We start from the raw sequence: 55,884 nt of genomic DNA, 5'->3' as shown, positions 1-55,884 counted from the left end.
CCTCCGGGGGTGTCTCATTCCACGAGCAAGATCACCCAGAGGTTCTGTAGCTTCGTACGGAACCTTCCGTACGGACCCGACCGGGTCCGCTCACTGCTCCGCGAGGGCCCGCAGCCTGCTCAGGGCCCGGTGCTGGGCGACCCGGACAGCACCCGGCGACATGCCCAGCATCTGTCCGGTCTCCTCTGCGGTCAGTCCGACGGCGACCCGGAGAACGAGCAGCTCGCGCTGGTTGTCCGGGAGGTTGGCGAGGAGCTTCTTCGCCCAGGCCGCATCGCTGCTGAGCAGGGCGCGCTCCTCGGGCCCGAGCGAATCGTCCGGCCGCTCGGGCATCTCGTCGGACGGCACGGCCGTCGATCCCGGGTGCCGCATGGCGGCGCGCTGGAGATCGGCGACCTTGTGGCCCGCGATGGCGAACACGAAGGCTTCGAAGGGTCTGCCGGTGTCCTTGTAGCGCGGCAGCGCCATCAGCACCGCGACACAGACCTCCTGCGCCAGGTCCTCCACGAAGTGGCGTGCGTCACCGGGCAGCCGGTTCAGCCGCGACCTGCAGTAGCGCAGCGCGAGAGGATGGACATGGGCCAGCAGATCATGGGTGGCCTGCGCATCGCCCTCGACGGCACGGTGCACCAGGGCACCGATCCCCGTCGTCTCGTCGTCGCGCATCGGACCATGGTGCCCCGGAGCCGCGTCATCCGTGCCGCCGCGTCCGTAGTTGTGCACCGAAGCGTTATGAGCGGGTGCGCCGGAAGTCATGTCCTGCGCCCTCCCCTTCCGCTCGACCGAATCGTTCCCGAGGAACTCCACATCTCAAGGATGCGGCATCGGCCGGGAAGCGTCACATACCGTCGGCGCGACGGGCTCCGCGGTGGGAGCGGAACCCGTCCCGCGCACGTCGGTCACGTCGCCCCGTCCGCCGGAGCGCGGACGGGGAATCGATCGACTGCCGGCCACGGCCGGACCTCAGCGGACCAGGCCCCAGCGGAAGCCGAGCGCCACGGCGTGCGCCCGGTCCGAGGCGCCGAGCTTCTTGAACAGACGCCTGGCGTGCGTCTTCACCGTGTCCTCCGAGAGGAACAGCTCACGGCCGATCTCGGCGTTCGAACGGCCGTGGCTCATCCCTTCGAGCACCTGGATCTCACGCGCCGTGAGCGTCGGCGCCGCACCCATCTCGGCCGACCGCAGCCGGCGCGGAGCGAGCCGCCACGTCGGATCGGCCAGCGCCTGGGTGACGGTGGCGCGCAGCTCCGCACGGGAGGCGTCCTTGTGCAGATAGCCGCGGGCACCGGCGGCGACCGCGAGCGCGACACCGTCCAGGTCCTCGGCGACGGTCAGCATGATGATCCTGGCCCCGGGGTCGGCGGAGAGCAGCCGCCGGACCGTCTCCACACCTCCGAGACCGGGCATGCGTACGTCCATCAGAATCAGATCCGAACGATCGGCGCCCCAGCGGCGGAGGACTTCCTCGCCGTTGGCCGCCGTCGTCACCCGCTCGACGCCGGGCACGGTCGCGACCGCGCGACGGAGCGCTTCTCGGGCAAGCGGGGAGTCGTCGCAGACGAGGACGGATGTCATGACCGTCCTCCGCAGCTGATGCGCGTCACCTTGAGCCTCCAGGCTGTTACAAGTCGTCACCTGTGCGGTTGACACTCTCGGACACCTGCCCGATCGCTTTTTTCGTCAACCGCCTCCGCCCTCTCAACGATGGTCACTCGAAAGAGTTACGGGTCGGACAAGCGGGTTCGACACTCTACGTGAGGGGGCGCACACGGAGGAGAACGGCACGGATCATCCATCAGTCAACCGAATCTTCACATGAAGGTATGCCCCATTTAGCGGGTTTTCTTCCCTTTTGCTGGTGTCTGTGGATAGATTCGCAATCAGTCATATTTACATCTACTTACACCGTAGATGTACGGTCGTGGGCACGGTCGATGACGGATGACAACGACGTTTCCGACTCAGCATGGTTTCGAGGGGACAAGCAATGGCAGATTTCTCCCGCCTTCCCGGACCCAACGCCGATCTATGGGACTGGCAACTGCTGGCGGCCTGCCGCGGGGTCGACAGTTCGCTGTTCTTCCACCCGGAGGGTGAGCGCGGGGCGGCACGGAGCGCCCGCGAGAACTCGGCGAAAGAGGTCTGCATGCGATGCCCGGTGCGTGCCGAGTGCGCGGCACACGCCCTGGCGGTACGAGAGCCCTACGGGGTGTGGGGCGGACTGACCGAGGACGAGCGCGAGGAGCTCATGGGACGGGCCCGCAGCCGGCTGATCGCGGCGGCGGCACCCTCGGGCGTTCCCTCCCCGTCCGGGCACGGCTGACCCGCCGCACCCGTACCGCAAATACAGAAACGTTTCCGCGATTCACCCGGCCACGACGAGGGGCCGGGTCATCGGCAGGCCGCTCAGCGGGCGGCCGCCAGGGACAGCCGGTCCAAGGTGGCCGCCACCGCCGGAACCTGGGCCAGGTCGGGCAGGGTCAGCGCGACGATCTCCCGCTCGATGGCCGGTTCCACCGTCACGGTGCACGCCCCCTTGGGACGTACCGACTCGATCGCCAACTCCGGCAGCACGGCCACCCCGAGTCCGGCGCCGACCAGGCCGACCACCGCCGGGTAGTCGTCGGTGGCGAAGTCGATCCGGGGAGTGAAGCCCGACTCCTCGCAGACCTCCACGAGCTGGCGGCGGCAGCGCGGGCAACCCGCGATCCACGACTCCCCGGCCAGATCGGCGATGCCCACCGCGGCGGAACCCGACAGCCGGTGGCCCTCGGGAACCAGGCCGATCAGCCGGTCGGTGAGCAGCGGGCGTACGACCAGGTCGTCCCATTCGGTGCCGGAGGCGCCGTAGCGGAACGCCAGCGCGATGTCGCAGTCGCCCTCGCGCAGCATTTCGACCGAGCGCGGCGGTTCGGCCTCCACCAGCGAGACCCGGGTGCCGGGGTGGGCCTCGCGCAGTGCGGCGAGGGCGCCGGGGACCAGGGTGGAGCTGCCGCTGGGGAACGAGACGAGCCGGACCCGGCCGGCCCGCAGACCGGCGATGGCGGCGACCTCCTCCTCGGCGGCGGTGAGGCCGGCGAGGATGCCGGAGGCGTGCCGGACAAGAGCCTCGCCGGCCTGGGTGAGCCGCATCTCGCGTCCCGTACGGATCAGCAGCGTAGTGCCCGCGGATGCCTCCAGGGCCTTCATCTGCTGGCTGACCGCTGGCTGGGTGCAACCCAGTTCGCGAGCGGCGGCGGAGAACGAGCCGGTGGCGGCCACGGCGCGCAGGACACGGAGATGACGGGCTTCGATCACCTCTCAACCATAAGCGACTCTTGGGTCGGGTGTGAGTTATTGCAATGCATCTTTGAGGGTGGAATGGTTAGCGTCTCCGTATGACGTCCATCGAACCGGCAGAGCCGATGCGGCTGCTGACCGTGAATGTGGGACGGCCGAAGGCCGTCGACCACACCGACGCCCCCGCGGGCGTGACCGGCATCGACAAGCGGCCGGCCGACGGGCCCGTACGCGTCACCGACCCCGGGCCCAAGGGCACCGGCGGCAGTGGTCTGGCCGGGGACGCGGTGTGCGATCTGCGTCATCACGGCGGCTCCGACCAGGCGGTGTACGCCTTCGCCCGCGAGGAACTCGACGCGTGGGAACGGGAGCTCGGCCGCCCGCTGGCCAATGGTTCGTTCGGCGAGAACCTGACGACCCGCGGGCTGGACGTGAGCGGTGCGAGGATCGGCGAGCGCTGGCGCATCGGCCGCGATCTGGTGCTGGAGGTGACGTCGGGCCGGATTCCGTGCCGTACGTTCGCCGGTCATCTCGACGAACCGCGCTGGGTCAGGCGGTTCACGCAGGCGGCGGCTCCCGGCGCCTATCTGCGGGTGATCGAGCCGGGTGGGATCCGGGCCGGGGACCCGGTCGAGATCGTGCACCGCCCGGACCACGACGTCACCGTGCAGATGGAGTTCCTGGCCGCGACGACACGGCGGGACCTGCTGCCGGGGCTGCTCGCGGCGGGGGACGCGCTGCATCCCGAGGCGCTGCGTGCCGCTCTGGAGTACGTCGAGAAGTCGGCGGCGGACGGCTGATCGCGGCGTGCCTGACAGGCACTAACGTGCCGCGTATGACGACTGCACTGATTACGGGCGCGACCGCGGGGATCGGTGCCGCCTTCGCGCGGCGGCTCGCGGCCGATGGGCACAACCTGGTGCTGGTGGCACGTGACACCGAGCGGCTGCGCGAGCAGGCGACCGAGCTGCACGACCGGCACGGCATCGAGGCCGAGGTACTGAGGGCCGATCTGTCCGAGGACGAGGGGATCGCCGCGGTCGAGGACCGGTTGACGGACCGTCGGCATCCGGTCGATCTGCTGGTCAACAATGCCGGGTTCGGCAACAAGGGCCACTATCTGGACGTGCCCATGGCCGATGAGCTGAAGATGCTGAAGGTGCACTGCGAGGCGGTGCTGCGGCTGACCTCCGCGGCCGCGGCCGGGATGCGGGAGCGCGGCCGGGGCGGGGTGGTCAACGTGGCCTCGGTGGCGGCGTTCGTGCCGCGCGGGACGTACGGCGCGTCCAAGGCGTGGGTCGTGCAGTTCACCCAGGGCGCGGCGAAGGACCTGGCCGGTTCGGGGGTGCGGCTGATGGCGCTGTGCCCGGGGTTCGTACGGACGGAGTTCCACCAGCGGGCCGGGATGGGGACCGGCAACATTCCGGGCTGGATGTGGCTCGACGCGGACAAGCTGGTGGAGGCGGCCCTGGCGGACCTGGCACGGGGCAAGTCGGTCTCGGTCCCGGACCCGCGGTACAAGGCGTTGATGGGGCTCGTGAAGGTGACGCCGCGCGGCCTGCTCGGAGGGGTCACCTCCAAGACAGGCCGCAAGTACGGTCCTCAGTGAGCGGTCGGTTACCGCACCCCGCGGCCCGCGTAGGCGCCGATGTTGGGGGCGCCGGGCTTCAGTGCGTTGCCGAAGTAGTCCTTGCCGCCGTTGTTCTCGATGACGGCTCCGGCGGCGAGGGCGGGCGAACCCGCGCCGAGCCGGAAGTCGGCCCGGAGCTTCGGGTCGGCCGTGATGCCGCCGGGGTTCGGGCGGGTCATGTCGATGCCGTAGAAGGCGTTGTGGTCGAAGGAGAGCCCGGGGGTCGGGTTCTTGAAGGCGTAGCCGCCGGTGCCCTCGCTCACGAAGACGTTGTTGCGGATGGCCAGTTCGTGCTGGGTGGTGGCGGGGCTGCCGGCGTCGTCCTGGACGAGGTATCCGGGGATCTGCTCCTTGTTGTGGAAGGTGTTGTTGTAGATCTCGGTGCCGAGGATCGGGCCCCAGCAGTTCTGGATGAGGCGGGCACCGTCGTCGCGGCTGACGTTGTAGCGGGCGACCGTGCCGATGGTCTTGGCGCCGCTGTACGGGCAGATCAGCAGGAAGCCGCCCTTGTTGTCGTGGCTGTAGTTGTACTGGAAGACGGTGTTCTGGGAGGCGCCGTCGGCGTCGAAGGACATCCCGTCGTGGGTGTTGCCGCCGCCCGAGACCTCGTTGTACTCGACGGTCGTGTCGTCGGTGTTGAAGGTCCAGATGCCCGCGTTGGCGGAGGGCGAGCGGAGCTGGAAGCCGTCGACCCGGTTGTGGTCGACGCGGGCGCCGCTGGTGGTGTCGAGCTTCATGCCGTCGCCGGCCAGGGACTTGAGAGTGTTGTGGTGGATGCGGACTCCGGTGCTGGGCGTCCACTCCCCCGGGTACACGTTCGGGTCCTGCTGCTGACCGACCAGATCGCGCTTGGAGAAGGTCGACTTGAAGTAGATGCCCTCGCGGTCGACGTCCTCGATGCGGTTGTTCCCGATGTCCAGACCGTCGTACCAGCTGGCCTTCGCCTTGCCCTCGACGGCGATGTGGATCGCGCTGGAGCCGGAGACCGTCTTGTAGTCGCCGCCGCGCACATCGTGGATGTGGAGGCCGGAGATGTCGAAGCCGCGGGCGACGCCGTAGTCGGTGAGGCGGAGCCGGACGCCGTTGCGCTCGCTGCCGGGGTTGTCGGCGTTGGTGATCTCCAGCGCCTTGAGGTGCACGTACTGCGTGTTGGAGAGCAGGACGACATCGTGGGCACCCGCGCCGTCGAGCCTGGCGCGGGCCGGGCCGTTGCCGTAGTCGGCGATGGTGAACGGGGCGCGGGCGGAGCCGGTGCCCGTGGGGGCGAGGGTGCCGGTGCAGGTGGCGCCGCGCTTGAAGAGGAGCCGGTCACCGGGGCCGTAGGTGTGCGCGTTGGCCTCGGCGAGCGAGGTCCAGGGGTGCTGCTTGCTGCCGGAGGCGCCGGCCGGGTCCGCGGCGCAGTCGACGTGGAAGGTACGGCCGGTGGGTGCGGCTTGTGCGGCGGTCTGGCCCGCGACGGTCAGGCTGCCGGCGGCCGTCAGGGCCGCGAGCGCCGCAGCAGTGACGCGATGTCTCACAATTCCTCCGTACGAACGGTCAGGGTCGGGACGAACAGTCGGGGTGGGGGCGGGACGAGTCCGCATCGCCGGAATCCTGGACTTGGATTGATCGAACGTCAATGGATTGCGTTTGAATGATCGAAACTCCCATCGTTCGATCGCGTTGGTCTAGGGTCTTTTGTTTGGATCAGGCCCGCTCAGGGAGCGGAGCCCGGTGCGTGCGATCGCAAGGCGGAGGAGGGAGGCATGGCGGAGCCATGGCGACCGACGACAACGCGGCGAGCGTGCGCACCAGGCTCCGCGAGCCCGGCCTGGTCCGAACGAAAGACCCTAGGGTCGGACAACGGCCCCGGCACCTGGCCGGACCGGGGTCCGGGCCACACACTGCGAGGGGACTGCTGCCGTGCGCGAAAGTGCTGCTGAACGTCATGACCGCCTGCTCGGACTGGTACGGGAACGGGGTTCGGCCCGGGTCTCGGACCTGGCCTCGCAGCTCGGCGTCTCGCCCGTGACGGCCCGCCGTGACGTGGAGGAGCTGGCCGGCCGCGGCCTCCTGGACCGGGTGCACGGATCGGTGTCCTGGCCGCAGGACACCGCCCCGGGCACGGCCGCCGGACCCGGCTCCGCGGGCAGCGGCCTGGTCCTCGGCATGCTCGCGCCCTCGTCGACCTACTACTTCGCCGAGGTCATCCGCGGCGCCCACGAGGCCGCCGCCGGGGCCGGGGCCAGGCTCATCCTGCGGATCTCCGACTACCGGCCCCAGGAGGACCACGCCCGCACCGAGGGGCTGCTCTCCGCGGGCGCCGAAGGACTGCTGGTCGCGCCCGGCTGGCAGGACCCGGGCGACCCCGCCGCGTTCGGCGACTGGATCGCCTCGCTGCCCGTGCCGACCGTGCTGCTGGAGCGCAGGCCCACCGCGGGCTCCCCGTTGGACGGCCTGGACCGGGTCTGCTCGGACCATGCGCACGGCGTGCTGCTGGCGGTGCGCCACCTGGTGGATCTCGGGCACGGGGCGCCGCTGCTGATGGCCCGCGCGGACTCCCCGACCGCCGTCGCGGTGCGGTCCGGGTACGCGGAGGCCCTGGCCGTGCTCGGGCTGCGCGCACCGCAGGACGTGATCGATTCCGTACCGGCCGAACTCGCCCCGGACGCCTTCGAGCAGGCCGTGCGGGCGCTGCGCGAGGCGGTCCTCTCGGGGGTGGCGACGGCGGCACTGATCCACAACGACGTGGACGCGATCCAGGTGGTGCAGCGGCTGGCCGAACTGGGCGTGCGGGTGCCGGAGGACCTGGCCCTGATCGCCTACGACGACGAGGTGGCGGCGCTCGCCGACACACCGCTCACGGCGGTGGCACCGCCCAAGCGCGAGGTGGGCCGGCACGCGACGGAACTGCTGGTGGAGCGGCTGGGCCAGAGCGCGGGCGCACCCCGGCGCCATCTGACGCTGCTGCCGCAGCTGAGGGTCAGGGACTCGTGCGGGGCGCGCCTCCCCTGAGGGCTGTCCCGCAGGCCCGGGGGCAGATCCCGGAGCAGGCGTTCCCGCAGCCCCCGCGCCCGGTTCCGCAGCGTACGCCCAGCGCTTCCGTACGTAACTTATCTGATCTTTTTTCGATCAATCGATCTTTCGCTCTTGACTTCGGTCACAACTGGTCCAAGGATCACGGCCAACGCCAATGTCGCCGCCAGTTCAGGAGCCTCGCTGTGAGCCGCAGTCCGAGCAGAACGTCCCTCGCCGTAGTCGGCACCGCCACCGCCCTCGCCCTCCTCACGGCCTGTGGCGGCAGCGGCGACGATGCCTCCGCCGGAAGCGACGGCAAGCCCGTCAGCATCACCTTCTGGGGCTGGGCCAAGGGGTCCAAGGAGGTCGTTGACGCGTTCAACGCCTCGCACAAGAACATCAAGGTGGTGTACGAGGAGATCCCGTCCGGCAACGCGGGCGGATACGCCAAGATCTCCAACGCGGTGAAGGCGGGCAACGCCCCCGACCTGGTCTCCATCGAGTACCCGCAGCTTCCGGAGTACGTCAGTCAGGGCGCGCTCCAGGACATCGGCCAGTACTTCACCGACGACATCAAGAAGAAGCTGCTGCCGCAGGCGGTCGAGCTGACGACGCTCGGCGGCAAGAACTGGGCCGTTCCGTTCGACGCCTCGCCGCAGTCCTTCTACTACCGCAAGGACCTGTTCGAGAAGTACGGCGTCGAGGTCCCCAAGACCTGGGACGAGTTCCGCAAGGCCGCCGAGAAGATCAAGAAGGCCGACAAGAAGGCCCGGATCGGCACCTTCTTCCCCGATGACCCGACCACGTTCCAGGCGATGGCCTGGCAGGCCGGCGCCCAGTGGTACAAGCCCGAGGGCGACACCTGGAAGGTCAGCACCGCCGACGCGGCCACCAACAAGGTCGCCGACTACTGGCAGGGTCTGCTCGACGACGACCTGATCCGCGCCAACGCCTCGTTCAGCCCCGAGTGGACCAACTCCCTCAAGAACGGCGGCACCGTCGGCTACCTCGGCGCGGCCTGGGGCGCGGGTGTCCTCAAGGGCACGCTGCCCGAGCAGAGCGGCAAGTGGGCCGTCGCCCCGATGCCCAGCTGGGACGGCAAGCCGGCCAGCGGCATGCTCGGCGGCTCCACCTTCGCGGTGACCAGGACCAGCAAGAAGGCCGAGGCCGCGGTCGAGTTCGCCACCTGGATGTCGACCACCGAGGAAGGCATCAGGGCCCGCATCGAGTCCGGTACGTCGAGCGCCTTCCCGGCCGCGGCGGCACTGCGCCCGGTGGCCAAGAAGTCCTTCGACGCCGGCTTCTACGGCGGCGAGGACATCTACCAGGTGTTCGAGGGCGCCGCGACGTCGATCGGCCCGAACTGGAACTGGGGCCCGACGACCGGCACGACGAACACCACCATGAAGGACCAGTTCGGCAAGGTCGCGAGCGGTGGCACCACCATCAAGGACGCCGTGAAGGCCGGGCACGACGCCACGGTCACCGAGCTGAAGAAGCGCGGTCTGAAGGTCGAGGACGCAGGCTGATGAAGCGCGCCCGGACGACCAGAGCCGCCGCCATCCTGCTGGGGCCCTTCTTCGTACTGTTCACCGTGGCCATGGTGGTGCCGATCGGTTACGCGGTCTGGCTCAGCCTGTTCACCGAGAAGCAGTCCGGACTGGGCTTCGGCGGCACCGAGACCGTCTTCAGCGGACTCGACAACTACACGGCGGCCCTGGGCGACCGGGCGTTCCGCGAGGGCTTCGGCGTACTCCTCGGATACTGCCTGTTCTACATTCCGCTGCTGCTCATCGGGGCCCTCGCCCTCGCCCTGCTGCTGGACTCCACGCTGGCCCGCGCCCGCCGGTTCTTCCAGCTCGCGCTCTTCCTGCCGCACGCCGTGCCCGGCATCATCGCCGCGCTGATCTGGGTGTACCTCTACACCCCGCAGCTCAGCCCGGTGGTCAGCGCCATGGAGTCCGGCGGAATCGGCTTCGACTTCTTCTCCCCCGAGGGCGCCCTTCCCTCCATCGTCAACATCGCCCTGTGGGAGTGGCTCGGCTACAACATGGTGATCTTCTATGCCGCGTTGCAGGCCATCGACCGCTCCGTGCTCGAAGCGGCCACGGTCGACGGGGCCGGTGCCTGGCGCACCGCGCTCAGCATCAAGGTCCCGCTGATCCGCTCCTCCCTCGTGATGGTCGCGCTGTTCACGGTCATCGGTTCGCTCCAGCTGTTCACCGAGCCGCTGATCCTCAACAAGGGGACCGGCTCCGCCGTCTCCTCCACCTGGACGCCGAACATGTACGCGTACACCGCGGCCTTCGAGCGCAACGACTACGGTCTCGCCGCGGCCGCCTCCATCCTGCTGGCGCTCACGGCCGCGCTGCTGTCCTTCGTCGTCACCCGCTTCACCGGCCGGAAGGGCAAGAAAGCATGAACTCCCCCGCCTCCCGCGGCCGCTGGATGTCGAAGACCGCCGTCAACGGCTTCCTTCTGCTCGCCGTCGTCTACATGCTCTTCCCCCTAGTCTGGCTGGTCACCGCCGCCACGAAGGACACCGGCGGCCTGCTCGCGGGCAACGCGTTCTCCTTCGAGGGCTTCAACCTCGGTGAGAACCTGTCGAACCTGGCCTCCTACGGCGACGGCATCTACTTCCGCTGGTACCTCAACAGCCTCATGTACGCGGGCGGCGGGGCGATCGTCTGCTCGCTGATCTGCGTCGCCGCGGGATACGCCTTCGACAAGTACGAATTCCGGGGCAAGGAGAAGCTGTTCGGCCTCGTGCTGATGGGTGTGCTGGTGCCCACCACGGCGCTGGCCCTGCCGATGTATCTCCTGGCCTCCAAGACCGGCCTGGTCAACACCTACTGGTCCGTGCTGATCCCGGTGCTGGTCAACCCGTTCGGCGTGTATCTCGCCCGGGTGTTCAGCACCGGCTACATACCGAACGAGGCCCTGGAGGCCGCCCGTATCGACGGGGCCGGCGAGCTGCGCGTCTTCTGGTCCATCGGACTGCGCATGGTCATGCCGGGCTTCGTGACGGTCTTCCTCTTCCAGTTCACCGCGATCTGGAACAACTTCTTCCTCCCCCTCGTGATGCTCTCGGACCGCAAGCTCTTCCCGCTGAGCCTCGGGCTGTACTCCTGGAACACCAACACCCACGGCGAGCCGAGCTTCTATCCGCTCGTCGTCACCGGCTCCCTCCTCGCCGTCATCCCCCTGATCGTCGCCTTCGTCTCGCTGCAGCGGCACTGGAAGGCCGGACTGACCGCCGGCAGCGTCAAGTGACTCTCACCGCGAGCCCTGAGGAGTACGAGTTCCACCATGCCCCACACCACTGACAACCGGCCGACGGCCCTGCTCGCGATGGGGCCCGGCATCGCCGACCGCCTCCTCGCCGACCGCCACCGCACCCGGCTGGCCGCCCTCACCCGCACCGACCCGGACTTCGTCGCCCACGACCTGGCCGACCCGACGCCCGAGGTGGCCGCCGCGCTCGCCGAGGCCGAGGTGCTGTTCACCTGCTGGGGAGCGACGCCGCTCACCGCCGGGGTACTGGCGTCCGCGCCCCGGCTGCGGGCCGTCGTGCACGCCGCGGGTTCCGTGAAGCACCACATCACCGACGCCTGCTGGGAACGCGGCATCGCCGTCGCATCGGCAGCCGGCGCCAACGCCCTGCCGGTCGCCGAATTCACCCTCGCCACGATCCTGTTCGCCGGCAAGCGGGTCCTGCACACCGCGCACCGCTACCGCGATCTGCGCGCCGGCCACGACTGGCTCGCGGAGCTCGACGGGGCCGGCAACTACCGCCGTACGGTCGGCATCGTCGGCGCCTCCCGCATCGGCCGGCGCGTCATCGAGCTGCTGCGCCCCTTCGACCTGGACGTGCTGCTGTACGACCCGTACGTGGACGGCGCGGAGGCGGCGCGGCTCGGGGTACGGCTCACCTCGCTCGACGAGCTCTGCGCGAGCAGCTCCGTCGTCTCGGTGCACGCGCCCCAGCTCCCGGAGACGCACCATCTGATCGGTGCGGCGCAGCTGTCCGCCATGGCGACCGGGACGACGCTGATCAACACGGCGCGGGGCTCGCTGGTCGACGAGGAGGCACTGCTGCCCGAGCTGACGGCCGGCCGGCTGCAAGCGGTGCTGGATGTGACGGACCCCGAACTCCCGCCTGCGCACTCGCCGTTGTACACCCTGCCCAATGTGCTGCTCACCCCGCACGTGGCGGGTTCGCTGGGCGACGAGCTGCACCGGATGGCCGACCAGGCGCTGGACGAGATGGAGCGCTTCGCGGCCGGTCTGCCCTTCGCGGACCCCGTGCACTCCGGGAGTCTGAGCCACTCGGCCTGAAACGCCCGAAGGCCCCCTGTCCCACCGCCGAGCGGTGGGACAGGGGGCCTTCTTCGGCTGTGCGCCCTGAGCGGTCAGGCGTCAGTGCGAGTGACCGTGACCGCCGTGGGCGGCCTCGGCCTCTTCCTCGGCCGGCTTCTCGACGACCAGGGTCTCGGTCGTGAGCAGCAGCGACGCGATGGACGCGGCGTTCTCCAGCGCGGAGCGGGTGACCTTGACCGGGTCGATGACGCCGGCCTTCACCAGGTCGCCGTACTCGCCGGTCGCGGCGTTGAAGCCCTGGCCCTTGTCGAGCTCGGAGACCTTCGAGGTGATGACGTAGCCCTCGAGGCCGGCGTTCTCGGCGATCCAGCGCAGCGGCTCGACGGCGGCGCGGCGCACGACCGCGACACCGGTGGCCTCGTCGCCGGTCTTGCCGAGGTTGCCCTCCAGGACCTTGACGGCGTGGACCAGAGCGGAGCCACCACCGGAGACGATGCCCTCCTCGACCGCGGCGCGGGTCGCGGAGATGGCGTCCTCCAGACGGTGCTTCTTCTCCTTGAGCTCCACCTCGGTGGCGGCACCGACACGGATCACGCACACGCCGCCGGCCAGCTTCGCGAGGCGCTCCTGGAGCTTCTCGCGGTCCCAGTCGGAGTCCGTGGCGTCGATCTCGGCCTTGATCTGGTTGACCCGGCCCTTGACGTCGCCGGGCTCGCCGCCGCCGTCCACGATCGTCGTGTCGTCCTTGGAGACGGTGACGCGGCGGGCGGAGCCCAGCACGTCCAGACCGGCCTGGTCGAGCTTGAGGCCGACCTCTTCGGCGATGACGGTCGCACCGGTGAGGGTGGCGATGTCGCCGAGCATGGCCTTGCGGCGGTCACCGAAGCCCGGGGCCTTCACCGCGACGGCGTTGAAGGTGCCACGGATCTTGTTGACGACGAGGGTCGACAGCGCCTCGCCCTCGACGTCCTCGGCGATGATCAGCAGCGGCTTGGAGCCACCGGCCTGGATGACCTTCTCCAGCAGCGGGAGCAGCTCCTGGATCGAGCCGATCTTGCCCTGGTGGATCAGGATGTACGGGTCGTCGAGGACGGCCTCCATACGCTCCTGGTCGGTCACCATGTACGGGGACAGGTAGCCCTTGTCGAAGGCCATGCCCTCGGTGAAGTCGAGGTCCAGACCGAAGGTGTTGGACTCCTCGACGGTGATGACACCGTCCTTGCCGACCTTGTCCATCGCGTCCGCGATGAGCTCGCCGACCTGGCTGTCCTGCGCGGAGAGCGCGGCCACGGCGGCGATGTCGGACTTGTCGTCGATCGGTCGGGCGGTCGCGAGGAGCTCCTCGGACACGGCCTTGACCGCGGCGTCGATGCCCTTCTTCAGGGCGGCCGGGGAGGCACCGGCGGCGACGTTGCGCAGACCCTCGCGGACGAGCGCCTGGGCGAGCACGGTGGCGGTGGTCGTACCGTCACCCGCGACGTCGTTGGTCTTGGTCGCCACCTCCTTCACCAGCTGGGCACCGAGGTTCTCGTACGGGTCGTCGAGCTCGACCTCGCGCGCGATGGTGACACCGTCGTTGGTGATGGTGGGAGCGCCGAACTTCTTGTCGATGACGACGTTGCGGCCCTTGGGGCCGATCGTCACCTTGACCGTGTCGGCAAGCTTGTTGACGCCGCGCTCAAGGGCGCGACGGGCGTCCTCGTCGAACTTCAGGATCTTCGCCATGGGAGCTGAGCTTTCCTCTCGAACGAACTGCGCCCCCGACCACCCGGCTGGTTATTCGCGGGGGCCAGGGGCGCAGAACAGAAGCAAACGTGGGTGAATTACTTCTCGATGATCGCGAGCACGTCGCGAGCCGAGAGGACGAGGTACTCCTCGCCGTTGTACTTCACCTCGGTGCCGCCGTACTTGCTGTACAGCACGACGTCGCCGGTCTTGACGTCGAGCGGAAGGCGCTCGCCGTTCTCGAAGCGGCCCGGTCCCACGGCCAGGACGACGCCCTCCTGGGGCTTCTCCTTGGCGGTGTCCGGAATGACCAGGCCGGAGGCCGTGGTCTGCTCGGCGTCGAGCGGCTGGACCACAATACGGTCCTCGAGCGGCTTGATCGCAACCTTGGTGCTGGCGGTCGACACGATCCGGTCTCCCCCTTCGGAGATCTCACGGGGTAACAGTCTTGGGGTGGCGACCAGGTCGATCCGTCGTCGCGGGTGCCGGACCTGCCAGTCGCGCAGTACTGCTGGCACTCTCCAGTGGTGAGTGCCAGCACCGAGACTATGACCGGGATTAGCACTCGGTCAAGCGGAGTGCCAATTCGAGCAGTCGTGGCGTCGCCGCCGCGACGCCTGCGCGGCGCCGGACACGACGACCGGGGGGACGGTCCGGACAACAGTCCGGACAACATGGGGACAACGTCCGGACGGACCGGACCGTTCCGTACGACCGTGTGGACATGACCCGCCCCTCTCCGTACCCGCGGCCGGACCCGCGTTCCGGGCGGCGGCCGTACGAATCGCGCGCCGTGAACGGCTGCCTCGATGTGGTGCTCGGGCTGCTGCTCGTTCTCCTGGAGGGGCTGATCTGTGCGGTCGCCGCCATCCGACTGGCTTTTTCGCGAACGGACCTCGACGGCCCGGAGACGACGGGCCCGCCGCCGATGGACTGGACACCCGCCCTCGTCCTCGGCGGGATCGCCGCGGCGGCCGGCCTGTTCGCCGTCGTGCTGATCCGCGCGAACTGGCCCCGGGCGGGGGCGATCCGGCTGATGGCGGCGCTGCTGCTGTGCGTGGTGGCGGTGCTGGTCGGGCACGAGGACTACGGCCGCTCGCACCCGGCGCCCGCGCCCGCCCCCTTGTACGATCCCGGCCGCACCGGCCACCAGTGCCTCAGCGGCGGCGACAACCGCGAGTGCCTGGACTCCGGCGGCTGACGGCACGCGATCACGACCATCGACCCCGGCTCACCGTGATCACCGCGCGCCGTCGGGCCCGCCGCGGGCGTCCGCGGCGGGTGGTTCACCCGCTGCACGGCCTTGCGGCCCAGCCGTTCGATCGGGTCCACCGACTGTGCGCAGCCGGTGGTGGTGAGGAGCGCACCGGCTGCCAGCAGTCCGGCCAGCAGCCGGCGCGCCCTGCTCATACGTAGTCCTCCAGCCGGGCCACCGCGTAGCCCCGGTCCGTGACGGTCTTCATGACCGCCCGGACCAGGTCGGCCATGCTGCCGTCCCATTCCGCACGGCCGCGGAAGTGCGTGAGGATGATGTCGCCCGGGTGCAGGTCCTGGTCCTCCTCGCGCCACTCCATGTGGTCCGGGAACGCCTCGGCGTTCCAGAGGGGCACGGCCTTGATGCCGCAGGACTTCGCGATGCGGAGCGTGTCCCCGTTGTAGTTGCCGTACGGCGGGCGGAAGAGCCTGGGCCGCTTCCCGAACTGCTTCTCGATGATGTCCTGCTCGTCGCAGATCTCGCGCTTCTGCCCGGCGTGCGAGAGGCCCGGCAGATAGGGGTGGTTGAGCGTGTGGTTGTTGAGGGTGACGCCCAGCCGCTGCGCCTCGCCGAAGTACCCGTAGTTGTCGCTCACCTCGTAGTCGCTGAGGAACGCGCTGTACGGGATGTCCAGCTCGTCCATCATCTGCAACAGCTCGGGGTCCTTCTCGGAACCGTCGTCCATCGTCAGGAAGACGACGCGGTCCTTGGTCGGGACGGTGGTGAAGACCGGCGGCAGCGAGTCGTCGCCGCCCTTCACCTCGAAGCCCTCGCGGGTGGTGATGCGCGGCTTCACGGCGGGCGGCCGCGGTGCGATCAGCGGCGGCTTGTCCAGCCCCCACTTCTTGGCGAGCCTCGCCCGCACGGCCGGGCCGAGCTTCGCGTTCTCATGGGCATCGCCGGGTACGCGGGCCCGGCCGGCGCCCTGTCCGGAGCCGCCCGGGTGTCCGGCGGCGGGGTTCGTGCCCGCCTCCGGGCCCGGGTTCCCGGCGGCGGGCCGCTCCCGGTACTCGGCCTCGCCGCCCGCCTGCCCACCGGACCCGGAGGCGCAGCCGGAGCCGACCGCGGCGACCAGGAGCGCAGCCAGGACGGCACATGCGGGCCGGTGCCCGCCGGAGCCCCGCCTCCGTTCGGGACGAGGCATGCCCGATCCACTCCACTTCGTGGTCATTTTTTCCTTTTGCCGTACAAGCTGCATGGCGCCGCATCCTGCCAGCACGTGATCGGCCTCCCGGCCCGACACCTCCACCGGGCCCGCCGGTCTACCCGGCTGGCTCACAATGGGGCGGGTGAACGCTCTCGCCCCGAACGACCCGTCCGCCGCCGACGACCGGTCCGACGCCCCCGACCCGCTCGCCGCCTTCATCGCCCTGCGCACCCCCGAGGGCGCCGCGCTGCTGGACGAGCTGCGGTCGTACGACCCCGCCCAAGAACTCGCCACCGCCACCCGGCTGCGCCGCAGCCACCCGGCCGCCCTGGTGTCGGCGGCGCTGGGACAGGCGCGGCTGCGGCAGCGGGCGGTGGCGAAGTTCGGTGCCGAGGACGCGTACCGGATGTTCTTCACGCCGAACGGCGTCGAGCAGGCGACCCGTACCTCGGTGGCCACCCATCGCGCGCGGCGGTTCGCGGAGGCGGGCGGGGTGCGCGGCGTCGCCGACCTCTGCTGCGGGATCGGCGGCGACGCGATCGCGCTCGCACGGGCGGGCATCTCCGTGCTCGCCGTGGACCGCGACCCGCTGACCGCCGAGGTGGCCCGCGCCAACGCCGCCGCGCTGGGCCTGGACGGTCTGATCGAGGTGCGGTGCGCCGATGTCGCCGACATCGACACCTCGCCCTACGACGCGGTCTTCGTCGACCCGGCCCGGCGCGGCGGCAGGGGCAGGATCTTCGACCCCGAGGCGTACTCGCCGCCGCTCTCCTGGGCGACCGGCGCCGCGCTCGCGGCCCCCCGTGCCGCCCTGAAGATCGCTCCGGGCATCCCGCACGAGGCGATCCCGGCACAGGCGGAGGCCGAGTGGATCTCGGACGGCGGCGATGTGAAGGAGGCGGTGCTCTGGTTCGGCGAGGGCTTCGCGGCCGGTTCGTACCGCGCCACCGTGCTCCCGGACCGGGCCACCCTGTGGTCCGGGGCCCCGCTGCCCGCCCCGCCCGTCGGCCCGGTCGGCCGCTATCTGTACGAGCCGGACGGCGCCGTCATCCGCGCCCATCTGGTCGCCGACATCGTCGCGCGGTGCGAGGGCCGGCTGGTCGACGAGACCATCGCGTACATCACGAGCGACCGGCCGTACGAGTCCCCGTACACCTCCGGGTACGAGATCACCGACCAGCTGCCGTTCAACATGAAGAAGCTGAAGGCGCTGCTGCGGGAGCGGAAGGTGGGCGTCCTGACCGTCAAGAAGCGCGGTTCGGCGGTCGAACCGGAGGAGTTGCGCCGCCGGATGAAGCTCCAGGGGCCGAACTCCGCGACGGTCTTCCTGACCCGGGTGGCCGGAGCACCGACGATGCTGATCGGCCACCCGCTGACCGGCCCGGCCTGACCGGCCCGGCGGCCGTCAGGCGAGGTCGGTCAGATCGTCCGCGTACACCTGCGAGAGCGGCTGAGGGCCCACGTACTGCTGGCAGTTGCACTGCCCGGACTCGAAGCGGACCGGCTTCTTGGTCTCGTCCCAGGCCGTCGGCACCTCGATCCGCTCATGGCACTTGCCCTGCTTGTCGTGTTTGGCGAGATGGTGCGTGCAGCCGCAGACCGGCTCCGGCGGCCTGTTCGCCGCGTCGAGGGCCAGCCGCTCCCGCTTGGACGCCTCAAGCAGTTCCAGCTTGCGGTCGTGCCGATTGCGCAGCGCCGTACGGACGTTGTCGACGGCCCATCCGAAGCCGCCCGTCCAGAAGATGATGAGCACCCACCAGTACCACTCCATGTCGGCCTCCCCCTGTTCCCCCTGTGCGACTCACCGGTCCCGTCAGGATAGGTCCGCGGTCAGCGGTGGGCACCGCCCCCGACGGAGATCAGCGGCTCCGGAGCGGGCGCTCCGATCAGTACCCGCTGCACCCAGCGACGGTGGGCGAACGCCTTGACGACGCCGATCAGTCCGACGAGCCAGGCGACCAGCCCGAGCCCCATGAACAGGGCGACCAGGCTGAAGCTGTCCCTTTCCGCGGTGGCGGCCGCCGGGACGACGAAGCAGGTGACCAGCCCGACCGCGCACAGCACGAAGGACATCACCAGCCAGGCGGTGCCGGCGCCCGGCATCCGCAGCGCCGCGTCGCGTGCCGGATCGCGGTCCAACCCGCCCCAGGCGTCGAGCAGTCGGCGGATCCTGCGGTCGCGGCGCAGGCCGACGACGACGAGGACGACCGCCGGCACCATGCAGGCGACACCCATGGCGGCGATGATCACACCGATCCCGGCACTGATGACGTCGTACGACTCCTCGAAGGTCATGAGCGCGGTGCCCACCAGGAGCCAGCCGAACGCGCAGAGCGCGCCCCACAGCCACAGCACCGCCAGCCGCCCCGGTGCGACATGGGCCCTCACCAGTGCCCCGAGCACCGCGGCCCGGTCGGCGAGCATGGCCTCCCGGTCGGGCCAGGAACGTATTTCCACGGGCGGTGGTGGCGGTGGCAGTTGTGCTCGGCGAGGCATGGGCATGGGCATGGGCATGACCCTACCGACCGTGCGGGGCCGGTTCAGGCGTTGCGCAGTGCCTCGATGTCCAGCTTCCGCATGCCCAGCATCGCCTTCATGGCCCGCTCCGCCTTGGCCGGGTCCGGGTCGGACAGCGCCTCGTCGAAGCCGTGGGGCACGAGCTGCCAGGACAGGCCGTACTTGTCCTTGAGCCAGCCGCACTGCCCCCCTCGCCCTCGGCGGTGAACTCGGCCCACAGGGTGTCCAGCTCCTCCTGCGTGGCGCAGTCCACAGAGAGCGAGATCGCCTCGGTGAAGGGGAACTGCGGGCCGCCGTTGAGCGCGATGTACTCCTGGCCGGCCAGCCGGAACCGGACGGTCATGACCGATCCCGTCCCGCCCGGCGGCCGGAACTCATCGGCCGCCGCGGTCCGGATGCCCGGCGCGGTCCAGGAGCATCGCCCGTTCCCGTTCGTTGCGGGTCAGCCCGGCCGCCCGTACGAACTCCGCCCGCGCCTCGTCCGTACGCCCCGTCCTGGCCAGCAGGTCCCCGCGGACGCTGGGCAGCAGGTGGTAGTCCTTGAGCGCCGGGTCGTCCGCCAGCGCGTCGGCCAGGGCGAGGCCGGCTTCCGGGCCCCGCGCCATCGAGACCGCCACGGCCCGGTTCAGTTCGACGACCGGGGACGGCGTGATCACGGCGAGGCGGTCGTAGAGGGCGGAGATGGTGGTCCAGTCGGTGTCCTCGTACGTCACCGCCCGCGCGTGGCACGCGGCGATGGCGGCCTGCACGGTGTACGGGCCGAGCCCGGCGCCCTCCTCGGTCGCCGCCACGGCCCGCTCCAGGGCGGCGATTCCGCGCCGGATCAGCAGGCGGTCCCAGCGGGCCCGGTTCTGGTCGGCGAGCAGCACCGGCGCACCGTCCGGCCCGGTCCTGGCGGCGGTGCGCGAGGCCTGGAGCTCCAGCAGTGCGGCCAGTCCGTGGACCTCGGGCTCCTGCTCCATCAGGCCGGCGAGCACCCGGGCCAGCCGCAGCGCGTCCTCGCAGAGCGCCGGGCGCAGCCAGTCGTCGCCCGCGGTCGCCGCGTATCCCTCGTTGAAGATCAGGTAGATCACTTCGAGCACGGAACCGAGGCGGGCGGCGCGCTCCGGTCCGTCGGGCACCTCGAAGGGGATGCCCTCGCGGCCCAGGGTCCGTTTCGCCCGGACGATGCGCTGGGCGACGGTCGGTTCGGGAGCCAGGAACGCGCGGGCGATCTCGTCGGTGGTGAGGCCGCCGAGCAGCCGCAGGGTGAGGGCGATCCGGGCCCCGGTGGAGAGCACCGGATGGCAGGCGGTGAAGATCAGCCGGAGCAGATCGTCGTCGATGTCGTCCGCCTCGGCCGGCTCGGGCGGCGGCACGTCCTCCAGGGCCCGCCCCACCTCGGCCAGCTTGCGCGCGTACGTCTCCTTGCGGCGTACGAGATCGATCGCGCGGTGTCTGGCGGTGGCCATGAGCCAGGCGCCCGGCCGGTCCGGGACACCTGACTCCGGCCACTGTTCCAGTGCGGCCACCAGGGCGTCCTGCGCGAGTTCCTCGGCGATGCCCACGTCCCGCACGATGCGGGTGACACCCGCGATGATCCGCGCGGACTCGATCCTGAAGACCGCTTCGACCGCCGCTGTCGTACTTGCTGCCGTCACGGTCACTCATCACAGCAGCCGTGCCGGGTCGCGGCAAGCGGGGCCGGTCAGAGCCTGTCGGTCACCCGACAGGCTCTCAGGGACCCTGGGTGGCCTCGTCGATCTGGCGGACCTCGGAGGTCACGGTCCAGTTCTCCGGGTGGGACTGCAGGAACCGCCTGGTCCATTCCAGGGCCTCCTCCTTGTCCTTGACCTGGAGAATGGCGTAGCCGCCGACGACCTCCTTGGTCTCGGTGAAGGGCCCGTCGGTGTGGCTGAGCTTCCCGCCGGACCAGGTGACCCTGGTCCCCTGGGAGGTCGGGGTGAGCCCGGCCGTCTCCAGCATGACGCCGGCCTTGGTGATCTCCTCGAACAGGGCGCCCATGCGCTTCTCGAACTCGGGGTCCGGGGCGTCGAAGGGGTTCTGCTCGTCGATGCGGATCAGCGACATGAAGCGCGGCATGGTGACTCCTAGGTCTGATGGGCGGGGGCTTTCCCCGCCTCTCACCCCTGCGTCGAACGGGACCCGGCCGGATCGACAGTTCCCCGGAGATTCTTCTGAGAATTTTCCGGCCCGGCCACCGGAGCGGTCTCCGGGATGGTCTCCGGAGCCCCCGCCGCAGCCGTCCGCCCGCGTCCCGGGAGCAGCACCAGGGCCACCAGCGCCGCGACCGCGAGCAGCCCGGCGCAGACCCAGAACGCCGCCGAGTACCCGGCCGCCAGGTCGGCCGGACGACCCCCGTCACCGGTGACCCGGGCGGCGACGGTGACCAGGACGGCGAGCCCCAGCGAGCCGCCCACCTGACGGGCGCTGTTCAGCAGCCCGGAGGCCATGCCCGCCTCGTCGGGCGCCACATCGGTCGTGGCCGCCGTGCCGAGCGGTACGAAGCACATCCCGATGCCGATGCTGCAGACCAGGGACGGGCCGAGGATCGAGTGGAGGAAGCCGCCGTCGGCCCGCGCCGTCGCCGCGAATCCGGCCAGGCCGAGCGCGGCCAGGAAGCCGCCGAGTGCCAGCAGCCGTCCGGTGCCGAGCGACGCGACCGTACGGGTGGCGACGATCGAACCGGCGACGACGCCCGCCGAGAACGGCAGGAAGGCGATACCGGCGGCGGTCGGCCCGTAGTCGAGCACCTGCTGCATGTAGAGCGAGACGAAGTAGAACGCGGCGAACTGCCCGGAGCTCAGCAGCAGGCAGAAGAGATTCGCGGTCAGGACCGGCCGCCCCGTCAGCAGACCGGGACGGAGCAGCGGGGTGCGGGTCCGCAGCTCGACGACGACGAAGGCGATCAGCAGCAGTACGGCGGCGCCGAGCGTGCCCAGCGTCCGGGCCGACCCCCATGCGTCGGTCGATGTGCGTACGAGTCCGAGGACCAGCAGCGTCGTGCCCGCGGTGGCCAGCAGCGCTCCCGCCACGTCGAGCCGGGCACCGGTCCGGGCCGCGCCGCCCCGCAGTCCGCTGCGTACGGCCCCCACCAGCGCGAACCCCACGATCGGCACATTCACCAGCATGACCGCGCGCCAGCCCGCCGCATCGGTGAGCACCCCGCCCGCGAGCACGCCGACCGCGCCGCCCGCCGCACCCGCCATGCCCCACAGCCCCAGGGCGCGGGAACGAGCGGGCCCGGCCGGGAAGGCCAGGGCGATCAGGGCGAAGGCGACCGGTGCGAGCGCGGCGCCACCGATCCCCTGCACCGCCCGCGCGGCGATCAGCCCGCCGGGCGACCAGGCGAGCCCGCCGGCCAGGCTCGCCACGCCGAACAGCACCAGGCCCGCTGTCAGGATCAGACGGCTGCCGAGCAGATCGGCGAGCCGCCCGCCGAGCATCAGCAGCCCGCCGAAGGCCAGCGCGTAGGCGTTCACCACCCACAGCAGCCCCTGGGGCGTGAAGCCGAGATCACTGCGCATGTCCGGCAGTGCGACGTTCACCACCGACATGTCCAACGCCACCATGAACTGCACGGTGAGAGCCACCACCAGCAGCCAACGTGTGTGCCGTGACTGTTCGTCCACGACGTTCCCTTCCCTCGCGGTCATCCGGTCGAACCATTACTATACGCGTATAGAAATTAGTGGCGAGGGGGCCCGGGACGGAGCGGGAACAGCGGAACGGGGACAATGCCCGGGTGTCAGGGACAGAGAAGAAGCAGGTGCCGACGGAGAGACAGGTGCCGCCGGAGAAGCAGGCGCCCGCGAAGAAGCAGACACCTTCGAGGAAACAGGCACCGGCGAAACGATCCGTCGGGCGGCCGCGCCGGCTCGATCCGGACGCGATGGTCGCCACCGCGCGCCGCATCATCGAGGAAGAGGGCGTGGACGCCCTGAGCATGCGGCGGGTGGCGAAGGAGCTCGGCTCCACGCCGATGGCGCTCTACCACTACGTGCAGGACAAGGACGAGCTGCTGATGCTCACCCTGTCGGGCACCGCCGCCGCCTTCCCGCGCCCCGAGCTGCCCGAGGATCCGCACGAGCGGCTGCTCGCCGTGGCCGTGCACATGCACGACATCCTGGGCCGGCTCCCGTGGGTGCTGGACATCCTGGCGCTGGGCGAACTGACCGACCGGAACGCGCTCTGGATGGTCGAGGAGATCATCGACTCGGCGCTCGCCTGCGGCCTCTCCCCCGCCCAGGCGGTACGCGCGTACCGGACGATCTGGAGTTACGTCTACGGCGACCTGGTCTTCCGCCGGGCGGCCGAACGCCGCGCGCAGAACCCGCCGGGCAGGCGCTACTTCCCCGAGATGATGACCGAGGAGGACGCGGCGACGCTGCCCCGGCTCACCGCGATCAAGGACGAGTGGCGCGCGTACGCCGCCGACTACGAGGTGGCGGACGAACTCGACGCGATCATCCGGGGGCTGATCGACCGGGGAACCGCCGGCGGCTGAGGGACCGGCCGGGGAGCCCACCCCGGCCGAGGGCCGGTCAGCCGGCGGCGGGTCCGGCGTCCCCCAGGGACTCGAAGCGCCAGCGGTGCACCGGGCGGGTGATCAACTCGGCGTCGGGTTCGGGGAGTTCGGGCAGCTCGTCGCCGTACGCGCCCGCCCACCAGGTGATGACCAGGACCCGGTCCTGCGGGGCGCGCAGCAGCTCGCGGCGGAGCGGCTCACGGGCCAGCTCGGCCGAACGGGCCCGCGCCCACTCCAGGAGTTCGGCGCCCCGGCCGGCCACGGCACGGGCCTCCCACATGAGGGCTACGGTCATGAGTAGAGGTTGTCCTTGCTGATCTCGTGGACGTGGTCGTGATCGTGATCGTGCGCATGGGCGCCGGGCACATGGGGGTCGGTCACCGGCAGCGAGGAGTCCGCGGACAGCTCCAGGTCCGAGGCCGGCCGGCCCCGGGCGACCATCTCCGCGCCCAGCGCCGCGACCATCGCACCGTTGTCCGTGCACAGCCCGGGGCGCGGCACCCGCAGCCGGATGCCGGCCCGCTCGCACCGTTCCTCGGCCAGCGCCCGCAACCGCGAGTTGGCCGCGACACCGCCGCCGATCATCAGGTGGTCGACGCCCTCGTCCTTGCAGGCCCGGACGGCCTTGCGGGTGAGCACGTCCACCACGGCCTCCTGGAAGGACGCCGCCACGTCCCGTACCGGCACCTCCTCGCCCGCCGCGCGCTTGGCCTCGATCCAGCGGGCCACCGAGGTCTTCAGGCCGGAGAAGGAGAAGTCGTAGGCGGGGTCGCGCGAGCCGGTCAGACCGCGCGGGAACGCGATCGCCTTCGGGTCGCCCTCCTTCGCCAGCCGGTCGATGACCGGGCCGCCGGGGAAGCCGAGGTTCAGCACCCGGGCGATCTTGTCGAAGGCCTCGCCCGCCGCGTCGTCGATGGTCGCGCCCAGCGGCCGTACGTCATTGGTGATGTCCGGCGCGAGCAGCAGCGAGGAGTGCCCGCCGCTGACCAGCAGCGCCATCGTCGGCTCGGGCAGCGGGCCGTGCTCCAGCTGGTCCACGCAGATGTGCGAGGCGAGGTGGTTCACCCCGTAGAGCGGCTTGTTCAGCGCGTACGCGTACGCCTTCGCCGCCGAGACGCCGACGAGCAGCGCGCCCGCGAGCCCGGGGCCGGCGGTGACGGAGATGCCGTCGAGGTCGCGGGCGCTGATCCCGGCCTCCTTCAGGGCCCGCTCGATGGTGGGGACCATCGCCTCCAGATGCGCGCGGGAGGCGATCTCCGGGACGACGCCGCCGAAGCGGGCGTGCGTGTCGACGCTGGACGCGACGGCGTCGGCGAGCAGCGTCGTACCCCGGACGATGCCGACGCCGGTCTCGTCGCAGGAGGTCTCGATGCCGAGTACGAGCGGTTCGTCAGCCATCAGTCAGTCTCTGTTTCTTGTACGTGTTCTTGTACGTGGAGGCGCATGACGAGTGCGTCGATGTTGCCCGGCTGGTAGTAGCCGCGGCGGAAGCCGATCGGCTCGAAGCCGAAGCGTTCGTAGAGCTTCTGGGCCCGGGTGTTGTCGACGCGGACTTCGAGGAGCACCTCGGCGCACTCGAAGGCCGTGGCGTGCTTCAGCAAGTCGGTGAGGAGTTCGGAGCCGAGGCCGCCGCCCCAGTGGTCGCGGGTGACCCCGATCGTCTGCACGTCGGCGAGGTCACCGGCCGCGGCGAGGCCCGCGTAGCCGACGATCCGGCCGGTGACGGGGTCCTCGGCGACGGCATAGCGGCGGGTGGCCCGCGGGCCGCGGGAGTGCGCCAGCTCGGACCAGAACATGCCGGCCGACCAGGCGTCGTCCGGGAACAGCTCGCCTTCGAGCTCCAGCACCGGGTCGATGTCCCACCAGCGCATCTCGCGCAGAACGGCAGTCGTGGTCGTCACTTCGGAGTGACCACCTTGTAGTTCTTCGGCACCTGGGCGTCGGGCCTGCGGAGGTAGAGCGGCTGCGGCGGCAGCAGCTCCGCGCCCGCGGCGAGCCGCTCGGCGGCGAGGGCGGCCAGCGCTCCGGCGCTGACGTGCTCGGGCTCCCGGGCGTCCGGGAACGCCTCGGGGTAGAGCACCGCGCCCGCGCCGACGACGGGGAGTCCGGCGAGCTGTTCGGCGATGTCGGCGGGCCGGTCGACGGCGGGCTCGGTGACCCGGGTGCGCGGGTCGTCGTACCGCGCCCAGTAGACCTCCTTGCGGCGGGCGTCCGTCGCGACGGCGAACGGGCCCTCAAGACCGGCCCGGCCCGCGGCGTACGCGAGACCGTCCAGGGTGCACAGCCCGTGCACGGGTACGGAGAGGGCGGAGCCGAAGGTCGCGGCGGTGACCAGGCCGACCCGGAGCCCGGTGTACGGTCCGGGGCCGACGCCGACGACCACGTCCGTCACGGCGTCGAGTTTCACACCGGCCTCGGCGAGGACCCGGTCGACGGCGGGCAGCAGCAGCTCCCCGTGCCTTCGGGCGTCGACCTGTCCGGACTCGGCGACGACGGAGGTCCCGTCATGAAGGGCGACGGTGACGGCGGGGGTTGCGGTATCCACGGCGAGCAAGAGCACGCAAACAGCCTACGGCTCCGCCGACGGAGGCACGGCGCCCCGTACGGCGTCCCGGTGCGACCGGTCCCGGCTGCTACCGTCAGCGTGTACACGCGGGTACGACGTAAACGCTAAACGCTTGTACGACATACGGAAGCGAAAGGGGCGCGCACGGTGTCTAGGGGCAGCTCGGGAATCGTGGCCGGGCTCACTGCGGCGGCGCTCGTCGCGGTCGGCGTCCTGGCCTTCCAGGCATCGGCGAACGCCCCCGACAACCTCGCGGCCCCCAAACCGAAGGCTTCCGCCACCGCCACCGAGCACGCGAAGCCGAAGGAGAAGTCGCGCCCGGCCGCGCTCCCCGCGCACTCCGGCACCGGGAAGCGGGTCGTGTACTCCCTGGAGGACCGCCGTGTGTGGCTCGTCGACGCGGACGGGAAGGCGACCCGGACGTTCGAGGTCATGCCGAGCGCGCTGAATCCGCTCCCCGGCACCTATCAGGTGAACACCCCGCGCTCGGGAGCCCCCACCAAGGGCTCGGACGGCGTGATGATCGAGCACGTGGTGCGGTTCGCGATGGTGGACGACGTGGCCGTGGGCTTCAGCGCGGCGGTCGACGGCTCGATGGAGAGCCCGGACCCGACGCTGAAGGCGGGTGGCGTGCGGATGTCCCGGGCCGACGGGAACGCGATGTGGGACTTCGCGCTGGTGGGCACGAAGGTCGTCGTCCTCCCCTAGGGCGTGTTTCGCCCGGCCCGGCGTTTCAGCCCGCCCGGCGTTCGAGATCCGGCTCGGTACGGGGCGCGGGTGCGGCCGGAGCTCCGTCGTCGGTTCCGTCGTCCTCGTCCGCGGACGGCGGCGGGGTGGAGACCGCCGTGGCCGCGGCACAGGCCGCCAGCAGGTCCTTCATCGATGGCGGCGGCGGCACTTCACGTTCGGCGGACGTCGTCATGGATGCCTCCTGAGGCTCCGATGGAAGGCGTGGTTAGGCAGACCTAACCAGCTCTCGTCATCCATGTGACCACGCCCGCACCGCCCGGCGCAACAATTTGCCGACAGCCTGTCGGAATCCGGCCCCGCGCTCAGACCTCGCGCAGTCCCGCCCAGCGCGCGCCGATCCCGATCAGTGTCACCTCGCGCCGCTCGTCGTCCGTGTCGCCGACCGCGCGGTCGATCACCACCTGCAGCCGGTCGTCGGACAGCTCCTCGACCTTGCCGTCGCCCCACTCCACGACCACCACCGACTCCGGCAGCGACACGTCGAGGTCCAGGTCCTCCATCTCGTCGAGCCCGCCGCCCAGGCGGTACGCGTCGACGTGGACCAGGGCCGGACCGCCGGTCAGCGACGGGTGGACGCGGGCGATCACGAAGGTGGGGGACGTGACCGCGCCGCGCACGCCGAGGCCCTCGCCGAGACCCCGGGTCAGCGTCGTCTTCCCGGCGCCGAGCTCGCCGGTGAGCATCACGAGGTCGCCGGGCCGCAGGACCGCGGCGATCCGGCGGCCCAGCGCCTGCATCTGTTCGGGGGACCCGACGGCCAGGCTCACGGTGACGGCGCCCGGCGCGGCGCCCTCGGTGGCCTCAGTCGCCAGGCTGTTGTGCGGTGCTTCCATGTCCGCCAACGTTAGCCGTTGACGGCACGGCTCCGATGCGTACCAGCAGGTCCGCCAGCCGGTCCGTGACCGTCTCGGGGTGCTCCAGCATCACCAGATGGCCGGCGTCCGGGACGATGACCAGCTCCGCGTCCGGGAGCTGGTCCGCGATGGTCTCGCTGTGCGAGCTGGGCGTCACCAGGTCCTTGTCGCCCGCCAGGATCAGCACCGGGACGTCACGGAAGGCGGGCAGCGCGCCGCTCTTGTCGTGTTCGGTGAAGGCCGGATAGAACTCGGCGACCACATCGATCGGGGTGGACTCGATGAGCCGCTCGGCGAACCGCTCGACCGCCGGATCGACGTCCCGCGAACCGAACGAGTACCGCTTGATCAGCCCGGCGAAGAGATCGGCGGTCGCCCGGCGGCCCCGTTCCACCAGCTCCGCCTGGGAACCGAGCGCCCGGAGCACCCCGGGCAGCACCCGCCGCACCGCGTTCACGCCCGCGATCGGCAGCCCGAAATTGACCTCGCCGAGCTTCCCGCTCGATGTGCCGACGAAGGCGACGGCGGCGACCCGGTCCCGGATCAGCCGGGGGTACCCGTCGGCGAGCGCCATCATCGTCATGCCGCCCATCGAGTGCCCCACGAGCACCAGCCGCCCCTCGGGGGCAGCCGCTTCGATCACGGCCATCAGATCGCGGCCGAGCTGGTCGATGCCGACCGGGACGCCCTCTGCCTGGTCCCGGCCCCGCTCGGAACGGCCGTGGCTGCGCTGGTCCCAGTGGACGGTGCGGACCAGACCGCGCAGCGCCGCCCGCTGGAAGTGCCAGGAGTCCTGGCTGAGGCAGTAGCCGTGGCTGAAGACCACGGTGACGGGCGCGGGGTCCTTGCGGCCGAAGAGCCGGCGGCGGCGCGTGCCGGAGCCGGCGGCGTCGCCCCCGCTGCCCGCGGCGCCGCCCGTCCCGCCGTCCGGTTCGACCTCGTCGACCTCGTAGTACAGCTCGGTGCCGTCGTCGGCGGTGGCCCGGCCCGGCAGCCCGCGCAGCGAGCCGTACGGCCCGGTGGCGTCCAGGGCCAGCCTGGCCCTTCTGCGCATGCCCCGGCCGACCGTGAGCCGCTCGACCGCGACACCGGCGGCCGCGCCCGCCGCGATCACACCTATGGCGGCTCCCGCGATACCCGCCCGGCGCCAGCCGACCGCCGTAGCGGCCGTCGTCACCGCGTCCCCCGCGCTGATCTCGCTCACCGTGCCGCGCTCCTCGTCGGTCGTATCCGTCAGGTCAGGGCCGGTCTGTTCCGGTCGTGATCAGATCGTGCCTGGTCAGGGGCGCACGATGGGTCAGGACTCGGCCGGGGTCGCGTGCAGGTGCACGCGCGGTACGCGGGTGCCGATCCGGGTGACGATCTCGTACGCGATCGTGTCGGCGGCCTGCGCCCAGTCCTCGGCGCTCGGCTCGCCCCGGTCCCCCGGGCCGAAGAGCACCGCCTCGCTGCCCACCTCGATCTCGTCCCCGTCGAGATCGACGACGAACTGGTCCATGGCCACCCGGCCGGCGATCCGCCGGGTGACGCCGCCGACCAGGACGGGCGCCCGGCCGGAGGCGTGGCGCGGGATGCCGTCCGCGTAGCCGACCGGCACCAGGCCCAGGGTGGTCTCGGCGGAGGTCGTGTAGTGGTGGCCGTAGCTGATGCCGTGGCCGGCCGGCACCTGCTTGACCAGGGCGACCGACGCGATGAGCGTCATGACGGGGCGCAGCCCGAAGTCGGCCGGGGTGCCCAGCTCGGGGCTGGGCGAGATGCCGTACATCGCGATCCCGGTCCGTACGAGGTCGAAGTGCGCCTCGGGGATGGTCAGCGTCGCCGGGGAGTTGGCCATGTGGCGCACCTCGGGTTCGACGCCCTCCTTCTCGGCGTGCGCCACCATGTCCCGGAACACGGCCAGCTGGGCGGCGATGGAGGGGTGGCCGGGCTCGTCGGCGCAGGCGAAGTGGGACCACAGGCCGGTGATCCGGACGGTGCCCGCGTCCTCGGCGGCGCGGGCGGCGGCGACCAGCTCCGGCCAGTCGGCGGGCTGGCAGCCGTTGCGCCCGAGGCCGGTGTCGGCCTTGAGCTGGATCCGGGCCGGGACGCCCGCCTCCGTGGCCGCGGCGACGACCTCGCGCAGGGCCCACATCCCGCTCACCGACACGTCGATGTCGGCCTCGATCGCCTCGCGCCAGGGACCACCCGGGGTCCACAGCCAGCACATCACCCGGCCGCCGAGTCCGGCGGCCCGCAGGGCGAGCGCCTCCTGCGGCGTCGCGGTGCCCAGCCAGGTCGCCCCGGCCTCCAGCGCGGCGCGGGCGCAGGGCACCGCCCCGTGCCCGTACGCGTCGGATTTGACGACGGCCATGAGCTGCGCGCCGCCCGCCCGCGCGCGCAGCACCCGCACGTTGGCGCGCAGCGCGGCGAGGTCGATCTCGGCACGGGCTCTCAAGGACGCTGTCTCGTTCATCGCGCCCAGTCTCTCAGAGGCGTACGGCAGGGCCCTCGGGCGGCGGGTCGGAAGGGGCCCGCCGCAGCGGGCGTCCGCCCGCTGCCGGGTGCGCACCTCAGTGATGGCGCAGCTCGTGTTCCAGATGGTCGACGATGACCGGGACATGGCTGTGGGGCACGTCCTTGACCGCCGTGATCAGTGTCACCGGGCCGCCCTCCCGGACCAGTTCGACCAGTTCCCGGACGGCCGTCGTGTGGACGGGGTCGGCCAGTTCGGCGCGGTAGCGCTCGACGAACGCGTCGTAGCGGGTGGCGGTACGGTCCTCGTGGTACCAGTCGCGGAGCTCGTTCGACGGGGTGATGTCCTTGAGCCACTTGTCGATCGCGGCCTTCTCCTTGGACTCGCCACGCGGCCAGAGCCGGTCGACGAGGACGCGGGTGCCGTCACCGTCCTCCTTCGGCTCGTACACCCGGCGTACGCGTACCTCGCTGCTGCCCACGGTCGGCCCTCCTGTCCGCTGCGGTCGGCTCCTGCGTGCGCCCAGGATCGCTCAGGCCCGTACGTCCCGCCACGCCGCCGGGATCGCCTCCGCGACGTCCTGGGCGGCGACGGGCGAGCCGTCGGAGGCGTGGCGGGCGGCGAGTCCGTGCAGATGGGCCCCGGCCGACGCGGCGTCACGCGGGGCGAGGCCCGCGGCCAGCAGGGAGCCGGTCAGTCCGGAGAGGACGTCGCCGCTGCCGGCCGTGGCCAGCCAGGAGGTGCCGGTCGGATTGACCCGTACGGGAGTGTCCGGGTCGTCGGTGGCGACCAGGGTCGTCGACCCCTTGAGCAGGACCGTGGCGCGGTAGCGGGCGGCCAGCTCCCGTACGGCGGCGAGCCGCCCCGCCTCGACCTCCTCGCGCGGCACACCGAGCAGCGCGGCGGCCTCACCGGCGTGCGGGGTGAGCACGGTCGGCGCGGTGCGCGCGCGTACGGCACCGGCGTCCAGCAGCCGCAGCCCGTCCGCGTCCACCAGCACCGCGACGTCCGCCGCCAGCACGTCCCGGACCCCCTCGGCGGCCTCCGCGCCGTCACCGAGTCCGGGCCCGACGACCCAGGCCTGCACCCGCCCCGCCTTCGACGGCGGCCCCGCGTGGACCAGCGTCTCCGGATGACGGGCGATCACCGCGTCCGCGCCCGGACCGACGTACCGCACGGCCCCCGCGCCGCCCCGCAGCGCCCCGGAGACGGCCAGCACCGCCGCGCCCGGGTACCGCGCGGAACCGGCGACGATGCCGACGACCCCGCGCCGGTACTTGTCGCTCTCGGCGCCGGGGACGGGCAGCAGCGCGGCGACGTCCGCGTACTGGAGCGCCTCCAGGTCGGGTACGTCCGGCAGTTCGGGCCCGAGCCCGATGTCGACGAGGCGCAGCGCGCCGGCCCGTTCGGCGGCCGGGTCGACGAGCAGGCCCGGCTTGTACGTGCCGAAGGTGACGGTCGCGTCGGCGCGCACCGCCTCGCCGGGCACCTCGCCGGTGTCGGCCTCGACCCCGCTGGGCAGGTCGACGGCGACCAGGGGCGCGCCGGTCGCCGCGAAGGCCCGCACCAGCTCGGCGGCGCCCGGACGCAGCCCGCCCCGGCCGCCGATGCCGGTGATCCCGTCCACCACGAGATCGATGTGGCCGCCCCAGGCGTCCGCGCCCTCCGCGACCCGCCCGCCGGCCGCGATCAGGGCCGTGAGGCCGCCCTCGTGGGCGCGGTCCGGCGAGGTGAGTACGGCGCGCACGCCGGCGCCCCGGCGGGCGAGCCGGGCGCCCGCGTACAGCGCGTCGCCCCCGTTGTCGCCGCTGCCGACGAGGAGGACGACCCGGGCCCCGTACACCCGGCCGCGCCGCCGCAGCACATCGGCGCAGGCCGCCGCGAGTCCCGCGGCGGCGCGCTGCATCAGCGCGCCCTCGGGCAGCCGGGCCATCAGGGCCCGCTCGGCGGCCCGTACGGTCTGAACGCTGTAGGCGGTACGCATGTGCTCAACCCTCCGCGATCACCACGGCGGACGCCACCCCCGCGTCGTGGCTGAGCGACACGTGCCAGTGCCGTACGCCCAGCTCGGCGGCGCGGGCGGCGACGGTGCCGATCACCCGCAGCCGGGGCTGCCCGCTGTCCTCGACGTACACCTCGGCATCCGTCCAGAGCAGGCCGCTCGGCGCGCCGAGCGCCTTCGCGAGGGCCTCCTTCGCGGCGAACCGCGCGGCGAGCGAGGCGATACCGCGCCGCTCGCCACTGGGCAGCAGCAACTCGCTCTTCAGGAAGAGCCGGTCGGCCATCTGCGGCGTACGCTCCAGCGCCGCGTCGAACCGTTCGATCTCGGCCACATCGATCCCGACCCCGATGATCACGCGTGTTCCTTCACTGTTCGCTACTCCACGGTCACGGACTTCGCCAGATTGCGTGGCTGGTCCACATCGTTGCCGCGGGCCGTCGCCAGTTCGCAGGCGAATACCTGCAGCGGCACGGTCGACACCAGCGGCTGGAGCAGCGTAGGCGTAATGGGGATCCGGATCAGGTGGTCGGCGTACGGGACGACCGCCTCGTCACCCTCCTCGGCGATGACGATGGTGCGGGCACCGCGGGCCCTGATCTCCTGGATGTTCGACACGACCTTGTCGTGCAGCAACGACCGGCCGCGTGGCGACGGCACCACCACGACGACCGGGAGGCCGTCCTCGATGAGCGCGATCGGGCCGTGCTTGAGCTCACCGGCGGCGAAGCCCTCGGCGTGCATGTACGCGAGCTCCTTGAGCTTCAACGCGCCTTCCAGGGCCACGGGATAGCCGACATGGCGGCCCAGGAAGAGCACGGTGTCGTGACCGGCGAGGGAGCGGGCGAGTTCGCGTACCGGCTCCATGGTCTCCAGGACCCGTTCGACCGCGCCGGAGATCTCGGAGAGCTGGCGGATGACGGTGCGGATCTCGTCGCCCCACTTCGTCCCGCGGACCTGTCCGAGATACAGGGCGACGAGGTAGCAGGCGACCAGCTGGGTGAGGAAGGCCTTGGTGGAGGCGACGGCGACCTCGGGGCCGGCGTGCGTGTAGAGCACGGCGTCGGACTCCCGGGGGATGGTGGAGCCGTTCGTGTTGCAGATGGCGAGGACCTTCGCGCCCTGTTCGCGGGCGTGCCGCAGGGCCATCAGGGTGTCCATCGTCTCGCCGGACTGCGAGATCGCGACGACCAGGGTGCGGTGGTCGAGGATCGGGTCGCGGTAGCGGAACTCGCTGGCCAGCTCGGTCTCGCAGGGGATGCGGGTCCAGTGCTCGATGGCGTACTTGGCGATCATCCCGGAGTGGAAGGCGGTGCCGCAGGCCACGATGACGACCTTGTCGACCTCGCGCAGTTCGTACGGCGGGATGCGTACCTCGTCGAGGCGGAGCGAGCCCGAGCCGTCGATCCGTCCGAGGAGCGTGTCGGCGACGGCCCTGGGCTGTTCGGCGATCTCCTTGAGCATGAAGTAGTCGTGGCCGCCCTTCTCGGCGACGGAGACGTCCCAGTCCACGTGGTACTCGCGGACCTCGGCGGGCCGCCCGTCGAAGTCGGTGACGGTGACCCCCTCGCGGCGCAGCTCGACCACCTGGTCCTGCCCCAGCTCGATCGCGGAGCGGGTGTGCGCGATGAACGCGGCGACGTCGGAGGCCAGGAACGACTCGCCCTCCCCCACCCCCACCACGAGCGGCGAGTTGCGCCGGGCCCCGACCACCGTGCCGGGTGCGTCCGCGTGCACGGCGACGAGGGTGAAGGCGCCCTCCAGCCGGCGGCAGACCTGCCGCATCGCCTCCGCCGGGTCGGCGCAGGAGGAGAACGCCTCGGCGAGCAGATGGGCGACGACCTCCGTGTCGGTCTCGGAGGCCAGGTCGTGGCCGCGCTCGGCGAGTTCGGCGCGCAGGGCGGCGAAGTTCTCGATGATCCCGTTGTGCACGACGGCGACACGGCCCGCGTTGTCGAGGTGCGGGTGGGCGTTGGTGTCGGTGGGGGCGCCGTGGGTGGCCCAGCGGGTGTGTCCGATCCCGGTGGTCCCGGCCGGGAGCGGCGTCTCGGCCAGGGCCTTCTCCAGATTGACGAGCTTGCCGGCCTTCTTGGCGGCGGCCAGACCGCCGTCCGCGAGCACGGCGAGGCCCGCCGAGTCGTAGCCCCGGTACTCAAGGCGCTTGAGACCCGCGACGACGACGTCCTGGGCCGACTGTCCACCGACGTAACCGACGATTCCGCACATACCATTCCCTTCCTGGTCGCTCACCCCGTTTCTTCGCATCGTCGCAGAAGGCGAACAGGGCGGCAGAAATCAGGCGTGGTGCGCCGGCCCGGCCGGAGCGGGAGGAAGCCGGGGCGTGGTCCTGAAGCCGGGTCGTCGCACTGAAGCCGGGTCGTCGCCCTGAACGGCCCGGCTCTCCCCGGCGAACCGGTGGTTCAGCGCTTGAGGAACTCCAGGAGGTCCTTGTTGAACTTCTCCTTGTCGCCCGGGACGAGCGCGATGCCGTGGGAGCCGCCCTCGTAGACCTTGAGGGTCGCGTCCGCGATGAGTTCGGCGGACTTGCGGCCCGTGGCATCGATCGGGACGACCTGGTCGTCGTCACCGTGGACGACCAGCGTCGGAATGTCGAACTTCTTCAGGTCCTCGTGGAAGTCCGTGGCCGCGAAGGCGTCGACACAGGCGACACCGCCCTCGATGGTCTCGGCCATGGCCATGTGCCAGAAGGCGTCCTTGTTGCCCTGCGTGACCTTGTTGCCGTCGCGGTTCGCGCCGAAGAAGCCGACCGCGGTGTCCTTCCAGAACTGCGAACGCTCGGTGCGGATGCCCTTCTTGATGTCGTCGAAGACGGCCTGCGGCACGCCCTCGGGGTTGTCCGCGCTCTTGAGCATCAGCGGGGTGATCGCCGAGAGCAGGACGGCCGATCTGATCCGGCCGGTGCCGTGGCGGCCGATGTAGCGGGCGAGTTCGCCGCCGCCCATCGAGTGGGCGACCAGCGTGACGTCCCGCAGGTCCAGTTGGGTGAGCAGGTCGTCGAGGTCGTCCGCGAAGGTGTCGAAGTCGTAGCCGTCCCAGACGGGGGTCGAGCGGCCGTGCCCGCGCCGGTCGTGGGCGATGCCGCGAAATCCGTTGTCCGCGACCGCCTTGAGCTGGTCCTGCCAGGCGTCCCCGTTCAGGGGCCAGCCATGGATGAAGACGACGGGGCGGCCGCGGCCCCAGTCCTTGTAGAAGATCTCGACACCGTCACGCGTGGTCACCGCGGGCATATGTGTTGTCCTCTCGTGTGTGCCGACCGGCCGCGTCGCCGCCTGCGCCGGGAGGCGGGCCTGCTGCCGCGAGCCGGGTGAAGGGGTGGAATGACCGGAGCGAGTGACGCGCCCGGACCTCCCCCGCCCAGCGTGTCGCCGAACGCGGCATCCGCAATCCGAACCGCGGGGCCCGGCTGGCCGCTCCCGCCGCTCCGAGCGCGGCGATGCGCTCCCCGGAGCGCCTTCTCCCGTTCTGGGACCGAAAGGCACGCACACGTCCGAACGGGCGACACTCCACGCCAACCCCGCACGGGCACCGCTGGAACGGACAGCCGAACGCGACATGCACACCCTCGCCCCCACGCACCCTGCTCCACCAACCCACCCCACTCCAGAACTGCAACCACTGCGACCGCGCCTTCCGCTCCCCCGCCCCCGGCAACTGCCGCGACTGCGAGAGCGGGCTGTCGCTCACGGGGTAGCCATGGGCAGCGGTCGGGAAGCGGCACCCCCGGGGAGCCGTGCGGGCCGGCGCATCGCCGAACCGCGCCTGGAGCGCTGGCTCGACAGTGCCGAGCACGGCCGGAATCACTCATCGGCGCAGTCGCCGCAATCCTCCGCGAGCCGCAGTCCCGGATCCGCTTCGCGCTCCGGCAGCAAGCCATCCGGGGCGGTGCGCGGACCGGCGCCCGGCCGCGAAGTCCCGCCGGGCGTACGGAAACGCGAGGCTCAGCCCGCCATCGCCCGCCGCGCCTCGGCCACCACTTCGGGATCGGTGACGAAGTGAGTGTCCTGCTCGGCCGACGCACCCCCGGCGCCGAGCGGTACCCAGCCGCCGCCACGCCGGGGCAACGCCCTGGTCTTGGCGGAGAGATGGACGGCGGCGGCTCCGGCCGAGGTCAGGGCCGGGATGTCCGCGGGGCGCACCCCGCCGCCGGCCATCACCTGCACTCCGGATGCGACGGCGGCCATCGCGGCGATCGTCTCCAGCCCGTCCGCCGCGACGGGGGCACCGCCCGATGTGAGGACCCGGGTGAGGCCGAGCGAGGGCAGCAGCGCGGCGATGGCCACCGGGTCGGCGGACTGGTCGACTGCGCGGTGCAGGGTGATGTCCACCGGCCGGCCCGAGGCCCGGGCCGCCTCGGCGAGCCGGGCAACCGCCGCGGTGTCCAGGGCGCCGTCGGCGGTCAGCGCGCCGATCACCACACCGGAGGCGCCGGAGGCGATGACGGACCGCACCTCGGCGGCCATCAGCGCGATCTCCTCCGCGTCATGGACGAAGTCGCCGGGCCGGCACCTGACCAGCACCTGCACCGGCAGCCCTTCCTCGGCGACCGCCTCCACCAGGGCTGCCGACGGGGTCAGGCCGCCCAGCTCCAGGGCGGCGCAGAGTTCTACCCGGTCGGCGCCGTGCTCCCGGGCGGTCCGGGCGCCGGCCGGTGAGGTGACGGCGATCTCCAGGGCGGGGCGCGCGGTCACTCGTCGTCCCCGGTCAGCGGCTGGTCGGAGGCGGAGATGATGCGGGCCGACAGATCCGGGTCGGCCATCTCGCGGTCGAAGGGGAACATCGGGCGGCGGATGCGATGGTGGCCCAGGCGTACCAGGTCCTGGTCCACACCGCCGGGGGTGAGCGCCATCTTCCACCCGACCGACATGTCGAAGAGTTCGGGCTCCAGGTAGCCGATCTTCACGATCACGATGTCGGCGCCGCGCGGGTCGAGGTCCAGGTCGGTGAAGTCGTGCTCGTGGTGGTAGGGCTTGCGAAGCCCGGTGAGGATCGCGTACACGCTGCCGATCCGGATCACGACCTCGGTCCGGGCGTCGCGGTCGCCGTGCCGGATGGCGTGCACCGTGCCGGTCAGGGTGACCGGGCCCGCGTGCCGGTCATCCACCTCGGCGCCGGCGGTGACCGTGACGGTGGCGCCGACACCCGCGGCGACGGCGGTCTCGACGGCGGCCGGTCCCGGCACCGAGGCGTAGATGACGGTCGGACCGTCGTCCTTCTGGAACTCCGGGCGGGCCAGCAGCCGGGTCAGGCCCCAGGTCATGTCGCCGGCGCCCCCGGCGGTCGGGTTGTCCCCGGTGTCGCTGATGAAGTACGGACGCTGGTCGGAGCCCAGGGCCTCGTCCAGGATGCCGTCGAAGGTGCCGGTCGGGGCGACGAAGTCGAAGTCGTCGCGGGCCTTCCAGAAGCCCTCGGCCAGGCGCTCGGCACCGGCCGAGACGGCGGCCCGGTCGGTGCCGGTGACCACCACCACGGCGCGGTTGCGCGGTTCGTCGGCCCAGGCGTAGCCGACCCATATCGCGGCGTCGATCACGCCGTCCATGGCCTCGACCTCGTCAACAGCCGCGTACACGCTCCTGGCCGGCTCGATCCGGGTGGAGGTCTGCTCGCCGGCCAGCAGCACTGGCACCGGCACCCATGCCTTGACCGGGCGGGGCCCGCCGGAGGCCAGCAGCTCCACCAGGTTACGGACAGCCCGCTCCTTGGTCTCCATGTGGTCCTCGTGCGGGGCCATCCGGTAGCAGGTGATCAGGTCGCTGCCGTGGGCGAGTTCGCGGGAGACGTTGCCGTGCAGGTCCATCGAGGTGGAGATGATCACGTCGGGGCCGACGGTGGCACGGATGCGCTCCAGCAGCACCGCCTCGGCGTCGTCGATGCCCTCCACGGTCATCGCGCCGTGGATGTCGTACCAGAGGCCGTCCGGCCGGGGCAGCGCGGCGAGCCGTTCGATCAGCTCGTCGGTCAGCTCGGCCCAGGCGGCGGCGGTGACGGTGCCGCCCGGCAGCGACTTGCCGACCAGGGCGCCGTGCCAGTCGGCCGCCTCGCGCAGTTCCTCACCGGGGGCCAGGAAGGGGTAGCGGTCCAGCACCTCGGCGCCGCGCGAGGGGTGGAAGGCGGCGGCCTGGGTGCGGGCGGGGGAGAAGGTGGACGACTCGATGCCGAGTCCGGCGATGGCTATGACCGGGCGGGCTGCGGCGGTGCGGGATTGCGACATGGCTCCTCGTAGGGGTGGGGCGTCAGACGTGACGGGGCGCTGGGGCGCGGAACCGGTCGGCGGCGCCGACCTCGCTCAGGGCGCGCTGCAGGGCGCGCTGCAGGGCGAACTGCCCGGCGCCGACCAGTCCGGCGTCGGCGCCGAGGCTGGCCCGCTCGATGGTGAGGTGTTCGGTGACGAGCGGGTGGCAGCTCTCGTAGAGCTGGCTGCGCACGGCGGCGACGAACGGCTCCAGGGTGGAGAGGATGCCGCCGAGGTAGACGGCGTCCGGATTGAAGAAGTTGACGTTGGCTGCGAGCACTTGGCCGAGGTAGTCGCCGGCCCTGCGGACCGCGCGGGTGGCCAACGGGTCTGCGTCGATGGCGAGTCGGGCCACGTCCTCGAGGCTGCTGACGTCGGCCCCGCGCTCGCGCAGGATGCGGACCAGGGCGGCGCCGGACGCCACGGTTTCCAGGCAGCCGGTGTTGCCGCAGGAGCAGGGGATGTCGGCGCCGGCGTCGATCCGGATGTGGGTGATGTCACCGGCCGCGCCGGTGCCGCCCCGGTAGAGGCGTCCGTCGACGATGACGCCGGCGCCGATCGCGGAGCCGATCTTCACCGTGATCGTCTGCCGGTGCTCGGCGGGCCGTACGGTGTGCTCGCCGACCGCCATGCAGTTGGCGTCGTTGTCCACGGCGGCCGGGACGCCGAAGCGTTCCTCCAGCCAGGCGGTGACCGGGAAACGGTTCCAGCCCGGCATCCGCGACGGCAGGACGACCGACCCCGACGCGATGTCCACCGGCCCGGGCAGCGAGAGCCCGACCCCGCGCAGCCGGCCACGTCCGCGCTGCTCGGCCAGCGCCTCCAGTGTCTCGGCGAGCCGGGGCAGAGCCGCCTCGGGGCCGTCGGCGATCACGAAGGGGACGGTCGAGACATCGGTCAGACCGCCGCCGGGCAGCACCACACCGATCCGGGCGTGCCGGCCGCCGAGGTCGGCGGCGACCGCGAACTCGTCGTTGCTTCCCGGTCTCAGCACTTTGCGGGGGCGCCCGCCGGTGGAGGACTGGGTGCCCTCCTCGGCGATCAGCCCACGCTCCACCAGATGGGCCACGGTGAGAGAGATGGTGGAGGCGGCGGCCCCCAGCAGTCCGGCGAGTTCGGCGCGTGAGGAGGCCTGGCCCGATGCGACGAGTTCCAGGACCCGCGCGGCGAGGGCTGGAGTGCCTTTTGCGGCCCTGCGGTCCCATGCACTTATTTCAGTCATGTACGAAGTAACTTCCGCAACGGTGGGTGTGGCGAAGACAATACGCCCGCGCTCGGCGCGGGGGAACAGCTTCGCGAAGGAAGTAGGCCCTGCCCGAAACCCATTCAATCCACCCAAATACCCCCAATGGAGAGAGGGGATCGAGGCAAGAGGGCTTTTTTCGGAGGTGCAGTAACTTACTTTTTACTAATTCTTGTTTGTTTCTTCGGTGTGTCCGGCGTTAGCTGTCGTGAACGCAGTGCCGGTCCCGGGCATACGGGTCCTTTCACTCTGAGGAGAGTCATGTTCCTTGCTCACACGGCGAACAGCCGCCGCTGGGCCCTTGTCACGGGCGCCGCTGTCACCGCGGGTGCTCTGCTGACCGGTTGTTCCGGGGGCGGCACCTCGTCGTCGTCCGCCTCCGGCTCGTCGGACACCATCAACTACGCGCTGCCGGCCAACTTCACGCCGAACTGGATCCTCCCGGTCGGCACCGCCGCGCACCTGAACACCAACAACTCCTCCATATCCCAGTCCCTCTGGGAGCCGCTGATCGCGTACGACGGCTCCACCGGCAAGGTCGGCTGGAACAAGAACAACTCGCTTGCCACCGCCGCCGACTTCGCCAAGGACAGCAAGAGCGTCACGATCACGCTCGGCGACCGGCACTGGAGCGACGGCAAGCAGATCACCTCCCGCGACGTGGAGTTCTGGTTCAACCTGGTCAAGGCCAACAAGGCCGACTGGGCCAGCTACAGCCCGGGCAAGGCGCCGGACAACTGGACCTCGCTGAAGGTCGTCGACGACACGCACTTCACCATCACCTTCGACCAGGCGTACAACCAGCAGTGGATGCTCGCCAACGAGTTGAGCATGATCCGCCCGATGCCGCAGCACGTCTGGGACAAGACCAGCGACTCGGGCACGGTGTCGGACCTCGACCGCACCGCAGCGGGCGCCAAGAAGGTCTGGGCGTACCTGAACGACGCCGCCAAGAAGATCTCCGGTTACGCCACCGACCCGCTCTGGAAGACGGTCAGCGGCCCGTACACCATCAAGTCGTTCTCCACGGCCGGCAAGGTCCAGCTGACGGCCAACGCCAAGTACGACGGCGGCGGCAAGGCCAACATCAAGACCGTGAACCTGCTGCCGTTCACCACCACGGACGCCGAGGAGAACGCGCTCCGGGCAGGCACGGTCGACTACGGCTACATCAACGCGACCAACCTCAGCCAGGAGTCGTCCTTCACCGCCAAGGGCTACACGGTGAAGCCGTGGTCCGGCTGGGCCATCACGTACATGCCCTACAACTTCAACAACCCCGCCATGGGCGCGGTGTTCAAGCAGCTCTACGCCCGCCAGGCGATCCAGATGTCGGTGGATCAGACCACCCTCTCCAAGGTCGTCTTCAACGGCACCGCGGTCTCCACCTACGGCCCGATCCCGCAGGGCCAGAGCTCGTCCTTCGTCTCGTCGGAGCAGAAGAACAACCCGTACCCGTTCTCCACCGCCAAGGCGAAGCAGCTGCTGACCGGCCACGGCTGGACCGAGCAGGACGGCACCATGGTGTGCACCGCGCCGGGCACCGGCGACAACCAGTGCGGCGCCGGCGTGGACAAGGGCACCAAGTTCCGGATGCAGGTGCTCTCGCAGTCCGGTTCGACCGTGACCGACAACATGATGAGCGCCCTGCAGTCGTCGTTCGCCAAGACCGGCATCGACTTCACCATCAAGACCGCCCCGGTCAACTCGGTCCTCTCGCAGGCCGGCCAGTGCAAGGCCGACCAGGCCGGCTGCAAGTGGCAGCTGTCGTTCTTCGGCACCGCGGGCAGCTGGTACTTCCCGGCCTACCCGAGCGGTGACTCGCTCTTCGCCACCGGCGGCGGCTCCAACTTCGGCAGCTACTCCAACCCCGCCGTGGACAAGCTGGTCACCCAGACCACCACCTCCTCCTCCGACGAGGCGGTGCAGAAGTACAGCGCGGCCCTGGCCAAGGACCTCCCGGTCGTCTGGCTGCCGGAGCCGGACTACCAGGTCTCCGTGGTCAAGAAGGGCCTGGGCGGCTTCGCCCAGGACTCCCTCGCCAACTTCCACCCCGCCATGTGGAAGTGGACGACCAAGTGAGCCCGGCCGGTGACCACGCGTACCACTGAGCCGAAGCGACCGGAAAACACATGAGCACTTCCTCGTACCTGATCAGGCGAGTCCTCCAAGCCGTCGTGGTGATCGTCATCGTGACGATCGTGGTCTTCGGCCTGCTGCACGCCCTGCCCGGGGGTCCCGCTCGCGGGATCCTCGGTCCGCAGGCCACGGCGCAGCAGATCGCGTCCTTCAACCACGAGCAGGGCCTCGACAAGCCACTTCCCGTGCAGTACTTCTACTACCTGAACCAGCTGCTGCACGGCGACCTCGGAACCTCGTACACCCTCAATGAGCCGGTCTCCCAGCTCATCACCGAGCGGCTGGCCAAGACCCTGCTCCTCACCGCCCTGTCGGCGATCGTCGGCCTCGTGCTGGCCATCCCGCTGGGCATGTGGCAGGCCGTCCGGCGCAACAAGCCGGTCGACTACGTCATCACCACGCTGAGCTTCATCGCCTACTCCACGCCCGTGTACTTCCTCGGGCTGATCCTGGTGCTGGTGTTCAGCCAGGCGCTGCCTTGGTTCCCGTCCCAGGCCCCGCAGGGGGACACGCTCGCCCAGGTGTTCTCCGAACCGCAGGCGCTGGTGCTGCCGGTCGTCGCCGGTGCCGCCTCGATGATCGCGGTGTTCAGCCGCTACATGCGGGCGGCCACCCTGGAGAACCTCTCCGAGGACTACGTCAGGACGGCGCGGGCCGGCGGTTCCCGCTCCCGCGCCATCCTGTGGCGGCATGTGTTCCGCAACTCGCTGACGCCGGTGGTCGCCATGCTCGGCTACTACGTGCCGGTGCTGTTCGGCGGCGCCCTGGTGGTCGAGCAGCTCTTCAACTACCCCGGTATGGGGCTGCTCTTCTGGACCGCCGCGCAGTCCTCCGACTACCCGGTGCTGCTGGGCTGCGTGCTGGTCATCGCGGCCGCCACGGTGGTCGGCACGCTGCTCGCCGACATCGTCCAGCGGATCATCGACCCCCGAGTGAAGGCAGGCCGGGCATGAGCGCCGTCATCCAGCCGGGCCAGGCGCCCGGCACGGCCACCGCCGCCGCCACGGCGTCCGGCTCCCGGCTCGCCGTCCGGCGCTTCCTGCGCAACCGGCTCGCCGTGGTCGGGCTCGGCGTCGTGGTCCTCTTCTTCCTGCTCTGCTTCGTCGGTCCGCTGGTGTACTCCACCGACCAGACCCACACGATGCTCCAGCAGGTCAACCTCGCCCCCAGCGGCTCGCACTGGCTCGGCACCGACGCGGTCGGCCACGACGAGCTGGGCCGGCTGATGTACGGCGGCAAGGTGTCGCTGATCGTCGGTCTCGCCGCAGGCATCCTGGCCACCGTGATCGGCACCCTGTGGGGCGCCGTCGCCGGCTACGCGGGCGGCTGGGTCGACGCGGTCATGATGCGGATCGTGGACGCGGGGATCGCCATCCCGGCGCTCTTCATCCTGCTGGTGGTTTCCGCCATCACCACCCCGGGCCTGACCGGACTGATCGTCATCCTGGGCTTCGTCTCCTGGCTGGTGCCGTCCCGGCTGATCAGGGCCGAGACGCTCTCCCTGAAAAACCGCGACTACGTCCTGACCCTGCGGGCCATCGGCGGGACGCACGCCCGGGCGATCACCCGGCACATCCTGCCGAACTCGGTCTCGACCATCATCGTCGCGGCCACCTTCCAGATCGCCGACGCCATCCTGCTGGTCGCCTACGTCTCCTACCTGGGTCTAGGCGTCCAGCCGCCGGCCACCGACTGGGGCGGCATGCTCTCGGCCGGACTCACCGCCGCCTACTCCGGCTACTGGTGGCTCATCCTGCCGCCGGGCCTGGCCATCATCCTGGTGGTGTGGGCGTTCAACGCGATCGGGGACGGACTCCGCGACGCATTCGATGTGAGGGGACGCGGATGACCGCCACCCAGGGCTCCGCCGCCCCGCAGGCCGGGCCCATTCTCGAACTCGACGACCTCGGTGTCGTCTTCACCACCGAGACCGGCGAGGTGCCGGCCGTCCGGGGTGTCTCCCTGCACGTCCGCCCCGGCGAGACGCTCGCCCTGGTCGGCGAGTCGGGTTCCGGCAAGTCCACCATCGCGCTGGCCGCGATGGGCCTGCTGGCCGGCAACGCCCGTGCCACCGGCAGCGCCACCATCGCCGGCCACCAGGTGGTCGGTGCCCGCGAGGCCGATCTGGCGGCGCTGCGCGGCCGGACCGTCTCCATGGTGTTCCAGGAACCGGCCACCGCGCTCGACCCGCTGACCCGGATCGGCAGGCAGATCGCCGAGGTGATCCGCAACCACCGCAAGGTGTCCGCCAAGGAGGCCGCCGCCGAAGCCGTCGAACTCCTCCGCAAGGTCGGCATCCCGGAGCCGGAGAGGCGGGCCACCGCCTACCCCTTCCAGCTCTCCGGCGGACAGCGCCAGCGGGTGGTCATCGCCATGGCCATCGCCAACGAACCGGCCCTGCTGATCGCCGACGAGCCGACCACCGCGCTGGACGTCACGGTGCAGGCCGAGATCCTCGACCTGCTGCGCCGGCTCGCCGTCGAGACCGGCACCGGCGTCCTGCTGGTCACCCACAACATGGGCGTGGTCGCGGACTTCGCCGACCGGGTCGCCGTGATGTACCACGGCGAGATCGTGGAGACCGGACCGGTCGAGGACGTACTGCTCCGCCCGTCCCACGAGTACACCGAGCGGCTGCTGGCCGCGGTGCCCCGGCTGTCGGTCGCCGAGGAGGGCCGGCCGGCCGCGCCGGCTGCCGCCGCCCGCCCGGACACCGACCCGGTGGTCGAACTCACCGACATCTCCGTGGTGTTCGGCCGTGGCAAGGGCGCCGTGCGCGCCCTGGACGGGGTCTCGCTCGCCGTACACGCCGGAGAGACCCTGGGCCTGGTGGGCGAGTCGGGCTCCGGCAAGTCCACCGCGTCCCGGGTCGCGCTCGGTCTGATCCCGCCGAGTTCCGGCACCGTCTCGCTGTTCGGCACCGACCTGGGCCGCACCCGTTCCCGGGCCCGCCGGGCGCTGCGGGCCGGTATCGGCGTGGTCCTCCAGGACCCGGTGGCCTCACTGGACGCCCGGATGACGGTCGGCGAATGCGTCGCCGAGCCGCTCAGGGTGCACCGCCGCGAGCTCTCCGCAAAGGACCGCCAGAGCAAGGTCGCCGACGTCCTCGACCGGGTCCGGCTGCCGCGTGAACTCACCCGGCGCGCACCTCGGGAGCTGTCCGGCGGTCAGCGCCAGCGGGTCAGCCTGGCCCGCGCCCTGGTCCTGGAGCCCCGGCTGCTGGTGGCTGACGAGCCCACCAGCGCGCTCGACGTGAGCGTGCAGGAGGCGGTGCTCGAAGTGATCTCCGAGCTCCAGCACGAGCTGGGCTTCGCCTGTCTTTTCGTCTCCCACGACCTGGCCGTCGTACAGCACTTCGCGCAGCGCGTCGTGGTGATGCGGGCCGGCCGGATCGAGGAGCAGGGCCCCACCGGGGCAACCCTGCTGCACCCGGAGACCGACTACACCCGCCGGTTGCTGGCCGCCGTGCCGGTGCCCGACCCGGTGATCCAGCGCGGTCGCAGAGCCGAACGTCTGGCCACCCTGGCGGCCGGCCGGACGGAGGCGCAGGTATGAGCTTCCGTGACCGTACGCTCTTCGCCGGAGTGGACATCGGCGGCACCACGACCCAGGTGGTGGTCTGCGCCGAGGACCTCACCGTGCTGGACCGCGCGGAGGTGGCGACCCCGGCGGCCGACGGCGGCCGGGCCATGATCGGCGCGGCCCTGGGCGCGCTGGCCCCGCTGCTGGAGCGCGCCCCCGGCCGGCTCGCCGGTTGCGGGGTCGGCGCGGCCGGCGTGGTGGACTCCGCCACCGGCCGCATCCTGGTGGCCAGCGACTCCTTCGCCGGCTGGGCCGGTTTCGCGGTGACGGACGCCGTCGAGGAGGCGCTGGGCGTCCCGGCGTTCCTGGACAACGACGTCAACGCCTTCCTCTACGGGGAGGTGTCCGGCGGCGCCGTGCGCGGCGAGTCGGACGTCCTCGGGATGACGCTGGGCACCGGGGTCGGCGGCGCGCTGTGGACCGGCGGCGCGCTGTTCGCCGGGCCGCACGGCGCGGCCGGCGAGATCGGGCACATTCCCGGCTTCGGTGATCTGCTCTGCTCGTGCGGCGGCCGGGGACATCTGGAGACCCTGGCCTCCGGTCGTTCCATCGGCGCCCGTTACGCGGACCGCACCGGCCGCCGGCTGACCGCCCGCGAGGTCGCACAGGCCGTCGGCCGCGGTGACCAGGACGCCCTCGCGGTGTACCGGGCCGCCGGTGCCGGGATCGCCCAGGCGATCGTGATGACGGCGGGCGTCGTGGACATCACCACGGTGGTGGTCGGTGGCGGGGTCAGCCGCGCCTGGCCCCTGCTGGAACCCCTCATCCTGACGTCACTGGCCGCCGACCCGCCGGTCAGCGGCCACCCGGTCCGGCTGGTCAAGGCAGCCCTGGCCTCCGACGCGGTGCCGGTCGGCGCCGCGGCCCGGGCCCGGCAGGAGCTGACGGCGAAGGTCGGGGTCTGAGAGAACCCGGCCGAGGGCGCCACGAGCCTGCTCCGACGCCACGAGCCTGTGTGCCATGGCGCCGGAGCGGGCTCTTCGCCGTCCCCCTCCGACGCCGGACGATCACCGTGCGGCGGATCGGGGCCTGCCGCCCCGGATTCACGGAGACCCGCGCGCCGTGACCTCTGTGTGCTCAGGAAAGCGACGTGACCGAGCCCACCCCCCACTCCGTTCAAACTCCCGCAACAATGAACCCGTGATCACTTCGCCGCCACGGAGCACCCACCGACGCGCCGAGCACGCGGCGACGCCGTACGTCGATCTGTCCCGCGCCGAGTGGAGCGCGCTGCGCGACAAGACGCCGCTGCCGCTGACCGCCGACGAGGTCGAGCAGCTGCGCGGGCTCGGGGACGTCATCGACCTCGACGAGGTACGCGACGTCTACCTGCCGCTCTCCCGGCTCCTCAACCTCTACGTCCAGGCCACCTCGGGTCTGCGCGGTGCCTTGAACACCTTCCTCGGGGACGCGGGGAACGGCCACGGCGAGCAGCGCGGCACCCCGTTCGTCATAGGCGTCGCGGGCAGTGTCGCGGTCGGCAAGTCCACCACCGCGCGCATCCTCCAGGCGCTGCTGGCCCGTTGGCCCGAGCATCCGCGCGTGGAGCTGGTGACCACGGACGGGTTCCTGCTGCCGATGAAGGAGCTCCAGGCCCGCGGCCTGATGTCGCGCAAGGGGTTCCCCGAGTCGTACGACCGGCGCGCCCTGACCCGTTTCGTCGCCGACATCAAGGCGGGCAAGGACGAGGTGACGGCGCCCGTCTACTCGCACCTGATCTACGACATCGTGCCGGACGAGCGGCTCACCGTACGCCGCCCCGACATCCTGATCGTCGAGGGGCTGAACGTGCTGCAGCCCGCGATGCCCGGCAAGGACGGCCGGACCAGGGTCGGTCTCGCCGACTACTTCGACTTCAGCGTGTACGTGGACGCGCGCACCGAGGACATCGAGAGCTGGTATCTCAACCGGTTCCGGAAACTGCGCGCGACCGCGTTCCAGAACCCGTTCTCGTACTTCCGCAAGTACACCCAGGTCTCCGAGGAGGAGGCCATGGAGTACGCGGCGACGATGTGGCGGACCATCAACAAGCCCAACCTGGTGGAGAATGTCGCGCCCACCCGGAGCCGTGCCACCCTGGTGCTGCGCAAGGGCCCGGACCACAAGGTCCAGCGGCTGTCCCTGCGTAAACTCTGAGTCCGCGAGCCTCCCGGGAGTGGCCACGTGCTGCATCTGCGCCTGATCGTCCCCACCGACCGTACGGACGAGGTGCTGCACCTGCTGGACAGCACCCTCGGTACGACGCATCTCGTCGTGATGGCCGGGGCCGCCCGCAACCCGGCGGGTGACATGGTGCTGTGCGATGTGGCCCGTGAGGCGGGTGACGAGCTGATCTCCGCGCTGCGCCGGCTCGGCATCGACAAGTCCGGTTCGATCACCGTCGAGAACATGGACCTGACGCTCTCCGCCCACGCCGACAGGGCCGAGGAGGCCGCGCCGGGCGAGGGCGCGGACGCGGTGCTGTGGGAGGAGCTGACGGAGGCGACCCACGAGGAGTCGACGTTCAGCGTCACGTACGTGGCGTTCCTCACCGTCGCGACGATGCTCGCCGCCTGCGGTGTGATGCTCGACAACGCGATCCTGATCGTGGGCGCGATGGCGGTCGGCCCGGAGTTCGGGCCGCTGGCCGGGATTTCCACCGCCCTGGTGCAGCGTGCTCCGCGACTGGCGCTGCGTTCCTTGTACGCGCTGATCGGCGGCTTCGCCCTCGCGATGGTGCTGACGGCCGGGTTCGCCTGGCTGATGGACGCCTTCGGGCTGTTCACCCGCTCGATGATCGAGGCCGACCGTCCGAACACCGCGTTCATCTGGAAGCCCGACGCGATGTCGTTCGTGGTGGCCTTCCTGGCCGGGATCGCCGGAACGCTCTCCCTCACCTCGGCGAAGTCCGGGGCGCTGATCGGGGTCGCCATCTCGGTGACGACCGTGCCGGCCGCGGCCAACGCGGCGGTGGCGTTCAGCTACAGCGACTACCACCAGATGTCGGGCTCCACCACCCAGCTGCTGGCGAACCTCGGCGGGATCGTGGTCGCGGGGACGCTGACCCTGCTGGTCCAGAAGGCCCTGTGGGCGGCACACCGCCGCCGGACGGCCCTCGTCACGAACCCGTCCCGCGATCAGTCCGCGCAGAGTGCGGCGGGGCGCGGCGTCAGTCCGCGCGGGCAGTGACCAGGCCCGATTCGTAGGCCGCGATGACCGCCTGGGCGCGGTCGCGGACGGCGAGCTTGCCGAAGATGCTGGTGATGTAGTTCTTGACCGTGGAGAGGCTGATGTCCAGGGCGCGGGAGATCTCGGTGTTGTCGAGGCCGGTGGCCATCAGGCGCCACACCTCGACCTCGCGGGGGGTGAGTTCACCCGGGCCGGTCGGGCCGGCGGGGACCGGCCGCGCATCGCGGGGTGCCCGTACGTGGGTGGAGATCAGCCGGGTGAGCAGGCGCGGCGCGACGACGGCCTCGCCCGCGTGGACGGTGCGGATCGCCGCGCTCAGGTCCTCCGGGGAGCTGTCCTTGGGCAGGAACCCGTAGGCCCCGGCGCGCAGCGCGCCCACCACGTACTCGTCGAGGTCGAAGGTGCTGAGGGCCAGGACCCGGCAGCCGGGCACGGTGGCGACGAGTTCCCCGGTCGCGCCGACCCCGTCGAGGACCGGCATCCGGATGTCCATCACCACGACGTCGGGGCGCAGCCGGCGGGCGAGGACGACGGCCTGCGCGCCGTCCTCGGCCTCGCCCACCACCTCGAAGGACGGGTCGGGGGAGAGGATCAGCGACAGACCTCGCCGAACCAGCGGCTGGTCGTCCGCGATCAGCACCCTGATCGTCCGCGGCGTCGGCCCGGTCCCGCTCATCGGTGTGCTCCTTCGTGCTGGACGGCCGCCTCGGCCGCCTCGTCCGCGCTCAGCGGCAGGTCGGCCACCACGGCGAACCCCCCATCGGCCTGCGGGCCGACGGTCAGGGTGCCGCCGTGCAGGGCGACGCGCTCGCGCATGCCGATGAGGCCGTAACCGCCCGAACCCACCGACACCCCCTCCCGCGGCGGTGCGCCCCCGCCGTCGTCCCGCACCTCGACGGTGATCCACTCCTGGTGGTACGTCAGCTGTACGGACGCGCGGGCGTCCCCCGCGTACTTGCGGGTGTTGGTGAGGGCCTCCTGGGCGATCCTGAACACCGTGAGGCCGACGGTCGGCGGCAGCGGACGCCGCGGCCCCTGGACGCCGAACTCGGTGGGCAGTCCGGCAAGGCGGGACTCGGCCACCAGGCGGTCGAGGTCCTCGACACCGGGCTGGGGCAGCGACGGCGCGGACTCCGGTTCGTCACCGGCCCGCAGCACGTCGAGGAGCTGGCGCATCTCGCGCAGCGCGAGCCGCCCGGAGGACTCCAGGGTGACCAGGGCGTCCAGGACCACCTCAGGTCGGGCGAGGTTGGCCCTGGCTCCGCCGGCCATCAGCTGCATGGTGGTGATGTGGTGGGCCACGATGTCGTGCAACTCCCTTGCGATGCGGCGCCGTTCGTCGGCCACCGCTCGGTCGGCGAGGAGTCTGCGGTTGGCCGCCACCTCCCGCTGCCAGCGGTTGACCGCCATGGCGGTGCCGACGACGATCAAGGTGGAGAGCGGCGGGGTGACCGCCTCCTGCCAGGGTGGAATCCGGCCGTTGCTCTGGCTCAGCAGCGTCAGCGACATCGTCGCGACAGCCGCGACTGCCGTCACCCGGCCGGAGCAGGCCCTGGCGACCGTGTACAGGGCCACCACCAGGACGGCGCCGAAGTGGCTGGGCAGCGGGACGGTCAGGGCGGCCGTCGCGTCGAGTGCCAGTACGGCGGCGAGCGCCGCCACCGGGTGGCTGCGCCGGGCGAGCAGCGGCATGGCCGCCAGGGCGACGAGGAGGAACCCGGCCACGCTCACGTCATGCCGGCCGTCGGGGTCGTTGAAGAACACGTAGCTGAGCAGGTTCATCACGCAGGCCCCGCCGGTCACGAGCGCGTCGTTACGGGTCCACGGCGGCTCGGCGTCGTCGACGCGCAACGGCGTCCGGGAATCGTCGGGCGCGATGTGTCGGCTCCTGGGCATGTCCGTTCCCCTTTGTGTCCGGCATCTCGGCCTCCCGGCTTCCCGGCCCCCGGGGACAGGGTTGCACAGCACCGGCGGTAGCACTCCCGAGCCCTTGACCAGGACCGGGACCAGGGTCCTGGTCGCGGTCCGGGGAGGGACCCAGGGCCCCGGTCCGGATCATCCGCTGCCACGACGCCCCGCGGCCCCTCGCGGTGATGGTCTGGAGACCGGCCGGGAGCCCCCGGCAGCCGTCCGCATTCAAGTTCGTCCGCCGGAGGACCTCGTGATCCGCGCCCTGACCGGATATTCCACCAGACACCCATGGAAGGTCATCGCCCTCTGGGCGGTGCTGGGGGTCGTGATGAGCGCCCTGATCCCGACCCTGATCGGCCGTGTCACCCAGCACCGGACCGGGGACTTCCTGCCCCGCTCCTACGACTCGGCCGCCGCGCTCCGGATCGCCGAAGAACAGTTCGGCGTGAACCCCGACGCCACCACGGTGACCGTGCTGGTCGCCCGGTCCGACGGCAGGGCCCTCGGCGCCGCCGACCAGAAGCGGGTCGAGGCCGAGGCGGCGAAGCTGGGCCGGCACCGGGTGATCATGCCCAGGGAGGACGACATGCCTCGGTTCCTGGTCCCGGACCGCTCCCAGACGCCCAGGATCGCCCCGTCGATGACTGCACCCGACCGGAGCTTCGAACTGCTCTCCGTCCAGCTGATGGGGAATCCTGCGGACAAGGGGGTCCAGGGCGTCTACCGGACCTTCCGGGACGCCGCCCGGACGCAGTTCTCCGAGGCGGGGATGCGCACCGGTTTCACCGGGAGTCTCGCCGACACCGTCGACACCACCGACGCCCACGAAACCGCTGCGAAGGTCGGGGGCGCCCTCGTCACGGCGCTCATCATCCTGCTCAACGTGCTGGTGTTCCGCAGTGTGCTGGCGGCCCTGCTGCCGCTGCTCGCGGTCGCCATGATCGGCTTCGTGGCGGCGGGAACCGTGGCGGGCGCGGCGCTGCTCACCGGGCGCAAGCTCGACGCGAGCACCCCAGGGCTGATCAACGTGGTCCTGCTCGGCATCGGCATCGACTACCTGCTGTTCCTGCTGTTCCGCTTCCGCGAGCAACTGCGCGACCGGCCCGAGCAGTCCGCCCGCGAGGCGGCCGAGGAGGTCTCGGGCCGGGTGGGCACCGCGATCACCTCGGCGGCGCTGACCATCGTGGCCGCGTTCGCCACGCTGGGCCTGGCGACCTTCGGGCAGTTCCGCTCGCTGGGCCCCGCCATCGCCGTCGCGGTCCTGGTGATGCTGCTCGGCAGCCTCACCCTGCTGCCGGCGCTGCTCGCGGCCGCCGGGCGCAAGATGTTCTGGCCCTCCCGAACCCTTCGCCACAAGCCGGGCGAAGGACGTGCCGCGCGCCTCGGCACGCTGGTCACGCGACGGCCGCTGACGATGCTGACGGCCTCCGTCGCCCTGCTCGCCGCGCTGGCCGCCGGGTTGACCGGCATCCGCATGGACTACGGCCGGGGCGGCTCCGACGACGCGACCCCCGCCGCGAGCACCGCGGCCGAGATCTCCCGCACACTGCCGGCCGGGGTGTCGGACCCGACGAGCGTCTTCGCCACCGCCAAGGACGGCGGCACCCTCACCACCGACCGGCTGGGCGGCCTCTCCCGGGCACTCACCCGGGTCCACGGCGTGGGCAAGGTCGCACCGACCGTCCTGAGCAAGGACCGCCGTGCCGCCCGGATCGACCTCTACCCGACCGCCGACCCGCAGAGCGCACAGGCCCGCGACCTGGCCTCCGGACCGATCCGGGCCGCGGTCGCCCGGCACACACCCGCCGGGACGACGGCACACGTGGGCGGGACGGCGGCGATCTTCGCCGACGTCGCGACCGCCGTCGACCACGACCTGAAGATCGTGTTCCCGGTCGCGGCCGCGCTGATCGCACTGATCCTCCTGCTGCTCCTGCGCAGCCTGCTCGCACCGGTGGTCCTGATGCTCTCCGTCGGGCTCGGCTTCGCCGCCACTCTCGGCGCCGCCACCCTGTTGTTCCAGCACGCCCTAGGCAGGCCGGGCGTCGACTTCACCCTGCCCCTGGTGCTGTTCCTGTTCGTCGTGGCACTGGGCACCGACTACAACATCCTGATCACCGACCGGATCCGGGAGGAGATGCGGCGACCGGGCCCGGCCCGCGCCGCGGTGGCCCGCGCGGTACGGCACACGACGCCGGCCATCGCGACGGCCGGGCTGGTGCTGGCCGGTTCCTTCGCCACGCTCGCCGCGACGCCGGGAAACGAGCAGATCGCCTTCGCGATGACGCTCGGCATCATGCTCTCCGCGCTCGTCCTCTCGCTGGTGCTGGTCCCCGCCCTCGCCGCGCTCCTCGGCCGGAGCCTCTGGTGGCCGGTCCGCCCACGGCCCACCGCGGGCGGCCACCCGCAGGACCACGCGACCGCACCGGCCCCGGAACCCCACCGGGTCAGGACCTGCTGAGGCCCGGCCGACCGGAGCGCCTGAGAGCCCGGTGACGGCGGCGCCCACCCGGCCGTCCCCGGGTGGAGTGCTTCGGTCCGGTGGACCGGACGGGGCGCGGCGACCCGCACCGCCGCCCACCGGACGGCGCGTGCGCGCCCGTCCTATCCCAGCGCGGACTTCACCACATCGGCCAGCCGCTCGGCGATCGCCCGCGCCTGCTCGATGTCGGCCGCCTCGACCATGACCCGCACCAGCGGCTCCGTACCCGACTGGCGCAGCAGCACACGTCCGGTGGAGCCCAGCTCGCGCTCGGCCTCGGCCACGGCCTCGGCGACCTCGGGGGAGGTCGCGACCCGGGACTTGTCGACATCGCGGACGTTGATCAGCAGCTGCGGCAGCCGCTGCATGACCCCGGCCAGATCGGCGAGCGTACGGCCGGTGGCGGCGACCCGGGCCGCGAGCAGCAGGCCGGTCAACGTGCCGTCACCGGTCGTGGCGTGGTCCAGGACGATGACATGGCCGGACTGCTCGCCGCCCAGCGCATAGCCCTCGGCCTTCATCGACTCCAGTACGTAGCGGTCGCCGACGGCGGTCTGGACGAGCTGGATGCCCTCCCGCTCCATCGCGATCTTGAAGCCGAGGTTGGACATGACGGTGCCGACCACGGTGTCCTTTCGCAGCTGTCCGGCCTCGCGCATGGCGAGGGCGAGGACGGCCAGGATCTGGTCGCCGTCGACCTCCTCGCCCGTGGCGTCCACGGCCAGGCAGCGGTCCGCGTCGCCGTCGTGCGCGATGCCGAAGTGGGCGCCGTGCTCCACGACGGCGGCCTTCAACGGCTCCAGATGGGTGGAGCCGCAGCCGTCGTTGATGTTCAGGCCGTTCGGGTCGGCACCGATCGTGACGACCTCGGCACCGGCCCGCGCGAAGGCCTCGGGCGAGACCCGGGCAGCCGCGCCGTGCGCCTCGTCGAGCACGACCTTCAGCCCGTCGAGCCGGTTCGGCAGGACCGCGACGAGGTGGGCCACGTAACGGTCGAAGCCCTCCGCGTACTCGGTGACGCGTCCCACACCGGCACCGGTCGGGCGCTCCCACGGCTCACCGGTGCGGTGCTGCTGGTAGATCGACTCGATCCGGTCCTCCAGCTCGTCGGAGAGCTTGTGACCGCCGCGGGCGATGAACTTGACACCGTTGTCCGGCATGGAGTTGTGGCTCGCGGAGAGCATCACACCGAGGTCGGCGCCCAGCGCGCCGGTGAGGTACGCCACCGCCGGGGTGGGCAGCACACCGACGCGCAGGACGTCCACGCCGGCGCTGGCGAGCCCGGCCACGACGGCGGCCTCCAGGAACTCTCCGGAGGCGCGTGGGTCACGGCCCACCACGGCTGTCGGCCGGATCCCGTCGAGGGTGCTCCCCTCGGCGAGAACATGCGCCGCAGCGACCGAGAGACCGAGCGCCAGCTCGGCCGTCAGATCCGCATTGGCGACACCGCGCACACCGTCCGTGCCGAAGAGTCGTCCCACTGGTGTCCTCCGAAGATGCTCCGAAACCGCAAAACCAAATCAACCAAAGCAGCACAACAAGCCTATGAACGTCTTATGCCGTTATACGCCCGAGGGTGCCGATAAACGAACGCCCCGGCAGCACGAGGTGTGCCGCCGGGGCGAACGTGTAAAGCAGATGAGCAGGCGGATTAGCGCTTGCTGTACTGCGGGGCCTTGCGGGCCTTCTTGAGACCGGCCTTCTTGCGCTCGACCGCACGGTCGTCACGGGAAAGGAAGCCGGCCTTCTTCAGCGGGGCGCGGTTGTTGTCCACGTCCGCCTCGTTCAGCGCACGGGCCACGCCGAGACGCAGGGCGCCGGCCTGACCCGAGACGCCGCCACCCGAGATGCGGGCGATGACGTCGTAGCGGTTGTCGAGCTCGAGCACCTTGAAGGGCTCGTTGACTTCCTGCTGGTGCACCTTGTTGGGGAAGTAGTCCTCAAGGGTGCGACCGTTGATCTTCCACTTGCCGGTGCCCGGAACGATCCGGACGCGGGCGATGGCGTTCTTCCGGCGGCCAAGGCCGGCGGCGGGCTGCGGGTCGCCGAAGCGGGAGGCCAGCGACTCGCTGGTGTACTCGCCCTCGACGGGAACCTCGGACTCGAAGGTGGTCACCTCGGCGAAGACCTCTTCGCCCTCGGTGCCCTCGACGGGGTTCTCAACAGTGGTCTCGGCCACGATTCTCCTCAGATCTTTCTTTTGGTCTTAGGGGGAGGCCGGAACTACTGCGCGACCTGGGTGATCTCGAACGGGACCGGCTGCTGAGCAGCGTGCGGGTGCTGGTCGCCCGCGTAGACCTTGAGCTTCGAGAGCATCTGACGGCCCAGGCTGTTCTTGGGGATCATGCCCTTGATGGCCTTCTCGACGGCCTTCTCGGGGCTCTTGGCGAGCAGCTCGTCGTAACGGACGGAGCGCAGACCACCCGGGAACCCGGAGTGGCGGTACGCCATCTTCTGGGTCTTCTTGTTGCCGGAGAGGTGAACCTTCTCGGCGTTGATGATGATGACGAAGTCGCCCATGTCCATGTGGGGGGCGTAGATCGCCTTGTGCTTGCCGCGGAGGAGGTTCGCAGCCGTGGTGGCCAGACGACCCAGGACGATGTCCTGCGCGTCAATGATGTGCCACTGGCGCGTCACATCGCCGGGCTTGGGGCTGTACGTACGCACGGTCGTAGCCTTCGCTTCTTCAGTGAGTGAGTCCTGACAAGGCCACCCGGACGATCACACCAGCCTTGGCGGCGCTGCGGGGACGCAACCCGAGTGCCTGCCGCTGGTCATCGGCCCGGTGGACCGGCGTAAGGGCCCCTCGCGTGAGAACGACCAAGCCAATACGCATAACAAACCAGAAGAATACCGTCGCTCCCCCGCACGGGTCAAAACAGCCCCGGAATCCCGGCCCTGTCGGGGTTCCGGGGCGCCTTCCCACCGCGTCGGCCGCCGCGCGCTACCGCGCCCGTTCCACCCTGCGCTCGTCCCACACCGGCTCCGCCGTCTCGCGTACGACGCCGTCCGAGCCGAACACCAGATAGCGGTCGAAGGACTTCGCGAACCACCGGTCGTGCGTGACGGCCATCACGGTCCCCTCGTACG

Annotated in this window: 54 protein-coding genes and 1 pseudogene (1 of these 55 only partly in view); 20 read left to right on the top strand and 35 right to left on the bottom strand. The window is 71.2% G+C overall.

Going from position 1 to position 55,884, the window contains the following annotated elements; genetic code table 11:
* Positions 1-90 precede the first annotated feature (90 nt).
* Both ACFVX4_RS09390 and ACFVX4_RS09385 read right to left on the bottom strand, forming a co-directional pair.
* A complete protein-coding gene (locus tag ACFVX4_RS09390; RefSeq protein WP_072486721.1) occupies positions 91-666 on the bottom strand; it encodes a sigma-70 family RNA polymerase sigma factor in 576 nt (191 codons plus the stop codon).
* A gap of 297 nt (positions 667-963) precedes the next feature.
* Positions 964-1,575: a response regulator transcription factor gene (locus ACFVX4_RS09385; RefSeq protein ID WP_003948568.1), complete on the bottom strand. Its 612-nt coding sequence runs from the start codon at positions 1,573-1,575 to the stop codon at positions 964-966.
* A 412-nt stretch (positions 1,576-1,987) separates the two neighbouring features.
* On the opposite strand from ACFVX4_RS09385, the gene ACFVX4_RS09380 reads away from it, so the two are divergent.
* Positions 1,988-2,323 (top strand): WhiB family transcriptional regulator, encoded by a 336-nt coding sequence (locus ACFVX4_RS09380; RefSeq protein ID WP_124716892.1) that lies wholly within the window; start codon positions 1,988-1,990, stop codon positions 2,321-2,323.
* An 83-nt stretch (positions 2,324-2,406) separates the two neighbouring features.
* Here ACFVX4_RS09380 and ACFVX4_RS09375 read toward each other — a convergent pair whose 3' ends face one another.
* Positions 2,407-3,297: a LysR family transcriptional regulator gene (locus ACFVX4_RS09375; RefSeq protein ID WP_389973636.1), complete on the bottom strand. Its 891-nt coding sequence runs from the start codon at positions 3,295-3,297 to the stop codon at positions 2,407-2,409.
* A 107-nt stretch (positions 3,298-3,404) separates the two neighbouring features.
* Between ACFVX4_RS09375 and ACFVX4_RS09370 the strand changes: the two genes are divergently transcribed.
* Both ACFVX4_RS09370 and ACFVX4_RS09365 read left to right on the top strand, forming a co-directional pair.
* Positions 3,405-4,079, top strand: a complete 675-nt coding sequence (locus ACFVX4_RS09370; protein ID WP_389974010.1) for an MOSC domain-containing protein — start codon at positions 3,405-3,407, stop codon at positions 4,077-4,079.
* Positions 4,080-4,114: 35 nt separating this feature from the next.
* On the top strand, positions 4,115-4,888 hold the full coding sequence (locus ACFVX4_RS09365) for an SDR family oxidoreductase (RefSeq protein ID WP_093540714.1): 774 nt from the start codon (positions 4,115-4,117) through the stop codon (positions 4,886-4,888).
* An 8-nt stretch (positions 4,889-4,896) separates the two neighbouring features.
* Here ACFVX4_RS09365 and ACFVX4_RS09360 read toward each other — a convergent pair whose 3' ends face one another.
* On the bottom strand, positions 4,897-6,426 hold the full coding sequence (locus ACFVX4_RS09360) for a right-handed parallel beta-helix repeat-containing protein (protein WP_389973633.1): 1,530 nt from the start codon (positions 6,424-6,426) through the stop codon (positions 4,897-4,899).
* A gap of 385 nt (positions 6,427-6,811) precedes the next feature.
* Between ACFVX4_RS09360 and ACFVX4_RS09355 the strand changes: the two genes are divergently transcribed.
* The 5 genes from ACFVX4_RS09355 to ACFVX4_RS09335 all read left to right on the top strand — a co-directional run bounded on the left by ACFVX4_RS09355 (position 6,812) and on the right by ACFVX4_RS09335 (position 12,244).
* Positions 6,812-7,903: a substrate-binding domain-containing protein gene (locus ACFVX4_RS09355; protein WP_389973630.1), complete on the top strand. Its 1,092-nt coding sequence runs from the start codon at positions 6,812-6,814 to the stop codon at positions 7,901-7,903.
* Positions 7,904-8,109: 206 nt separating this feature from the next.
* On the top strand, positions 8,110-9,435 hold the full coding sequence (locus tag ACFVX4_RS09350) for an ABC transporter substrate-binding protein (RefSeq protein WP_389973627.1): 1,326 nt from the start codon (positions 8,110-8,112) through the stop codon (positions 9,433-9,435).
* Entirely contained in the window at positions 9,435-10,328 is an 894-nt protein-coding gene (locus ACFVX4_RS09345; RefSeq protein WP_389973624.1) for a carbohydrate ABC transporter permease, read from the top strand. The genes ACFVX4_RS09350 and ACFVX4_RS09345 overlap by 1 nt, the downstream gene beginning before the upstream one ends.
* Positions 10,325-11,179, top strand: a complete 855-nt coding sequence (locus tag ACFVX4_RS09340; protein WP_266415381.1) for a carbohydrate ABC transporter permease — start codon at positions 10,325-10,327, stop codon at positions 11,177-11,179. The genes ACFVX4_RS09345 and ACFVX4_RS09340 overlap by 4 nt, the downstream gene beginning before the upstream one ends.
* A gap of 36 nt (positions 11,180-11,215) precedes the next feature.
* A complete protein-coding gene (locus ACFVX4_RS09335; RefSeq protein WP_389973621.1) occupies positions 11,216-12,244 on the top strand; it encodes a hydroxyacid dehydrogenase in 1,029 nt (342 codons plus the stop codon).
* An 81-nt stretch (positions 12,245-12,325) separates the two neighbouring features.
* Here the strand turns inward: ACFVX4_RS09335 and groL are convergent, their stop codons facing one another.
* Both groL and groES read right to left on the bottom strand, forming a co-directional pair.
* Entirely contained in the window at positions 12,326-13,951 is a 1,626-nt protein-coding gene (gene groL, locus ACFVX4_RS09330; protein WP_389973618.1) for a chaperonin GroEL, read from the bottom strand.
* 98 nt (positions 13,952-14,049) lie between these two features.
* The gene (gene groES / locus ACFVX4_RS09325) at positions 14,050-14,358 is read right to left on the bottom strand and encodes a co-chaperone GroES (RefSeq protein ID WP_093540722.1); all 309 of its coding nucleotides are present in this window, start codon (positions 14,356-14,358) and stop codon (positions 14,050-14,052) included.
* A gap of 317 nt (positions 14,359-14,675) precedes the next feature.
* Between groES and ACFVX4_RS09320 the strand changes: the two genes are divergently transcribed.
* On the top strand, positions 14,676-15,152 hold the full coding sequence (locus tag ACFVX4_RS09320; protein WP_389973615.1) for a DUF6234 family protein: 477 nt from the start codon (positions 14,676-14,678) through the stop codon (positions 15,150-15,152).
* 205 nt (positions 15,153-15,357) lie between these two features.
* On the opposite strand, the gene ACFVX4_RS09315 is transcribed toward ACFVX4_RS09320, so the two are convergent.
* Complete coding sequence (locus tag ACFVX4_RS09315; protein ID WP_389973613.1) at positions 15,358-16,350, bottom strand: polysaccharide deacetylase family protein; 993 nt, start codon at positions 16,348-16,350, stop codon at positions 15,358-15,360.
* Positions 16,351-16,486: 136 nt separating this feature from the next.
* Between ACFVX4_RS09315 and ACFVX4_RS09310 the strand changes: the two genes are divergently transcribed.
* A complete protein-coding gene (locus ACFVX4_RS09310; protein WP_389973610.1) occupies positions 16,487-17,743 on the top strand; it encodes a methyltransferase domain-containing protein in 1,257 nt (418 codons plus the stop codon).
* Positions 17,744-17,758: 15 nt separating this feature from the next.
* Here ACFVX4_RS09310 and ACFVX4_RS09305 read toward each other — a convergent pair whose 3' ends face one another.
* The 6 genes and pseudogenes from ACFVX4_RS09305 to ACFVX4_RS09280 all read right to left on the bottom strand — a co-directional run bounded on the left by ACFVX4_RS09305 (position 17,759) and on the right by ACFVX4_RS09280 (position 22,526).
* Positions 17,759-18,124 (bottom strand): hypothetical protein, encoded by a 366-nt coding sequence (locus ACFVX4_RS09305; protein ID WP_385325190.1) that lies wholly within the window; start codon positions 18,122-18,124, stop codon positions 17,759-17,761.
* A 59-nt stretch (positions 18,125-18,183) separates the two neighbouring features.
* On the bottom strand, positions 18,184-18,849 hold the full coding sequence (locus tag ACFVX4_RS09300; protein WP_389974008.1) for a hypothetical protein: 666 nt from the start codon (positions 18,847-18,849) through the stop codon (positions 18,184-18,186).
* 44 nt (positions 18,850-18,893) lie between these two features.
* A pseudogene (locus ACFVX4_RS09295) lies at positions 18,894-19,234 on the bottom strand (VOC family protein); the annotation flags it as partial.
* A 10-nt stretch (positions 19,235-19,244) separates the two neighbouring features.
* Entirely contained in the window at positions 19,245-20,510 is a 1,266-nt protein-coding gene (locus tag ACFVX4_RS09290) for an RNA polymerase sigma factor (protein WP_389973607.1), read from the bottom strand.
* Between the two features lie 76 nt (positions 20,511-20,586).
* Positions 20,587-20,952 (bottom strand): YciI family protein, encoded by a 366-nt coding sequence (locus tag ACFVX4_RS09285; RefSeq protein ID WP_389973605.1) that lies wholly within the window; start codon positions 20,950-20,952, stop codon positions 20,587-20,589.
* 41 nt (positions 20,953-20,993) lie between these two features.
* Positions 20,994-22,526, bottom strand: a complete 1,533-nt coding sequence (locus ACFVX4_RS09280) for an MFS transporter (protein WP_389973602.1) — start codon at positions 22,524-22,526, stop codon at positions 20,994-20,996.
* A gap of 89 nt (positions 22,527-22,615) precedes the next feature.
* On the opposite strand from ACFVX4_RS09280, the gene ACFVX4_RS09275 reads away from it, so the two are divergent.
* A complete protein-coding gene (locus tag ACFVX4_RS09275; protein ID WP_389973600.1) occupies positions 22,616-23,377 on the top strand; it encodes a TetR/AcrR family transcriptional regulator in 762 nt (253 codons plus the stop codon).
* 37 nt (positions 23,378-23,414) lie between these two features.
* Here ACFVX4_RS09275 and ACFVX4_RS09270 read toward each other — a convergent pair whose 3' ends face one another.
* From ACFVX4_RS09270 to tsaB, 4 genes are read right to left on the bottom strand one after another with little or no spacing between them, the layout of a single operon-like run.
* A complete protein-coding gene (locus ACFVX4_RS09270; RefSeq protein ID WP_389973597.1) occupies positions 23,415-23,693 on the bottom strand; it encodes a hypothetical protein in 279 nt (92 codons plus the stop codon).
* A complete protein-coding gene (gene tsaD, locus ACFVX4_RS09265; RefSeq protein ID WP_389973594.1) occupies positions 23,690-24,796 on the bottom strand; it encodes a tRNA (adenosine(37)-N6)-threonylcarbamoyltransferase complex transferase subunit TsaD in 1,107 nt (368 codons plus the stop codon). The genes ACFVX4_RS09270 and tsaD overlap by 4 nt, the downstream gene beginning before the upstream one ends.
* Positions 24,796-25,299: a ribosomal protein S18-alanine N-acetyltransferase gene (gene rimI, locus ACFVX4_RS09260; RefSeq protein WP_389973591.1), complete on the bottom strand. Its 504-nt coding sequence runs from the start codon at positions 25,297-25,299 to the stop codon at positions 24,796-24,798. Before rimI ends, tsaD begins: the two co-directional genes overlap by 1 nt.
* Entirely contained in the window at positions 25,296-25,943 is a 648-nt protein-coding gene (gene tsaB / locus ACFVX4_RS09255) for a tRNA (adenosine(37)-N6)-threonylcarbamoyltransferase complex dimerization subunit type 1 TsaB (protein WP_389973588.1), read from the bottom strand. The genes rimI and tsaB overlap by 4 nt, the downstream gene beginning before the upstream one ends.
* 168 nt (positions 25,944-26,111) lie before the next feature.
* Between tsaB and ACFVX4_RS09250 the strand changes: the two genes are divergently transcribed.
* Positions 26,112-26,672, top strand: a complete 561-nt coding sequence (locus ACFVX4_RS09250; RefSeq protein WP_389973585.1) for a hypothetical protein — start codon at positions 26,112-26,114, stop codon at positions 26,670-26,672.
* Positions 26,673-26,697: 25 nt separating this feature from the next.
* On the opposite strand, the gene ACFVX4_RS09245 is transcribed toward ACFVX4_RS09250, so the two are convergent.
* The 12 genes from ACFVX4_RS09245 to ACFVX4_RS09190 form a co-directional block, all read right to left on the bottom strand.
* Positions 26,698-26,886 carry a hypothetical protein gene (locus ACFVX4_RS09245; RefSeq protein WP_389973582.1) on the bottom strand — a complete coding sequence of 63 codons (189 nt, stop codon included), beginning with the start codon at positions 26,884-26,886 and terminating at the stop codon, positions 26,698-26,700.
* Between the two features lie 130 nt (positions 26,887-27,016).
* Positions 27,017-27,547 carry a tRNA (adenosine(37)-N6)-threonylcarbamoyltransferase complex ATPase subunit type 1 TsaE gene (gene tsaE / locus ACFVX4_RS09240; RefSeq protein ID WP_389973579.1) on the bottom strand — a complete coding sequence of 177 codons (531 nt, stop codon included), beginning with the start codon at positions 27,545-27,547 and terminating at the stop codon, positions 27,017-27,019.
* Positions 27,516-28,772, bottom strand: a complete 1,257-nt coding sequence (locus ACFVX4_RS09235) for an alpha/beta fold hydrolase (RefSeq protein ID WP_389973575.1) — start codon at positions 28,770-28,772, stop codon at positions 27,516-27,518. The genes tsaE and ACFVX4_RS09235 overlap by 32 nt, the downstream gene beginning before the upstream one ends.
* A gap of 93 nt (positions 28,773-28,865) precedes the next feature.
* A complete protein-coding gene (gene alr / locus ACFVX4_RS09230) occupies positions 28,866-30,020 on the bottom strand; it encodes an alanine racemase (RefSeq protein WP_389973573.1) in 1,155 nt (384 codons plus the stop codon).
* A gap of 97 nt (positions 30,021-30,117) precedes the next feature.
* Positions 30,118-30,501 (bottom strand): DUF488 domain-containing protein, encoded by a 384-nt coding sequence (locus tag ACFVX4_RS09225; protein WP_389973570.1) that lies wholly within the window; start codon positions 30,499-30,501, stop codon positions 30,118-30,120.
* Positions 30,502-30,552: 51 nt separating this feature from the next.
* A complete protein-coding gene (locus ACFVX4_RS09220) occupies positions 30,553-32,004 on the bottom strand; it encodes an NAD(P)H-hydrate dehydratase (protein ID WP_389973568.1) in 1,452 nt (483 codons plus the stop codon).
* Between the two features lie 4 nt (positions 32,005-32,008).
* Positions 32,009-32,377, bottom strand: a complete 369-nt coding sequence (locus tag ACFVX4_RS09215; RefSeq protein WP_093897275.1) for a holo-ACP synthase — start codon at positions 32,375-32,377, stop codon at positions 32,009-32,011.
* A gap of 20 nt (positions 32,378-32,397) precedes the next feature.
* The gene (gene glmS / locus ACFVX4_RS09210) at positions 32,398-34,245 is read right to left on the bottom strand and encodes a glutamine--fructose-6-phosphate transaminase (isomerizing) (protein ID WP_389973565.1); all 1,848 of its coding nucleotides are present in this window, start codon (positions 34,243-34,245) and stop codon (positions 32,398-32,400) included.
* A 194-nt stretch (positions 34,246-34,439) separates the two neighbouring features.
* Complete coding sequence (locus tag ACFVX4_RS09205; protein WP_389973562.1) at positions 34,440-35,267, bottom strand: alpha/beta fold hydrolase; 828 nt, start codon at positions 35,265-35,267, stop codon at positions 34,440-34,442.
* 711 nt (positions 35,268-35,978) lie between these two features.
* A complete protein-coding gene (locus tag ACFVX4_RS09200; protein WP_389973559.1) occupies positions 35,979-36,728 on the bottom strand; it encodes a copper homeostasis protein CutC in 750 nt (249 codons plus the stop codon).
* Positions 36,725-38,248 (bottom strand): M81 family metallopeptidase, encoded by a 1,524-nt coding sequence (locus tag ACFVX4_RS09195; protein ID WP_389973556.1) that lies wholly within the window; start codon positions 38,246-38,248, stop codon positions 36,725-36,727. The genes ACFVX4_RS09200 and ACFVX4_RS09195 overlap by 4 nt, the downstream gene beginning before the upstream one ends.
* Positions 38,249-38,270: 22 nt before the next feature.
* On the bottom strand, positions 38,271-39,491 hold the full coding sequence (locus tag ACFVX4_RS09190) for an ROK family protein (RefSeq protein WP_389973553.1): 1,221 nt from the start codon (positions 39,489-39,491) through the stop codon (positions 38,271-38,273).
* Between the two features lie 282 nt (positions 39,492-39,773).
* On the opposite strand from ACFVX4_RS09190, the gene ACFVX4_RS09185 reads away from it, so the two are divergent.
* The 7 genes from ACFVX4_RS09185 (at position 39,774) to ACFVX4_RS09155 (ending at position 48,401) form a co-directional block, all read left to right on the top strand.
* Positions 39,774-41,594, top strand: coding sequence for a peptide ABC transporter substrate-binding protein (locus ACFVX4_RS09185; RefSeq protein WP_389973550.1), 1,821 nt, complete (start codon positions 39,774-39,776; stop codon positions 41,592-41,594).
* Positions 41,595-41,644: 50 nt separating this feature from the next.
* Positions 41,645-42,604 (top strand): ABC transporter permease, encoded by a 960-nt coding sequence (locus ACFVX4_RS09180; protein ID WP_093897706.1) that lies wholly within the window; start codon positions 41,645-41,647, stop codon positions 42,602-42,604.
* Positions 42,601-43,500 (top strand): ABC transporter permease, encoded by a 900-nt coding sequence (locus tag ACFVX4_RS09175; RefSeq protein WP_389973547.1) that lies wholly within the window; start codon positions 42,601-42,603, stop codon positions 43,498-43,500. Before ACFVX4_RS09180 ends, ACFVX4_RS09175 begins: the two co-directional genes overlap by 4 nt.
* On the top strand, positions 43,497-45,206 hold the full coding sequence (locus tag ACFVX4_RS09170) for a dipeptide ABC transporter ATP-binding protein (protein ID WP_389973544.1): 1,710 nt from the start codon (positions 43,497-43,499) through the stop codon (positions 45,204-45,206). Before ACFVX4_RS09175 ends, ACFVX4_RS09170 begins: the two co-directional genes overlap by 4 nt.
* Positions 45,203-46,138 (top strand): ROK family protein, encoded by a 936-nt coding sequence (locus ACFVX4_RS09165; protein ID WP_389973542.1) that lies wholly within the window; start codon positions 45,203-45,205, stop codon positions 46,136-46,138. The genes ACFVX4_RS09170 and ACFVX4_RS09165 overlap by 4 nt, the downstream gene beginning before the upstream one ends.
* A gap of 235 nt (positions 46,139-46,373) precedes the next feature.
* Positions 46,374-47,369 carry a type I pantothenate kinase gene (gene coaA / locus ACFVX4_RS09160; RefSeq protein ID WP_389973539.1) on the top strand — a complete coding sequence of 332 codons (996 nt, stop codon included), beginning with the start codon at positions 46,374-46,376 and terminating at the stop codon, positions 47,367-47,369.
* Positions 47,370-47,396: 27 nt separating this feature from the next.
* Entirely contained in the window at positions 47,397-48,401 is a 1,005-nt protein-coding gene (locus ACFVX4_RS09155; protein WP_389973536.1) for a DUF389 domain-containing protein, read from the top strand.
* Here ACFVX4_RS09155 and ACFVX4_RS09150 read toward each other — a convergent pair.
* On the bottom strand, positions 48,382-49,077 hold the full coding sequence (locus tag ACFVX4_RS09150; RefSeq protein WP_389973533.1) for a response regulator: 696 nt from the start codon (positions 49,075-49,077) through the stop codon (positions 48,382-48,384). The two genes, ACFVX4_RS09155 and ACFVX4_RS09150, sit on opposite strands and share 20 nt — an antisense overlap.
* A complete protein-coding gene (locus ACFVX4_RS09145) occupies positions 49,074-50,297 on the bottom strand; it encodes a sensor histidine kinase (protein ID WP_389973530.1) in 1,224 nt (407 codons plus the stop codon). Before ACFVX4_RS09145 ends, ACFVX4_RS09150 begins: the two co-directional genes overlap by 4 nt.
* Before the next feature lie 265 nt (positions 50,298-50,562).
* Here ACFVX4_RS09145 and ACFVX4_RS09140 point away from each other — a divergent pair, with 265 nt between their 5' ends.
* Positions 50,563-52,773, top strand: a complete 2,211-nt coding sequence (locus tag ACFVX4_RS09140; RefSeq protein WP_389973527.1) for an MMPL family transporter — start codon at positions 50,563-50,565, stop codon at positions 52,771-52,773.
* 143 nt (positions 52,774-52,916) lie between these two features.
* Here the strand turns inward: ACFVX4_RS09140 and glmM are convergent, their stop codons facing one another.
* The 4 genes from glmM to ACFVX4_RS09120 all read right to left on the bottom strand — a co-directional run.
* On the bottom strand, positions 52,917-54,275 hold the full coding sequence (gene glmM, locus ACFVX4_RS09135; protein ID WP_389973524.1) for a phosphoglucosamine mutase: 1,359 nt from the start codon (positions 54,273-54,275) through the stop codon (positions 52,917-52,919).
* A 170-nt stretch (positions 54,276-54,445) separates the two neighbouring features.
* The gene (gene rpsI, locus ACFVX4_RS09130; protein WP_030914197.1) at positions 54,446-54,973 is read right to left on the bottom strand and encodes a 30S ribosomal protein S9; all 528 of its coding nucleotides are present in this window, start codon (positions 54,971-54,973) and stop codon (positions 54,446-54,448) included.
* A 44-nt stretch (positions 54,974-55,017) separates the two neighbouring features.
* On the bottom strand, positions 55,018-55,461 hold the full coding sequence (gene rplM / locus ACFVX4_RS09125) for a 50S ribosomal protein L13 (RefSeq protein WP_072486702.1): 444 nt from the start codon (positions 55,459-55,461) through the stop codon (positions 55,018-55,020).
* Positions 55,462-55,738: 277 nt separating this feature from the next.
* Positions 55,739-55,884, bottom strand: the final stretch of a protein-coding gene (locus ACFVX4_RS09120) for an ABC-F family ATP-binding cassette domain-containing protein (RefSeq protein WP_389974005.1). The gene runs 1,483 nt beyond the window's last position; 146 of the gene's 1,629 nt are visible here — the last part of the coding sequence; the start codon falls outside the window, past its right edge; its stop codon occupies positions 55,739-55,741.

The organism is Streptomyces sp. NPDC058240, assembly GCF_042882135.1.
Lineage (GTDB): Bacteria > Actinomycetota > Actinomycetes > Streptomycetales > Streptomycetaceae > Streptomyces.
This window is presented reverse-complemented; position numbering and strand designations above follow the sequence as displayed.

What these genes read in the sequence shown, in the direction of transcription:
- ACFVX4_RS09185 (WP_389973550.1), top strand. Translation starts at nt 39,774, where the DNA reads ATGTTCCTTGCTCACACGGCGAACAGCCGCCGCTGGGCCCTTGTCACG.
- ACFVX4_RS09320 (WP_389973615.1), top strand. Translation starts at nt 14,676, where the DNA reads ATGACCCGCCCCTCTCCGTACCCGCGGCCGGACCCGCGTTCCGGGCGG.
- ACFVX4_RS09285 (WP_389973605.1), bottom strand. Translation starts at nt 20,952, where the DNA reads ATGCCGCGCTTCATGTCGCTGATCCGCATCGACGAGCAGAACCCCTTC.
- tsaE (WP_389973579.1), bottom strand. Translation starts at nt 27,547, where the DNA reads ATGGAAGCACCGCACAACAGCCTGGCGACTGAGGCCACCGAGGGCGCC.
- ACFVX4_RS09205 (WP_389973562.1), bottom strand. Translation starts at nt 35,267, where the DNA reads ATGCCCGCGGTGACCACGCGTGACGGTGTCGAGATCTTCTACAAGGAC.
- ACFVX4_RS09220 (WP_389973568.1), bottom strand. Translation starts at nt 32,004, where the DNA reads ATGCGTACCGCCTACAGCGTTCAGACCGTACGGGCCGCCGAGCGGGCC.
- ACFVX4_RS09340 (WP_266415381.1), top strand. Translation starts at nt 10,325, where the DNA reads ATGAACTCCCCCGCCTCCCGCGGCCGCTGGATGTCGAAGACCGCCGTC.
- ACFVX4_RS09315 (WP_389973613.1), bottom strand. Translation starts at nt 16,350, where the DNA reads ATGCCTCGTCCCGAACGGAGGCGGGGCTCCGGCGGGCACCGGCCCGCA.
- ACFVX4_RS09180 (WP_093897706.1), top strand. Translation starts at nt 41,645, where the DNA reads ATGAGCACTTCCTCGTACCTGATCAGGCGAGTCCTCCAAGCCGTCGTG.
- ACFVX4_RS09195 (WP_389973556.1), bottom strand. Translation starts at nt 38,248, where the DNA reads ATGTCGCAATCCCGCACCGCCGCAGCCCGCCCGGTCATAGCCATCGCC.
- ACFVX4_RS09270 (WP_389973597.1), bottom strand. Translation starts at nt 23,693, where the DNA reads ATGACCGTAGCCCTCATGTGGGAGGCCCGTGCCGTGGCCGGCCGGGGC.
- ACFVX4_RS09335 (WP_389973621.1), top strand. Translation starts at nt 11,216, where the DNA reads ATGCCCCACACCACTGACAACCGGCCGACGGCCCTGCTCGCGATGGGG.
- ACFVX4_RS09165 (WP_389973542.1), top strand. Translation starts at nt 45,203, where the DNA reads ATGAGCTTCCGTGACCGTACGCTCTTCGCCGGAGTGGACATCGGCGGC.
- ACFVX4_RS09370 (WP_389974010.1), top strand. Translation starts at nt 3,405, where the DNA reads ATGCGGCTGCTGACCGTGAATGTGGGACGGCCGAAGGCCGTCGACCAC.
- ACFVX4_RS09345 (WP_389973624.1), top strand. Translation starts at nt 9,435, where the DNA reads ATGAAGCGCGCCCGGACGACCAGAGCCGCCGCCATCCTGCTGGGGCCC.
- ACFVX4_RS09245 (WP_389973582.1), bottom strand. Translation starts at nt 26,886, where the DNA reads ATGACGACGTCCGCCGAACGTGAAGTGCCGCCGCCGCCATCGATGAAG.
- ACFVX4_RS09385 (WP_003948568.1), bottom strand. Translation starts at nt 1,575, where the DNA reads ATGACATCCGTCCTCGTCTGCGACGACTCCCCGCTTGCCCGAGAAGCG.
- ACFVX4_RS09170 (WP_389973544.1), top strand. Translation starts at nt 43,497, where the DNA reads ATGACCGCCACCCAGGGCTCCGCCGCCCCGCAGGCCGGGCCCATTCTC.
- ACFVX4_RS09380 (WP_124716892.1), top strand. Translation starts at nt 1,988, where the DNA reads ATGGCAGATTTCTCCCGCCTTCCCGGACCCAACGCCGATCTATGGGAC.
- groL (WP_389973618.1), bottom strand. Translation starts at nt 13,951, where the DNA reads ATGGCGAAGATCCTGAAGTTCGACGAGGACGCCCGTCGCGCCCTTGAG.
- tsaD (WP_389973594.1), bottom strand. Translation starts at nt 24,796, where the DNA reads ATGGCTGACGAACCGCTCGTACTCGGCATCGAGACCTCCTGCGACGAG.
- ACFVX4_RS09175 (WP_389973547.1), top strand. Translation starts at nt 42,601, where the DNA reads ATGAGCGCCGTCATCCAGCCGGGCCAGGCGCCCGGCACGGCCACCGCC.
- alr (WP_389973573.1), bottom strand. Translation starts at nt 30,020, where the DNA reads ATGAACGAGACAGCGTCCTTGAGAGCCCGTGCCGAGATCGACCTCGCC.
- ACFVX4_RS09280 (WP_389973602.1), bottom strand. Translation starts at nt 22,526, where the DNA reads ATGACCGCGAGGGAAGGGAACGTCGTGGACGAACAGTCACGGCACACA.
- ACFVX4_RS09300 (WP_389974008.1), bottom strand. Translation starts at nt 18,849, where the DNA reads ATGCCTCGCCGAGCACAACTGCCACCGCCACCACCGCCCGTGGAAATA.
- ACFVX4_RS09310 (WP_389973610.1), top strand. Translation starts at nt 16,487, where the DNA reads ATGGGGCGGGTGAACGCTCTCGCCCCGAACGACCCGTCCGCCGCCGAC.
- ACFVX4_RS09365 (WP_093540714.1), top strand. Translation starts at nt 4,115, where the DNA reads ATGACGACTGCACTGATTACGGGCGCGACCGCGGGGATCGGTGCCGCC.
- ACFVX4_RS09390 (WP_072486721.1), bottom strand. Translation starts at nt 666, where the DNA reads ATGCGCGACGACGAGACGACGGGGATCGGTGCCCTGGTGCACCGTGCC.
- ACFVX4_RS09150 (WP_389973533.1), bottom strand. Translation starts at nt 49,077, where the DNA reads ATGAGCGGGACCGGGCCGACGCCGCGGACGATCAGGGTGCTGATCGCG.
- glmS (WP_389973565.1), bottom strand. Translation starts at nt 34,245, where the DNA reads ATGTGCGGAATCGTCGGTTACGTCGGTGGACAGTCGGCCCAGGACGTC.
- ACFVX4_RS09305 (WP_385325190.1), bottom strand. Translation starts at nt 18,124, where the DNA reads ATGGAGTGGTACTGGTGGGTGCTCATCATCTTCTGGACGGGCGGCTTC.
- ACFVX4_RS09145 (WP_389973530.1), bottom strand. Translation starts at nt 50,297, where the DNA reads ATGCCCAGGAGCCGACACATCGCGCCCGACGATTCCCGGACGCCGTTG.
- ACFVX4_RS09190 (WP_389973553.1), bottom strand. Translation starts at nt 39,491, where the DNA reads ATGACTGAAATAAGTGCATGGGACCGCAGGGCCGCAAAAGGCACTCCA.